The sequence below is a fragment of the Micromonospora sp. NPDC047762 genome, assembly GCF_043204655.1.
Taxonomy (GTDB): domain Bacteria; phylum Actinomycetota; class Actinomycetes; order Mycobacteriales; family Micromonosporaceae; genus Micromonospora.
This window is the reverse complement of the sequence record NZ_JBIDCQ010000001.1, coordinates 404877-459831: the sequence shown is the minus strand read 5'-3', so window position 1 is coordinate 459831 and position 54955 is coordinate 404877. Positions and strand designations below refer to the sequence as shown.

Genomic DNA, 54955 nt, shown 5'->3' with positions numbered 1-54955 from the left:
CGGGTCGTCGACGTCGCGCCGGCTCCCGGAGCTGCCCTACCAGGACGTGACCCTGACGAACGCGGCGTTGCAGATCACCAACCAGGTGCGCGCGGCCAGGGCGGGCGGGACGGAGCAGCTCGGCGAGGACACCACCTCGGTGTCGAAGTACCTGCCGCGCACGCACACCCGCTCAGACCTGATCATGCAAACCGATCTGGACGCACGGGTGTGGGCGGAGCAGATCGTGGCCCGCCGCTCCCGGCCTGAGCCGAAGGTCGCGGCGGTGGAGCTGAAGCCGGTCGCCGACGACCGGCTGTACCCGCAGGTGTTCGGCCGGGAGTTGGGAGACCGGGTGCGGGTGACCCGCCGTCCGCCTGGTGGTGGGTCGCCGATCGTGCGCCCGGCGTGGGTGCGCGGGGTCGAGCACCAGATGAACGCGTACCGGGAGTGGAAGACGACGTTCACGTTGGAGCAAACCCAGGACGCGATCCTCGTCGAGGACCGGTTCGGGCGGACCGTGTCCAACGGGTGGGGGTCGGCGGACTCCGGTGAGGCGTGGACGACCGCGTTCGGGTCGACGTCGGACTACGCGGTCGGCGCCGGGGTGGGTACGCACACCTTGACCTCGACGAACGTGTTCCGGACCGCGCTGATCCCGATCGGGATGGCCAACCAGTCGATGACCGTGGACGTCACGATCCCGGTCCTTCCGACCGGCGCGCCGATCACGGTGTGGATGGTCGGTCGGGCGGTGGATCTGACGACCTACTACACGGCCACGATCAGCGTCGCCACGTCGGGCACGGTCACCCTGACCATCTACCGCCGGGTCGCGTCGGCGCTGTCGAGCGCGCTGGCCACCGCGTCCGTCGGCACCCATTCGGCCGGCAACACATGGCGGCTGCAGATGGGCACCCTCGGCACGGTCATCCGGGGCAGGGCCTGGCGGCCGGCGTCGGACCCAACCCCGGGCTGGACCAGCGTCGTCGACACGGTGATCAGCACGGGCACGCAGGCGGGCCTGCTGACGCGCCGCGAGACCGGCAACACCAACACCAACCCGGTGCTCTCGTTCGACGGCTGGTTGGCCGACGGCCGCCACTGGTGGGACTGAGGAGGGGCTGTGGCATTCAAGGGATTCGCTGACGGGGATGTCCTGACCGCCGCCGAGGTCAACACATACCTAATGAACCAGACGGTCATCGTCTGCACGTCGGGCACGCGGCCGTCGTCACCGCCTGAGGGCATGGTCGTCTACGAGACGGACACCGACCTGATCCGGGTGTGGACCGGGTCGACGTGGGGCCTGCTGCTCGACGCCACCGGGTGGACGTCGTACACGCCGATTTGGACGGCGATCGGCACCAACCCGGTGAAGAACAACGGGACGATCACCGGGGCTTACAAGCGGATCGGAACGACCGTGCACTACACGGGGGAGATCCTGATGGGCTCCACCACCACGTACGGGTCGGGTGCCTGGCTGGTCTCCACCCCTACCACCGCGGCGGGCGCTGCCATCGCTGTCGGCTCTTCGGTGATGCGGTCGGCGTCGAACGCAGTGAACCGCGTCGGCGGCAGCGTGGAGTTCAACACCACCACCACCCTCGCCTTCTACGGGGCCGGCGGCGCGGTCGCGTCCACCGTCCCGTTCACCTGGGCGAACGGCGACCGGTTGCGCTGGTCCATCACCTACGAAACGACATAGGAGGCTCGTCTGTGGCTGCACTCGACGCGTGGATGGCGGCGCTCGGCGGGCGCCGGACCGCTCCCGCCACGATCGCTGTGATGGGCGACTCCAACAGTGAGGGCACCGGCGCGGGGCACGTCACCCGCCGCTGGCAGCAGATGCTCCAGGACCAGCTGCGCGCCCGCTACCAACCCGCCGGTGTGCCCGGTGCGGTCATCTCGTACATCTGCGCGTCGCCGCGCACCAACCCGCCGCTGGCCGGCTACCCCCTGACCGTGTCGGGAACGGTGAGCACCGCCTCGTACGGGCTGGGCCTGCGGGCGGCCGGGTTCGCCGAAGACCAGACGCTCACGTTCACCGCGGCGGCGACCCGGGTGCGCCTGTACGGCACGAAGGGCCCCACGGTGGGCCGGTGCAGCGTCCGCTTGGATGACTCCGCCGAGGTCGTCGCGGACGGGTGGCGCTCCGGTGGGGTCGCGTCCGGGCAGCTCCTCTGGGACTCCGGGCCGCTCCAGCCGGGAACGCACACGCTGCGGGTGGGTAGGGCAGCGTCGACGACGTTCGACCCGGGCCCGGTGTTCCCCGAGGGCGTGCTGGTGCACAACGGCGACGAGGGCGCCGGCATCCGGGTGGTCGACGCCGCCCGCCACGGCACGCAGGTGGGGGCGTTCGCCGGGTCGCAGGCGTGGCAGACCGCCCTGGCCGCGACCAAGCCCAGCTTGCTGGTCATGCCGTGGGGTGCGAACGACGTCACCGCCGGCACCGCCGCCGACGGGTTCCGGGCCAGCGTGGAGCAGGTCATCGCGTCCGCCCGGGCGGCCGGGTTCGACGGGTCGGTGCTGCTGGTCTACATGCCCCGGCGCGCGTCAGCGGACCCGGTGGCGTGGGCGGAGTACGGGCAGCAGTTGTGCGCGGTCGCCGCCTCGGATCCGGGTGTGGCGATGCTGGACCTGCGGTCCCGGATCCCCGACCACGGCACCGCGCTGGGTGTGTACGCGGACGACGTGCACTACACCGCCCGGGGGCAGGGGTGGATCGCTGACGAGATCGCTGCGGCGATCACACCGGGTCGGGGGTGCTGACGATGGCCACCCGAGCGACCCCGGTCCTGACCGGCCTCGCCGCCGACTGGAAGAAGCTCTACAAGTCGGCGGTCATCTCCGGCATCGTCGGCGACACCCGCCACGCCAAGCGGGGCGGCTACCACATCAGCATCGCCGACCAGGTCAGCAAGACCGACTACTCGGTGGTCCGGCCGGACGACAAGGCCCCGCCCGGGACGTGGCCGCGCGACGCTGCCGCCGCGATCGACATGAACCTCAACCTGGCCGACATGAAGGTGTGCCACGCCCGCCTGTGCGCGGTGTGGCGTAATCGGGCCAACGACCCCAGGGCCCGCTACCTCAACGCCCACAACGGCTGGGACGGCACTGGCAACCCGGGCCGCTACGACTGGTACGCGGGCACCGTCTCCACGGCGACGGACGACCACGAGTGGCACGTGCACCTGGAACTGCGCCGCCGGTACGTCAACGACCCGAAGGCCGCAGCGGCGGTTCTATCCATCCTGCGGGGCGACAGCCTCGCCGACTTCCAGGGAGACGGCATGGCACTCGACACCAAGACGCCGATCTACGACAAGGGCCCGTCGGAGCGTCAGGCCCTGGCCGATCTGCACTACGCCGCGTTCAAGGGCAACGCCGCGGCGAGCGTGGAGCAGCGCGCCCTGGCCCGTATCGAGACGCTGGTGGCGCAGCTCGCCGGGCGGGACCTGGTCGACGAGCCGGCGATCGTGGCTGGGGTGCTGGCCGGGTTGACCCCGGAGAAGATCGCCGCCGCGATCCCCGAAGCCCTCACCGAGCAGGTAGCCGACGAGCTGGCCAAGCGGCTCCAGGGGTGAACGGCCCGACCACCATCATCGTCACCGGCCGGCACCGACCCCACGAGGTGATGTTCCTGGTCCTGTCCACCGGCGCCGGTATCGCGTTCGTCGCCGGCATCGAGCCCCCCACCTCGGTCGAGCAGATCGTCGGCCCGTGGGTGCTGTGGACGTGGTACCTGCTGCTGCTCATCTCCGGCGTCATCGGCCTGATCAGCATCGCCTTGCCCAACACCTACCGGGCGCTGGTCCTGGAGCTGGCGGCGATGTACGGGCAGACAGCGGCGCCGCTGCTGTACGGGCTGGCGCTGCTGTCCACCGGTGTGCCGGCCGCCACGTTCGCGATCCTGTTCTTCTTCGGCTGGTCGGCCGCGTCAGCGTGGCGGGGCTGGCAGGTGTGGAAGGCCATCCGGGCGGTACAGCAGGCGGGGGATGACGGATGAAGGACACCGGCTGGGCGCTGGTCCTGGCGTGCGTCGGCGGCGGAGGGCTGGCGGGCGTCATCACCACCCTGATCACAGGCATGTTCAACCGGCCACGCAACCGCGCGGACGCGGTGGCCACCCTCACCGACAGCGCGTTGAAGCAGGTCAACGAGTTGCAGGAGAGGACAGCCGAGGCGGAACGGGAAGCCCTCGCCGCGCGTAACGAGCTGCGACAGACCCGCCAGGAGATGCGGGAAAAGATGCGGGAGCTGAACGGCGAGATCGAGGCGGCGGTGATGACGCTGCGGTCGTGGCGCTCGGCGATCCTGTCGACGCCCGGGGTGCCGGAGCCGCTGCTGCTGATGGTCCGTGACCCGGGCGGCACGGTCAACGGCCGCCACCTGTAGCTCAGAACGCGTCCGGTTGGCGTTTGCGCCACCGCCCGTACTGCTCGCCGTCGGCGTACACCCTCTCCAGCTCGGCCCGCGCAGACGCTTCGTCAGGTCGGTCGACCATCGTCGCCGGGGCCTCGGCGGGCGAGTTCAGACGCACCTCCCAGCCCGTCCCGTCCATCCGCTCGAACAGGCGCACCAGCGCGAGCGGTAGGTACGGGTCGTCGCCGTACAACCAGCCCGCCTCGCGGAGCTGCGGAAACCCAGCCATGACCACACCCTAGGAGGTACCACCGTGTCGCAGTACAACTCCCCGACCCCGACCCCGGCCGCGCCGGTCGAGACCAAGGTCAAGGTGGCCACGGTCGCCACGTACCTCGGCTCCCTGGCGCTGCTCGCCATCCTGAACGGGGTCACCAGCACCAACCTGATCGCCGGCCTGCCGGACGTGATCGAGGTGTTCGTGGCCCCGATGGTGCCGGCGGCGATCACGCTGGTGTCGGGCTACATCGCCAAGCACACCGCCCGCCCGGACCTGCGCCGGGGCTGATCCACGTTCTGCATGACGAAGCGCCCCCTGACCTTCGGGTCGGGGGGCGCTTTCGTGTGTCTGGGGTCAGGCGACCCGGGTGATCCGCCGGGCGGGGCGGGTGCGGCGGATCTTCTTCGGGGTGGCCGTCTTGTAGTCGTTGGCCGCGACCTGGATGTTGACCTTCGGGGACCAGAACCAGACGCCCCGGTCGAGGCCGTAGGTGAGGCGGTCGATGCGGATGCGGAGGGCTTCGTAGCGGCGGCGGGCCTTGGTCTCGGTCATACCCATAGTTTAATCCATTGAGTTTACCTACGTCAACTCACAAAGGTGAAGTAGTTTGACGCGTGTGATTGGCGCAGATGTTGACGTAGGTAAACTCGACCGCTAATGTGTAAGCATGGGAGAACCGATCCGCGACCCCGAGATCCCCGACCTCGTGAACGCCGCCGAAGCCGCCGACATCCTCAAACTCACCCGCCAGGGCGTCCACAAGCGCTGGGCCAGCGGCCAACTCCCCGGCGGCACCGCCGGCCAGAGCGTCGTCTTCCGCCGCGAGCTGATCGAAGCCATCGCCAAGGCGGAGCTGGTCGAAGGCTGACCCCGAACGCACAGCGGCCCTGCACTTCCTCGGGAGGCAGGGCCGCTTCGTGCTGTCTGGGCTACGCCGCCTGCTCCGCAACCTCGTACTGCCGGCCACCACCACGCACCTGCCCGGCCTCCGCCAGGTCACCCAGCAGGTTGTGCACCTGCCGCACCTTGAGTCCGATCGCATCGGCGATCCGCTGCGGGCTGGAGTGCCCGTCCCGGATCGCGTCGAGCACCTTGGTGTGACTCGGGCCGAGCAGCTTGCGGGCCTCTTGCTGCGCCTCGGCGACCATCACCGACCACGACGGGAACGACGCCCCACCGAACGACTCCAGCGCGGCGCCGTCACCCCCGGGGGTCGGCTGCGGCTCGGCGGCCGGCTGGGCGACGAGCAGTGGCACGCCGTCCACCACCGCCAGGCGCTCAGCGAAGGTCCGCTCCCGGCTCGCGTACCCCTGAACCGCGACCCCCGCCTGCGTGCCGTCCAGCGACCGCCAGTCGATCCGGCCCGGCCACACGTTCTTCAGGTGCTCACTCAGGTAGGTGCTGCGGAACAGTGCCTGCCGATCGCCCGGCGCCGGCTTCGCCACCAGCCCGTAGCCGCCGCCCGTCGGGAACGTCTTCGGGTTCGCGGCCACGCCGAAGATGGTCTTCGCGTTCGGGTCGTCGCCTGCCAGCATGATTCCGTTCCCGGTGAGCAGGCTCGACCGCAGCGCCTCGCAGTACCGCGAGCCCGCGCCGCCGAACGCGTTCAGGGTGGGCTCCTGGCTGGCCAGGACCAGGCCGACCCCGACCTTGCCGCCCTCTCGGGAGATCGTGGCGAACAACTGCTGGGTCCGCTTCCAGTACTCCGGGTTCTCCGCTTCCAGCAGCGCCTTGTGGCACTCGTCGACAATCCCGAGCAGACCCGGCCGGTCGGCAGTCGGCGTAAAGCCCTCACGCCCGGAGGCCGCGTTCTCCCGCTGACGCAGCAGCATCACGAAGTGCATGCCGGCGGCCATCGCGAGAATCCGATCGAAGGTCCCCGCGAACAGGTCCGCGTGACGCATGAGCAGCGGGGACGACGCCCCCGCCTGCCCGTCGGCGTACCAGACGACCGTCGGGTGGGAGGTGCTCGACGCCAGCGACATGGCGAGCGAGTCAATGAGCCGGGACTTGCCCGACCCGGTGCCGCCCTGGATGAACCCGCCCCACAGCCGGTTTTCGGTGTACGCCCTCCAGTAGGCGGTGCCCTCGCCGTCGGCGTACGGGCCGAGCTGCACCCGGCCGGTCTCCGAGTCGAAGGCAGCCGGACCGGGCCAGAGCACGCCCTTCTGAACGGGAGAGTTGGTGACCACCGTCAGTAGGGCGGTCGGCTCCGGCTCCGTCGGGTGTGGCTCGACAATGAGCTGCTGGTCGGCTCGCAGCTTCAGGCCACCCCGGACCGTCTTCATCTTGTCCACGACCATCCCGACGTGCTGCTTGCCGGGGCGCAGCCGCAACGCGTACCGAACCCCAGCGGCGATCGGCTCCATGTCCGTGAGCCGTGACCCGGGCAGTGGCCCGTCGCTGGCCCCGTTGTTCTCCGCCCACAACCGCTGGTAGCTGGAGCGGGGGGTCGACTTCGGCTGGATCAGGCCGACCGGGTGCTGCCGCCACCAGTGCATCGACAGCCCGTACCCGAGGGCCATGAGCAGCCCGACCGCGCCCAACGACAGGCCGGCCAGGGTCACCCCGGTCAGCCAGCCCACCGCCACGCCGATGAACGCCAGGGCGCGCCGGCGGGCCTTCTTGTCGAACACACGGCGGCGGACCCGGGTCGCGGCCACCACGGCGATCACGAACGCGGCACCTGCCACCCACACCGCCACAGCCCGCTCGTCGCCGACGGCGTGCACGGCGATCCGGCACGCGCCGGCCGCGACGACCAGCGCACCCACGGCGGTGTGCGGGGCGAGCTGCTGACGCAGGCCACCCTCCACCGGTACGGCGGTGGGCACCTCGGTTGTCGTGCTCATGGTTCTCTCCTCAGGTGTCCCGGCTTCCACCGCGGCGGCGCAGACCGGGGAAGTGTCTGCGCCGCACGGCGGGAGCCGGGGGTCAGCCGTTGAGCAGGTACTCCTTGTTGGCGGCACCCGGCTGCGCCTGGTACGCCTCCTTGATGTTGAGCTGCGCCTCCAGCGTCGCCTTGTGGGCGTTCCACTTGTCGGCGGCGATCCCGGAGGCCTCCATCGCCTCCCGGGCGGTGTCGACGGGCTCGCCGTCCATGTCGCCGCGCTGGAGCGCCCCGACGTACCCCTCGGCTCCGGCGGTGGCGAACGACTGGTGGGCGGACGCTGCGGCTTCGGCGAACGCGATGGCGGTGGTCAGGCCGGCAGCCTCGGAGTTAGCCATGGTGATCTCCTTCTCGATCTTCTTGATGTTGGGAAACTGGATGATCTGAGCGTCGGGGCGGACGTCGGGGGTGGAGGTGTGCTGCGAGCAGCGGCCGTACCTCTGCTGCGAGTCGCCCACGTTGGTGCGTAGGTTCCGGCACCGCTGGCCGTTCTCCACGTGGGAGCAGAGAGCAGCCGTCGCCTGGTTGACCTTCGCGACCTCTGCACGGTGCGGCGGGCAGAAGAAGCTGTCGGGGGCGGCGTCACTCCCGCATTGACCCTTGCCCTTGCCGAACTGCGTCTCCGGCCCGCCGTAGGAGCACCGCTTGGCGGGCCGGATGGGGCGGTCGGCGGTGCTCACGACCGCGCGCGCCGGGTTCACCAGTCGCGGCGAGTCCTGAGCATTCAGGTCTTTCGGGCGCGGGTTGGCGATCTGATCGAGTCCGCCGTTGGCCTCCCACTCGGCGTTACGCCGCTGCCGCTCGGCCAGGCAGCGCGGGCAGGGGCGGCCGTCGAGCACCACCTCGCCCTTGCACTCCGGGCAGTTGCGGGAGTTGTTCGGGTCGTACACCCGCTCCGGGCGGGGCTCCCGCACTACGTCGACCATGTCGTCCAGCGGCTGCGCCTTCGCTGCCGCCTTCTGTCGGCGCTTCTCCGTGTTCGCCGCCATCGCGTCCGACAGCAAGTCCGCGAACCACTCCTTGCCCCCGTAGCGGTGCTGCTCCGGCGCGGCCTGCCCGGCGGCCAGAGCCTTCGCCTTCTTCAGCTCGTAGCGCGGGTTCGGCTTCCCCCGGAACGCGTACATGCCGTCGGTGACGCCACGCTGCACCATCCAGGTGATGACCAGGATCCAGAAGATCGGGTCCACGTCACGCCTCCGCGGTCGCGCCGGCGGACTTCTTGATGACCCGGCGGGCCATCAGTACCGCCGCGACGATGCAGGCGATGGCCAGACCGACCGCACTGTCGGTGCCCAGCCACTCGACCAGGGTGTCGTTCACCCAACCCATCAGCGCGTCGAACCAGCCGCCGAGGGTGTCACCGAACTTGCCCGGTGCAGCTGCGGCCACCGACGGCAGCGCGATCACCGAGTAGATCGCCGCCTTGTTGGGCAGCAGGTCGATGAGCAGGTCAATGGCGGTGGTGATGAACAGGATGGCCAGCACCAGCGGCGCCAACCACTCCCACGGGATCCAGTCGAAAACAGCAGCGACCCAGTCGCCGATGAACGTGCCAGCCGCCGCGGTCCCGCCGATGGTGGCGACACCCAGGGACAGCCAGGCGAGGGTTTTCACCCCCTTCTGCTGGAGTCGCTTCACGGTCTTGTTCTTGGACACGAGGGCCTCCTACAGGAAGATCCGCAGCGCCAGGTCGACGCCGGGGTGGATGAGGTGGTCGACCAACCAGGCGACCGGGGGCAAGAACGACAGGGCCTTGACGGTGGCGGCGACCAGCAGGAACCGGGCGGGGCGCTCGGTCAGCCACTCCCACAAGCGGGCGCCGATCAGGCCGGGGATCGCCACACCGCGGTACCAGGCGACACCGAGGGCGCGGACCGCACCGTGCAGGCTCTCCGTGTACCGGCCCCGCTGCGCGTACAGCCGCATCTGCTCGACGGCCGGGCGGCGCTCCGTCAACAGCGGCGGCGGGGTGAAGTGCTCCCCGAACCGGGACAACCACTCACCGGTCGTCGTCGGCCGGTCGTCGCTGTCCGTGATTGCAGAGTGCAGACTTTCCGCCCCGTCCGAGCCGATCTCACGCTCAGCGACCCCGGGAGGGAACTCTGCATTGCAGAGTGCAGAGTTACGATCCGTCACGGTCTGAGTCACGACGCGCCCCGCATCCACTGCGCGAGGACCGCCGCGCTGACACCGGCTGCGAGCAGCAGCGCCAAGTACACGGTCAGCAGCACACCCAGGCTCTGATCGCCCTTGGTGCGGCGGCGCGCCGGCCTGGCCGTCGGGGCGTCGAGGGGGATGTCGATCTGGTCGTGGAGCGTTGTTGCCATGATGGTGCTCTCCTTCTGGGAGGCGGCGCCCGGTCCGGCTTGGAGGTTTGGCCGGGCGCCGCAGCTTGTGGTGGGTTAGCGGTAGGGCCGAAAGACGCAGCAGCGCACGCAGCGCTTGCCGCCCTGGTGCTTGTGACGCCACCGCCAGAAGTGCCAGCAGGTCCGCATGGTCAGCTCTCCTTCTCGGTCTTGGACCGCTCGGCGCGGACCAGGTTGATAGCGGTCTGGGCGTCACCGGCGCTGGACCAACCCATGCGGTCCATCACCACCCGACGGCCCGGGATGTCACCCCGGTACGCCTTCTTCAGATCCCGGACCATGTCCCGGATCCGGGGGGCAACCTCGCCTCCGGCAGCCGGACTGACGGGCTTCGCGCGGTCCACCCGGGCAGTGGTCCGGGCCGCCGGAGTGGACCGTCCGGCGGGCACAGACGCGCTGGTCGGAGGCTGGTCCACTCCGGCCGGATTGGTCCGCGACTGGTCCACGACGTTGGTCCGCTGCTGGTCCAACCCGGTGGACCAGATCTGGTCCGCGACACTGGACCGCATCTGGACCAGCCCGTTGGACCACATCGGCTCGCCCGGGTTAGACCGCGACTGGTCCAACCCGAACGCCCGAAAGTGGTCCGGGCGAAGACGGTCGGTGGCCTGCCGCATGATGAGCCGAACCTCGTCAAGGGTCTGCCGACCGCGCTCGTCCAGCTCGTCGTCCGAGCGGAACAACTCGCGCTCGATGTTCAGCGTCAACCGCAACTGCTTGCGGGCGGCGGCCACATCCTCAGGGTCGGCGGTCTTGGTCAACTGCTGCACCTTGCGCCGGGCGTCGGCGAGCGGCGACGTCCGCTTCCGCCACGGCAGCCGGGACGCCTTCGCCGGCTCGGTGCCGTGGAGCTTCGCGGCCTCCTGCTCGGCGTACAGCGCCAGGCCCGCATCGACCAGGGCGGCGATGCGGCGCTTCGCGAACACCTCGCTGAGGTCCTCGGCGGCGCCCGGCTTCATCCAGCCCTTCTCGACCAGCAGGCGCGTCGGCGTCCAAATCCAGTTCGACTCGACCTGCTCGGCCTTGCCGGTGCGCAGCTCCAGCACCTTCTGCGACCAGAGAGCGGCGGCGACCAGCGGGGAGAAGAACCGGAAGAGCTGGGTGGTGACGTTCCCGCCCGCGGTAGACACGGTCAGGGACGCGGCGATCGACAGCGCCCAGATGATCGCCAGGTAGGTGCCGACGCGGGCCTTCGGGTTGGCTGTCAGCTTCCGGATGGCCAGCCGGCCCTGCGAGTAGATGACCACGTCGAACGCGGCGAACATGGCGATGGTCAGGCCGATGTTGACGCCGAGCTTGTTGTGCACGACCTCCCACATGCCCTCGGTGGTGACCACCCCGAAGAGCAGTACCCCGAGGTTCGCGGCGAGGGCGTCGTGCTCGTGCTTCTTGGTGAACCGGCGGATGGCGTAGATCGCGACCAGTGCGCCCACGGCTCCGGCGCCAACAGCGACGTGCTGGGCGTTCGCCTGGGCGACGTCGGCGACCTGGCCGGTCCATGAGAGCCACTCGGGGAGCTTCATCGCTCGGCCCCAACCCATGCGATGTGCTGAAGCTGTCCGGGGGCACCCCTGAGCCACACGCGGGCGCGGGCCACGCCGGGCTTGGCGAGCAACTCCCGCGCGGCGGTGACCGCCTCGACTTCGTTGCGGGCGACGAACCCGACGGTGTCGCGGTACACGCCGCCGGCGGCGTAGAGGTCCACTCGGTACTCCATACCTCCGACCATACAGCCGTATGCATATGGCAGCAAGGGCGAGTACAGTTCGCCATGCGAAGAACCTGCACCATGAGGCAGTAAGGTCAGCAGAGATCAGCCAGCAACCAAAGGAGCGCCGGATCATGGGACAGCCGAGGTGGAACACCACCTCCGACCAGTACCTCACCCCGACCGCCGGTGACGCCTGGGCGGATCAGGTGGCCGAGTCTGGGCAGCGCGGAACCCAACGCATCCTCGACGCGGACACCCAGCCCGCACCCGACGGCATCGCGCAGCTGCTCGACCTGCCGGCCGGCGCGGCGGTAGTCCGGCGGCGCCGGCTGATCCTCGCCGACGACGAGCCCGTCGAGCTGGCCACGTCATACTGGCCCGCCAGCCTCGCCGACCAGACCCGCCTCGCCCTGCCCGAGAAGATCCCCGGCGGCTCCGCGCGGTTCCTGGCCGAGCTGGGCTACAGCGCCGCCGAGGTCCGCGAGACCATCACCGCCCGCATGTCGACGACCCAGGAAGACGTGGCCCTCCAGCAGAGAGACCTCCGACTCACCGACCCGGAGCCCGTGCTGGAGCTGACCCGCATCCTGATCGACCAAGCCAGGCAGCCGTTCCAGGTCGACATCAACGTCATGCGCGCCGGCCAGCGCATCCGCTACACCCGACAGGCAGGCTGACCCCGATGCCCACCGCCCGCGACCCCCGGCCCCGCAGCCAGCAAATCGCCGCCGAACTGCGCGCCGACATCATGGCCGGCGACCTGCCACCCGGGCAGCAACTCCTCTCCACCGGCGAGCTGAGCGAGAAGTACGACGCCTCCGGCGCCACCATCCAGAACGCGCTCGGCATCCTCAAGTCCGAGGGCTACCTCGAGGGGCGGCCAGGGAAGGGCGTCTTCGTCCGACCCAACCAGCAGCAGACGATTACCCCCGCCGACTACGCCACGCCCGCTGCGGCCGGACAGCCGTACGCGTGGATCACCGCAGCGGCGGAACGCGGCCAGCGCGGCGCGTACCGGCTGCTCGACGTCGCCGAAGTCCCCGCACCCGTTCAGGTCGCCGCCGCGTTCAGCGTCGAGGCCGGATCGCCGGTCATCCGCCGGGCGCAGCTCGGCACCCTCGACGACGAGCCCGTCGAGCTGGTGCACACCTACTACCCGGCAGACCTGGCCCGGGGGACCGCACTGGCCGTGAAGCGCCTCATCAAGGGTGGATCCCCGGCGGTGCTCGCCGGGCTGGGGCTGGAGCCTGCGTCGTTCGAAGACGTCATCTCCACCAGGCCGCCGACCTCGGAAGAGTTCGTCGCGCTGGAGCTTCCCACCGAGGTGCCGATCCTGCGCACGTTCCGCGTTGCCGTGGCCGCGTCAGGACGCCCCGTGGAGTGCCAGGTGATGGTGAAGGCCGGGCACCGACACGAGGTCCGCTACCGCTGGCCGAGTTGACCTACCGGTCGGCGACGTACACGCCGCGGCCGGGGGAGCCCAGCACCAGGCCGCGGTCCTTCACCAACTCCTGCGCCCGCTGGATCGACGACACGGACACCGAGTAAAGGCCGGCCAACTCCCGCAGCGTGGGCAGGCGGGAACCAGGCGGGTACTCACCGGCGCGGATGCGCTCGGTCAAGTCGTCGGCGATCTGCCGCGACGACATCGGTATGGGCATGGCGGTGTGACTCTCCCTGGCTGGCACGGGGAGTCGATCACACCGCCGACACAGGCTCAAGCACTGGTTGACCAGTGCGCACACTGTGACCTAGGTTCGTGGGAGCGCGGACCCCTCCCTGGCTGGCAAAACTGGGGCGGGGGTCCGCGCCCACCCCTCAGCGGTGGCGGCGCTCCGAGAGACAACTCCGGGGCGCCGTTCCGTGCATCTAGCCCCGTGACCCCCGTTCAGGGGTCGGCCGAATGGGGAGGTCAGGAGTCCAGTCGGCGGGACTTAGGTCAACCTGGGATGACCAGGCGTGCATATTCCACAGACCGGCGTCATGATGTCAGTCCGTGACGAAGACGTAACATGAGTGATCTGCACCGACCGTGGCATTGACCAGCACAAATACGCCTCGGGGACCGGTCCACGCCGGCCGAGGTTGGAGGTGTCGCCAGCCCACCTCCACAGCTCGACGACCGGAGCACATCGGACCGGGGGGACCACCTCTTGCACACCGACGCACCACCACCGCCGACCAAGAAGCTGTTGCTGTGGACCGGGATCGCTGGCGGACTGACCGTGGGAATGCTGCTCATCACGTTGAGCGGCCTCGCGTTCGGCAACATCCCGGAGATCCGCCTCACCGCCTACTTCACGCTCATCATCTTGGGCATCCTCGTTACCGGCTGGCTGGGCAGCAGGTACCACTCGCAGCGCAGCCGGCGCGACGCCTGGTGGGAGGGCTTCGCTTCCGGCGACGAGCCGCTGGCCGAGGTGATCCCCCTGCGCGACCTCAAGGGCGGCAAGGACTCGATTCAGCTCGGCAAGCTCAAGGGCTACGAGGGCAACGGCAACAGCTTCGTGATCAGTTCACCGAGCTAGGTCACGCAGCGTTAGGAGAAAATGTGTACTGGACGGTGTACGGACCTACTCGGACTGACATGGACTGGCTCTCACATCAACGCCCTGAGCTGGCGTAGGCCAAGAAGGTCCGTCCCATCCAACACGCTCGTAATGCGTAGGTCGACGGTTCGATTCCGTCAGGCGGCTCCACTGAAAGGCCCAGGTCACCGGCTTGATCGCCGATCATGACCTGGGCCTTTTTGCTTGCCGTCCCCAAGGCGAGGAGCCAACCTACTCACCGGACCACAGCGCCCCCTCCAGCCCTGCCGCAGCTTCCCGCGCGACCTCGGGGGCCACGTGTGCGTAGATGTTGAGAGTGACGCTGATCTGGTGGCAGAGACCAGACCCGGGTCGGCCCGGTTGTCGGCGTCGAACCGTTCCGTTGCCTGGTGTTCCTGGTGGTGGCGAAGGGCCGATAGCTACTCCCACCTGATGCTTGACAGTTTTCCGTCCCGCCTGGTGCATGACGGTTGACCTAGGTTCTATGGGGGCGTGGTCGTTGGGCTCGGCGGGCACGGGAGGATGGGCGATGGACAAGTGTCTGACCCCTCCGGTCGACGGTTCGATTCCGTCAGGCGGCTCCGGGGTGAAGTCATGACCAGCATTTCTGCTGGTCATACCTTCATGTTTGTCGATGGGGCATGGAGTCGGCCCCGAACCCCCCCCATAGCGCCCGGACAGGTTGGGCGTTGGCTGCTGGCTGTCGGCGCCCACATCCCACAGGCAGCAACGGCTTCAGCGCCGCCCAGCGCACGTCGGTCAGCTCATGCCGCCTCGCCACCGCCACTGTGGCCACCAGGTCTCCGTGCTGATAGTCCTCTTCATCGATAGACGATCTAGGATGAGGACGTGCCCACCGAGGTTCATCTTCAGATGATCCAAGCCGTTGTCGCCCGCCTGTCGTCGCAATCCACCACCGTCAAAGGCTGGTGCGTCACCGTAGCCTCGGCGCTCCTCGGCTTCGGCGCGAACAGCACGAGGCCGGCCGTCGCTGTCCTCGCGGTGTATGTGGTGGCCGCGTTCGCGGCCCTCGACGCCTACTACCTCAGCCTCGAACGCGCCTACCGGACGTTGTATCAGCGGGCCGTGGACGGAACGACCGCTCCGTGGCAGCTCGACATCGACCGACCGGGCTACCGGAGGTCCTGCGTGCCGCGCGAAGCCCGACGATCACCGTCCTGTACGGCGTATCGCTGCTCGCGGCTGCCGCCGTCACCGTCTACCTCCTGCTCGACTGACGGAGCAGCCTGGTCCCTCCAGTCGGCCCATGCGGTCATTCAAGTGCCTCGAACCATTGGCTGATCGGCGTGACGCAGGTGGTATTCACCATGGTGACCGACGTGCACTGGTTCTGATTCCAGCCCCACACCCAGAGGCCGGCGAGCAGCATGATGAGCACGATGTGCATGCGCGCTGCCCAAGCAAAGCCGGCCGCGGTGCGGTCCGAGAGTTTGGTCAGCCCGATGACCGATTCGGCGACCGTGTCGCCGTACCCGTAGACGAGACCCGGAGGTCGATTTCCGGCTCGTCGGAAGACCGACGCGGTCAGCACCTCCGGGACGAGGAGCATGGCGCCGACCCCGATGATCAGCCAACGCAGGATCGTGACAACGGCCTTTCCCAGCCAGACCAGCAGGTGCCGGATCACGAACCACAGACCGACGACGACCACGGCCACGAGTACCGGGAACCACAGGAACCCCCGCGCTCCGTCCGGCAGCACGGACAACACCTGCTGGATCCCGTCGATGATCCTGTCCAGCAGCATCATCTGTCGTCCGTCCGCTCATCCGAGTCATCGTCCACGCCTCGCCTGTCGGAGTCGTCCGGCTTCTCGGGGGCCGGGGCAAGCATCGGGTTACCGCTCGCCAACGCGCCGGGGGCGAGTTTGTTGCCAGCCTGCGAGACAAGGGCGGTAAAGCTTTCCACCGCTGCCGACACGGCTCCGTCGATCTCCCCGAGACGAAGCTGATCGCTCTCCAGGACCACCTTCATCGCCCGCATCGCCACCTCCTGGTCCCGCTGCCACAGCCCGACCATGAAATCGGCGGCCTCTGCGGCCTTCGTGGGATCCTGGGCGAGTAGATTGCCGGCCATCGAGGCACCGCCGCCGGACAGGAGTTCGGCGTAGAACCTCGCCCGGATCTCGTGCAGTTGCAAGTCCGAGGTCTGGGCGATCCGGTTGATCGCGGCCTTGCCCCGTTCCTCCTGCTCGGCCAGCCGTTGCCGGAGCGCGGCGATCTCCAGATCCTTGGCGATGGGCGCCTGCGCCGGATCGAGTCGCAACTCCACAGTGAAATTGGTGATCCGCAGACCTATCTCGTCGAGGTCGATCGAATCCTGACCGAGCTCGAGTGAGATCGCCCGCTCCGCCGCGGCGGAATTCAACGCCGAGTACCGCCGGCTGATACCGCGCATTCGCTGAATGAGGTGGCCCCGGCAACCACCAGGGGGATCCTCGACCATCTCCCGAACCACTGTGACAGGCTTGTGTACGGTCCAGGCGAACGCGATGGACGCGTCGAAGTGCAATGCGTCGCCCTCGGAAGGCAGGGTGCACTGAAACGACGAGTTGTGCGGGCGAATGTCCACCACGTACACCGCCCTGGGTCCACGCCACCAGACATCGCCGGTGGTGAACGGGGGGTCCGGTGCGAGCAACTCACCACTCGGCATCTGAAACACCAGCCGCGTACCAGGATCCGCCACCGGACGTCGCTGAAACGGTAGTCGTCGAAGCTCCTGCTTGCTGAGCACCGGCTTACTCAACCCGCACCGTCCCTTCAGTCAGCACCTTCAACAATTTCTCGGCCAGGTCTGGCGCGTATGGCCGCTGGTCGCGCCAGTTCTTCGCGTGCGAGGCCAGCAGATCCGCCTGGCGGCGGGTCTTGGCGGCCTCTTGGAGCAGACTGATCAGGGGCAGCCGTAGCGCCGGTGCCTCTTTGGCGGCCGAGGCCCAGCTACGCAACACGTTGCGGACCGAGTAATCGGCGCCCGGAGCGACGAGGGACCGCCCCCACAGACCTGCAATCACCTCGCGCGTCCCGCTCGGCGCCCCGGCATCGGCTGCGGCCACGCCGTGCTCGGCGTCGGCCATTCTGAGCAGGGTCGGCCAGGAGACCTCGCCGTCCGGCTCGGCCACGTGCGTCCACAGGCCCGCGGCAACCTGGAGGAAGCCGAGGATGCCGGCCCGTTGTCTCCCAGCGTTCCCCTCCAACGACCAGCGTTCCAGCAGCCGTAGCAGCTCCAGTCGGCGATCAGGGCTGGCCGGGACCATGAGCTCGGTAATGCTGAATCCGATCGCGATGGAAAGCGCGGGCCCGGCGTTCTTCGCCAGCGAGTCGAGTTGCTTGTCCGGGCCGCCGGGCAGGACTTCACCGACACTCGCGCCAAGTGCCCTGGCGGCCGTCATCCGCAGGGGCAGGCTGTCCCGCCTGCACCAGTCCAGTACCAGACGGACCACCTGGGCACCGGTTTCCGGATACCTCGCGGGCATTGCCAGCGCGGCGACGGCCCGCTCCCGCTCGTCCCCGTTGCCGCTACCCGCCCAGGGCACCACGACATCCCGCCTGATGGTGTCAAAGGCGATGCGGGCCAGGAATCCGATCGCGCTGGCCGCTCGGATCCGTACCCGCCCCTCGACGTCCTGGGCGACGGCCTCCAGCCAGTCCAGGACGATCTCGCGGTCGTAGTCGTGCTCGCGCCACAGGTGCTCCAACACCCGAGCCGGATAGCCCGCCGAGACGAAGGAGGCAACCTCCAACTCTGCTGTTCCGTACCGAGTACGCCGTACCTCGGTGGTGATCCGGGCCCGGGCCGCCCGTAGTCGGGCATTCCGTGGTCGTCGGGCCCGACTCGGCGGGGCACCGCCGCCCTCGTCCGCACGCCACGCCCGTTCCAGCATGGTCGCCGCCCGGGAGACCGCGTCGTAGGGCATTCCCTCGAGAGCCGCCAGCGCGACCACCGTCGCTCGCTGGTCGAATTCGGTGATGCCGTCCAGCCAGTCTTCGACATCGAGCCGGCGGCGGTCCTCGAACCGGGCGAGCGCTTCATTGATGGTGCTCTCGCCCTTTGTCGTCCCGGCAAGATCCTGGGCTAGCTCGACCAACTGCTGGACATCGAAGGCGTCGATCTCGACGGCCTGTAACACCTCCATCAGGCCATCCGCCTTCAGGACGGCGTCCGCCTCCCGGGGCGAGCTGAGGTGCTCGGCAAGGTGGCTGGCTACCAGGTCGTACGCCGACGGCGGTGCGTCAAGGACCCGGGCGAGCCGGGCCACGGCGTGGTCGTGCAGCCGCCGCTCGGCGTCCAGGATCAGCACCAATCTGGCATCCCGCTTCGCGAAGCGCTCCTCCAGTGCGGAGATGTCCCGCTCGCGCAGCTCGCCGAGCTGCGTGGCGGTGAGTCGTTCGACCACGTAGCCGCAGCCCTTGGGTAGCTCCTCCACCTGGAGTGTGGCGAGCGATCCGTTGAAACGCAGTTCGTGGATCGCCTTCATACCGGACATGAGCTGGATGGCGGTAGTGGAGCTTCCCCAGCGCCGACGCGCCCGCAGCAGGATCACCCGGTCATCGCCGGCGGTTGCGACGAGATCGGGGTACCCGCTGGGTTGGACGAAGACCCGGGCGATGCGTTCGATGGTGCTCACCGCGATCGTCGACAGTAGGGCACTCGCGCTGTCCCGGCCGAACGTCGCGTCACCGCCGGTGATCGACCCGGTGACGTTGATCTTATGGCCGATGAGCGTCACGTTCGACGTCCGTCCGCCAAAGGCACCGATCGCGTCGGCCAACGACTCGCGGAAGTCCTCCTGCTCTCGCGCCTGGTCCTCGTTCCCCGCCTGTTCAGCGTCGGGGTGCTTCGGCTTCGGGTTGGTCACTGCTTCGTCCAGCGGGGTCTTTCCCCGGCCACCCGCTGCTGCCGCCTCGTCGGTCGCCGTCGGGGCACCGGAGGGCTCGGGGTTCACCTCATCGGCCAAAGTAATCACCGCCAGTGATCGGGCCCTCGATGTCCAGCCGTTTTGCGCGGATGTTCACGGAGCTGTGCCGCCCGTTGCTTGCCGGAGAAGGGGTCCTGGGCGGCCGTGGAACGTGCTCAACGAGCACCTCGACCAGTCGGGCGAGATCCTGATCGGAGCTGTGGTCGCGCAGCTCGAATGATTGCCGACGATGCAGCGTCGCGATATCGCCGGGCAACTGGTCTGCCTTTGGTAGAGGCGCTCCGGCGAGAAGGACGGGTATCACCTCGATACTTCGCTTCAACGCCCGGCGGATCTCCATTCGGACGTAATCTTTCGGATTGTCGAGCCGCCGGGCACCCGACGAGTCGGAGATCGTCAACCAATTCGGCCCGATGAGGGCGAGCAGTACTTTGCTCCGCTTGAGCTGCCGGGAGAGCTCGGGCGGGAAATCGGTACCAGGACGCATCGAACGACGATCCCGGAAAATCTGGCCCTCACCGAATTCGCGACACAATCGTTGATCAATGAGATCAACTGCGTAGGAAGCGTCGCCGGTGCGGTAGTTGATGAAAACACCGGTCATTAGGCTGCCTTTCTGGCACGTCGGCCCCAGCTACCCGCGGACCGTCTTCGGTAGGGTCGACAAATGTCGCTCACTGCGGATCACGAACCGATGCAGGGATGGATTGTTGGCAAAAGCCGGTGTGACGAATCCTGTCAGTCAGGATGGCGGCGCGGCAATCCGTTGTCCTCACCCAAATGGATGGACAACAGTGCTCGGTGCGCGAAAATGTGGTCCTGTGGCGGAGTGGCGAAGCTGATCAGCCGCGCGAGCGCTATCCGAAAGGACTACGCTCTGTACCGTAGTGGCTCCGGTGTGTTGGAGTGAAGGGCGAGAGTGAGACCCGGCATGATGTGCCGGACGCTGTGCTGCCGTCGCGACCGGCCGAGTTCGCGGTTCAATCGACGTAGATCGTGGCGCACGGTCGCGGAATCGATCGTGCCGGCGCGGTCGAGCACCGGTCGCAGGACCTCGCAGGCTCGTTCGACCTGGCCAACGGTGGCTGCGGCCAGGGCGAGGCGTGCCCCATATCGCGCCCTGGTCCGGTGCGCGTCCGGCGCTATCGAGCCCAACTCGCGGTCCAGGATCTCGGCCGCCTCGAGTGGTCGTCCGAGGTCCTGCAGACACCACGCGGTCACGAACGCGATCGGATCCGTCATCGTCGCGCTGCCGAGAGTCGGGCCGTCGGCGGCCTCCGCGTGGCCGGCCCGCATAAACTCGGCCGCCCGCTCCAGCGCTCGGTGGCAGGCTCGTTCATCGCCGACAATGGCGTGGCCCTGCGCCTCACGCTGGGCCGCGAAGCTGCGGATGCGTGCGCTGCGGGATCGGGTCTGGGCCTCTCGGGCGAGCGCCTTCGTGGCGATCGGGTCACCTCGGTAGAGAGCCAGTTCCGCCCGGCGGACCAACCCATAGGATTCCAGCTCCGGATCCCCACCTGCGGTCGCGAGCCTGATGGCGTGCGCCGTCCACCACAACGCGGCGGTCTCATCGCCTTTCTCCTGCGCCATCCAGCCGGTGTACTCGGCGAAACGGGATGCCAATCGCAACGCCTCGCCCCGGCTCGATGAATGGTTATCGGTGGCAAGACCCTGTACGGCGTTGGTCGTCGCGATGAGAATCTGGCTGACCATGCCCGGCGGTGCACTCTGCCCGAGTCGCCGGAGTTCGTCCAACCAGCCCCGGAAAATCGGCAGAGTGGACTCTGCGGCGCCGACCCGGTCGAGCGGCGGGGTGATCGCCCAGCTCATCAGGGTTGCCGCGCCGGCGGTCAGGACCGAGCGTCGATCGTAGGCGCCGAAATCGTTCTGCCCATCGCTGGTCAACCGCATCGTCCACACCTCCTCGCGCGAGTCGAAGTCGGGGTCGGGGTCGGAGTCGGAGCCCGGAACGGGGGCTGTTGGCTGCACCAGCCGGGCCAATGCCCCGGACGCGCCAAGTCCCTGGTCACAACGCCGGGCCAATGCCTGGCTGGGCTTCTTAATGCCAGATTCGATCTTGCTGAGGTGACTCTTGCTGTAGTTGACACGCTGGGCAAAATGCGAAAGCGACAGTCCCGCTTCCGTCCTTAGTCTGCGCAACTCGGCACCGAACGATAGCGGCTGAATCTGTTCGTCCACCATGTTTCACCACGCGTCTCCTGAGGCCCGATGCAAAGGGGGTCGGACAACTTACTGTGCGGGTGTGGAAATTTCGAAGCAATGGGCCATCCGGGTGGCGGCGACAGCCGTCGGTTGGCTCGTGTCGGATTGCCGATGCTCTTGCTCAGGGCGCCCGTCGTCCGACGATGATGCCGCCGAGCCGGCTCTCCGCCGAGGTGACAGTGGTCTGCGAGTCGACGGTGAACCCGCTCTGGCGCAGCCAGGCCGCCACCTGGGCCGGCTGCCGACGATGGACGCGCACGTTCATCGGGTGCCCGCCGTACCCCTCGGTCTTCAGGGTCGTCTCGTCGCCCACGTGGAAGCCGAGCAGCAGCGGGCCACCGGGGCGCACCACCCGCCGGAAGTGCGCGAACACGACGCCGATCTGGTCGTCGGGGATGTGGATGAGGGAGTACCAGGCGACCAGGCCGGCGACCGAGCCGTCGGCCAGATCGAGGTCGGTCATCGAGCCGACCTCGAACCTCAGCTCACTGTGGTCACGGCGGGCCACGTCGATCATCCCGGGCGAGAGGTCGATCCCGAAGGCGTCCACGCCGAGCGTGTGCAGGTGGGCGGTGATGCGCCCCGTTCCGCAGCCCACGTCCGCGACCGGCCCACCGCCGGCGGCCAGCACCAGCTCCGCGAACGAGGCCAGAGCAGCTCGTTCGTACGGTGCTTCCGCAAGGAGGTCACGCACCAGGCGCGCGTAGCTGACTGCCACAGTGTCGTAGGAGGTGCGAGTATCAGACAGCCAGCCGTCTACCGTCACGACGCCAACGTTAGTTCAGCGACACGACCGGCACCTTGGAGGCGTTCACCCATGACTCCCGCACCGGTGATCGTGAGCCTGCCCATCGCCGACCGTCCCACCTCCTACCGGTTCTACCGCGACGGCCTCGGCCTCGAAGCCGTGGGCGAGTTGGCCGACGACAGCCTCCCGGAACCGTTGCAGTTCGTGGTCAACGACGGGCTGCGACTGATGCTTGTCCCGACCGGCGGCTTCGGTTGGGTGATCGGCCGGCACGAGGTCGCCCCGAGGGGCCAGAGCGAGTGTCTGCTGAACCTCACTGTCGACTCGCCTGTCGACGCGGACGCGGTCGTCGAGCGGGCCCGCGCTGCCGGCGCCGAGGTCATCACCGAAACGTCCGACCAGCCCTGGGGGTACGCGGGCGTCTTCGCCGATCCGGACGGTCACTTGTGGATGGTCTCCGCCGCGGAGTCCTGAAAGCGTCGGTGGTGGTGGTTACGGTCTTGCGGTGACCGTGACCACCGATGCCTCTGGAACGCTGCCCACCCCTGCCGACGAGGCCCGGCTGTGGGCACTCATCGAGTCGGCCTGGGCCGAGTTGGGCGCCGAGCCCCTGGCGCTGCGTCAGGCCCTCGTCGAGCGCGACCCCGCCGCTGACGACGGCGATGACGTCGACGATGACGGCCCGTCCTACGCGATCGACGCCTGGCTTGATGCCTTCCTGGACCGGCTCGGGCAGTTGACCGCCGGGCTGACCGGGCAGGAGCTGACCGATCTGGACCGGGTGGTGGAGCGCAAGCTGTACGACATCGATCGGGAGGACATCCACGAGGTGACCGACGGGTCGGACGACGGCTTCCTCTACGCCCGCGGTTTCATCGTCGCCCTGGGCCGGGCCTACTACGAAGCTGTTCGTGCCGACCCCGCGGTGGCGCTGCTGGACGCCGACTGCGAAGGCATGTGTTACCTCTTCGCGCACCTGCACAACGACCGGTTCGGTTCGTGGCCGGAGACCGGCTCGGGGATCTCTCGGGAGTCGTTCGGCAACCCGGACGGTTGGTCGGCCTGGCGTGCCGACGAGCCGGACCGGTCGCAGCCGGCCGAGGCGTAGCCGATCCGGCCTGGAAGGGCCGATCAGACGTATATCTTCGTGGCGTACTCGGGGCCGTAGTGCCGTTCCAGGTCTTCGAGGCTCTCCGTCGGGGCCTCGACCTCCTTGATCAGGCGTGCCCGGGACGGCAGTGCCTCGGGCTGCCAGGTCTCCGGCCGCCACAGCGCGGACCGCAGGAACGCCTTCGCGCAGTGGTAGAAGATCTGCTCGATCTCCACCACCACGGCGAGCACCGGCCGGTGCCCCTTGACCACCATGTCGCCGAACCAGGGCGCGTCGCTGACCAGACGGGCCCGCCCGTTGATGCGCAGCGTGTCGGTCCGCCCGGGGATCAGGAAGAGCAACCCGATGTGCGGGTTGTCGAGGATGTTGCGGTAGCCGTCGGCCCGCTTGTTGCCGGGCCGCTCGGGGAGGGCGATTGTCGTGTCGTCCAGCACCAGGGCGAACCCGGCCGGGTCGCCCTTGGGTGAGACGTCGCAGCTGCCGTCCGCGCCGGCTGTGGCCATCAGGCAGAACGGCGAGGCACCGAGCCACTCGCGGTCCCGTTCGTGCAGGCGGGTGCGGTCCTTGTTGGCGGCCCGCGTGCTCGGCTCACCGAGCAACTCGCGCAACTCCTCGTGCGAGGTGATCTCCACCGTCACGTTGGTCCTCCCTCAGGCGTTGACCCGGTGGTGGGCACCACCGTCATCAGCCTAGGCCGCCGTGACCAGCGCGAGGTTTGTGCCGGGTTGCCGGGGGTACGGCCTCACCCGACGCGCTCGCCGACGTGGACCGTTCCGCAGGACGCCGACCAGTGGAGGCCGGGAGATGGAGAGCCGACTCAAGGTGCTGGGTCACCCAGTCCATCCGATGCTTGTCATGTTCCCGGTGGCGCTGCTGGCCACTGCGGTGCTGTTCGACCTGGTGGACACCGTCGGCGGTCCCGACTTCCTCGGCGAGGTCGCGTACTGGAACATCACCGTCGGCCTGATCGGCGGCCTGCTTGCCGCGGCGGCCGGCTCGTTCGACCTGCTGGCGATACCGAGCGGCACCCGCGCCAAGCGGGTGGGTCTGCTGCACGCGGGCGCCAACGTCGCGGTGATCCTGCTCTTCGCCGCCGTGTGGGCGGTGCGGCTCAACGCGGACTCCCGGGCCGCCGGCGGGGCGCTGATCGCCATCGAGCTGGTCGCGGTGGCGATCCTCGGCATCAGCGCCTGGCTCGGTGGCGAGCTGGTCGACCGGCTCGGTGTGGGCGTCGACCGTGACGCCGGCCTGGACGCGCCCAGCTCACTACGGCCGCCGACGGCCGCCCAGCGGATCGGAGAGGTGTGATGAGCGAGCAGCAGTTTGGCGGCTTCGGCCGGGGGTGGCGCGGCAGCCGGCAGCAGGGCTGGGACCCGATGGGGGAGTTGCAGTCGCTGCGCTCCGAGTTGAGTCGCCTGGTCGGTGGTCGCGGCGGGGCGTCCGACGTCGAGTTGACCGAGACCTCGGACGGCTGGGAGGTCGTCGTCCGGTTGCCCGGGGTGGCGCCGGAGGAGGTGGCCGTCGAGTTGGACGACCGCGAGTTGTGCGTGCGGGCCCGCTCGGAGGCGGAGGTCAACGCCGACCACGGGATCCCCGGCGGCTTTGAGACGCGCGGCTTCGAATACCGGGTCAACCTGCCGGCGCGGGTCGACCCGGACACCATCGACGCGGTGATGGACCACGGCCTGCTCCGGGTGCGCCTGCCACGGGCGACGCGGCCCGCGCCGCGCACCATCACCGTCGGCCGCACCGGGCCGCGCTCCGGCGACCTCTCCACGGGTACGCCGATGCCAGCCGATCCCGCCGCGGACCGGGAGCTGCACCGCCCGGACACCGTCGGCGAGATCGACCGGCCGTAGCGGGTCGGGTGGTCACCCCGTCCGTGCTCGGCCCGACCGCCGAGCGCCTTCCCGACGTACGGCGGATCGCCGTGTTGCGCGCCAACGCGCTCGGTGACTTCATCTTCGCCCTGCCGGCGCTGGACGCCTTGCGTAGCGCGTACCCCTCGGCGGAGATCGTGCTGCTCGGGGCGCCGTGGCACGCGAAGCTCTGGCGCGACCGGCCCGGCCCGGTGGACCGGGTGCTGGTGGTGCCGCCGGCCCCCGGCATCCGTACGCCGGAGCCGGGCGAGCCGGAGTCGTCGATCGACGACTTCGTGGCCGCTGCCGCCGCTGCGGAATTCGACCTGGCGGTGCAGATCCACGGCGGGGGTGCCAACTCCAACCCGCTGATCAGCCGGCTCGGTGCGCGGTTGACCGTCGGCCTGCGCGCCGAGGACGCGCCGCCGCTGGACCGGTGGCTGCGCTACGTCTACTACCAGCACGAGGTGATCCGCTACCTGGAGGTGGTGGCGCTGGCGGGAGCGCCGGCCACCACCATCACGCCGACGCTGGCGGTGACCGACGCCGACCGGGCCGAGGCCGCCCAGGTGCTCGGCCCGGCTGGCCGTCCCCGGGTGGCGTTGCATCCGGGTGCCACCGACACCCGCCGCCGCTGGCCCGCCGAGCGCTTCGCAGAGGTGGCCCGTGCGCTGCACGAGGACGGCTACGAGGTGCTGGTCACCGGCACGCCCTCCGAGCAGGAGGTGGTGGACCGGGTCGTCGCTGCGGCGCAGGTTCCGGTGCGCCCACAGGTGGGCACGCTCAGCCTGGGTGGGTTGGTGGGCTGCTACGCCGACTGTGCGTTGGTCGTCTCGAACGACACCGGCCCGCTGCACCTGGCCGCCGCGGTGGGCACGCCAACGGTGGGCATATTCTGGGTCGGCAACCTGATCAACGGGGCCAGCCCGCTGCGGGGCCGGCACCGCCCGATCAGCTCGTGGACGGTGCACTGCCCGGTCTGCGGGGTCGACTGCACGCCGGGCATCTATCCGCACCGACCCGGCGACGGTGACTGCCCGCATCGGGACTCGTTCGTGACCGACGTACCGGTGATCGAGGTGCTGGAAGCGGCCCGGGAGTTGCTCACCCGGTAGTTCAGGCCGGCTGCGGGGTGTCCTCCTCGGCGAGGACGACCTCCCACGCCTCCACGTCCCGGTCGGTGACGGTGGTGGGGGACTCCAGGTGGTACGCGCCGCTGGGCAGGATGCCCGCGCCGCCGTAGCGGGACAACACGGCCAGCTGCGCCGCCACGTCCTCGCCCTGGTGCTTCTCCTGCACCCGACGCCAGAAGTCGAAGCCGCCGGCCTCGACGAGCTTGGCCCGGTCGTAGAGCACGCACCCGCCGATCCAGGAGACCTTGTACGCCCGCCACGTGCCCGGCGGCAGCGCCAACTGCTCGGTGATGTGCAGCAGGTTCGCGGCCGAGTGGATCCGGGCCCGGTTCCACTGCGGGGTGTCGGGTCGGATGCGCTCCGGTGTGGGCGGCCCGACCCACTCCTCGTAGTGGCCGTGCGACTCCGGCCGCACGTCGTCGGTGTACGAGAGCCCGTGCACGCCGTTGCCGACGAACCCGCAGCCCAGCTCACCGATCGCGGTCACCAGTCGGTGCAGCGAACCCGGTTCCAGCCAGATGTCGTCGTCGAGGCTGAGGACGTACCGGGCGGCCGAGGCGGCGAGCAGGTAGGCCCGGTGTTCGGCCAACCCCCGTCGGGGCAGCCGGCGGGTCAGCAGCACCGGGTGGCCCCGGTGGCGCAGCGCCCGGACCATTGTGGCCGCGGCGGGATGCGCGTACGCCGGATCCCCGTCGGACTGATCGCTGACGACCACGCCGAAGCCGGGCACCCCGTCCTGGGCGGCGAGCCCGCCCAGGGTGACGGCCAGTTCGGCGGGCCGGTTCCGGGTCGGAATCAGCACGTCGACCAGCCGGTCGGTGCGGAACTCCTCCGGGGTGCCGGCGTCGAGGGGGCGGTTCACGACGCCTGGGTGCGCAGCGACGGGTCGGGCTCCCGGTCGTCGAGGTGTGGCGACGGGTCCTGGCTGTGCGACCGGATCCGCTCGATGATCGCGGAGGTGGACCGGTCCGGCACGTACCCCAGGGTGCGCACCTGGCCGCCCAGGCGGCGCACCAGCGGCGCCTCCGGCACCAGCTCCGGCGGATAGTCGCCGCCCTTGACGTACACGTCAGGTCGGACCGCCTCGATCAGCGCCGCTGGTGAATCCTCCTCGAAGACCACCACGTGGTCCACGCAGGCGAGCGCGGCGAGCAGGGCACCCCGGTCCTCGACCGGGTTGACCGGCCGGTCCGGGCCCTTCAGCCGTCGTACGCTGCCGTCCGAGTTGACCGCCACGATGAGCAGGTCGCCCAACGCGCGGGCCTGCTCCAGGTAGCGCACATGCCCGCGATGCAGCACGTCGAAGCAGCCGTTGGTGAAGACCACCGACCGTCCCGCCTCGCGGTACCCGGCGACGATCGTGTCCAACTCGTCGCCGCTGACCAGCGCGGGGTGGCTCGTGGTGTCGGTCGGCCGGCCCAACGCGGCGAGCAGGTCGTCGCGTCGGCACACGCAGGTGCCGGTGTCCGAGACGGTGATGGTGGCCGCGAGTTGGGCGAGTTGGGCGGCGGTGGGCAGGGGCGCGTCGGCGGCCAGGGCCAACGTCATCGCCGCCAGGTACGCGTCGCCGGCGCCCACGGCGTGGCTTGCCGGCACCGGAGTGCTGTGGCTGCGGCGTGGCTCCCCGTCGGCGCCGCCGACCACCGCGCCCTCGGTGTCCAGGGTCACCGCGACCACGTCGGCACCGGTGTGCGCACGCAGTTCGGCCAGCCGCGACTTGGCCAGGACGGCCCGGTCGACGCCCTCTCCGGCCCGGGTGTTCACAGTGACGCCGGTGCCGGTGACGCTGAGCCCGTCGCCGGTGAGGGCGACCCGTCCCTCGCTCGGCGTGGGCTCGCCGACCGGCCCCGGGCGGTCGGCCCGGGTCAGCTCGGCGACGGTGTCGTCGGCCCGTCCCGCCCCCGGGGCCGCGCCGACGGTCATCTCGGACGGCCCGTCGACGGGGTCGCCGTCCGGGTGTTCCAGGTGCAGTTCGGTCCCGCCGGTCGGTCGGGTCGTACCGCCCGCGCGGGCCAACAGTCGGGTCGCCTCGGCGAAGCTGGGGGTGACCACTGTCGGCGCGAGACCCCGCCAGTCGGCCAGGTCGTGTGCGTCCAGCGCGACCGTGGCGTACCGCTGGCGGTTCTCGACCAGCCACGCGCGGACCGGCGCGGGCAGCGCGCCCAGGCCGTAGTCGCAGACCACCAGGGTCGGCGCCTCCCCACCGGCGGCGGCGCGCAACTCCTCGGTGGCGCAGCTCAGGGCGGTGAGCAGCCGGCTCACCCCGTCGTGGTCCAGCGCGTCCTCCGGGTCGCCGGAGTCCTCACGCAGCAGGATCTGGTTGCCGGCCAACATTCGCCGCTTCACCGGTGTGGGGCGCCCGGGCTGGTTGACGGTGCGGTCCCAGACGCTCGCGCGGTCCAGGCAGTCGTGCAGTTCGTCCCCGGCGACGTCGGCGCCGACCGGTGCCACCAGCACCGCCCGGCCGCCGAGGGCGGCGACGTTGACGGCGGTGTTCGCGGCCCCGCCGGCGGCGGAGATCCGCCGACGCAGGGTGAGGACCGGGGCGGGCGCCTCCCGGCAGAGCCGGTCGGAGTCGGCGAACCGCCATTCGTCCAACATGGCGTCACCGACGATCAGGACTGGGCGTCCGAGCCAGCTCTCCACGACGGTGGCGAGCCGGCGCTGCTCCGCTGCTGCTCCTGCCATGCCTCCCCGGGTCCCCAGCGGCCTGGCGGACAAACCTGCGCGCCGACCGTCCCGCCGCTGGTCAGGCGGTCTTCGGCGGTGTCTGACCGGTCCGAGCCGGTCCGATACCGGTCCGACCTGTTTCGGGCGTTCGAGGGCGGGAAGGGGATTGAGGTACCCCCGGAAAGGAGATGTACCGAGATGGCAGCGACATTGCAGGGCAAGCGGGTCGCCTTCCTGGCCGCCGACGGCGTCGAGGAGGTCGAGTACGTCCAGCCACGCGAGGCGGTAGAGGCCGCTGGCGCGACGGCCGAGCTGGTCTCGCTGAAGCCCGGTTCCATCCAGTCCTTCAACCACCTGGACCACTCCAAGACGTACGACGTGGACGTGACCGTCGACAAGGCCGACGCCGCCGGCTACGACGCGTTGGTGCTGCCCGGAGGGGTGGCGAACCCGGACTTCCTGCGGGGCGACCCGGACGCGGTGCGGTTCGTGAAGGCGTTCTTCGACGCGGGCAAGCCCGTCGGGGTGATCTGTCACGGCCCGTGGACGCTGATCGAGGCGGACGTGGTGCGTGGCCGCCGGATCACCTCCTGGCCCACCCTCCGTACCGACCTGACCAACGCGGGAGCCACCTGGGTGGACGAGGAGTGCGTCACCGACGGCAACCTGACCAGCAGCCGCAAACCCGACGACCTCCCCGCCTTCTGCGCAACGATCACCAAAACCTTCACAACCCCCTAGATCCACCCCCCAATCCCTGTTGATCATGAAGTTATTGCCACCTCGCGTGGCGTGTCGTGGCAATAACTTCATGATCAACGCTGGTGGCGGGGTGGGGCGGGGCGGGGTTTTTTGGTGGGTTGGCGCATGTTCTGCGGCTCGCGGGATAGAAGGCCACATGACCACCGAAGCCTCAGATGCGCCGGTGCTGAACCGTCAGCAGATCCGGCTGCTCATGTTGGGCCTGATGACCGGCATGCTGCTGGCCGCACTCGACCAGACCATCGTCGGTACGGCGCTGCCGACCATCGTGGGCGAGCTGGGCGGGATCAACCACTACTCGTGGGTGGTCACCGCGTACCTGCTCGCCTCGACCGCGTCGACGCCGCTCTACGGCAAGATGGCCGACCTGTACGGGCGTCGGCCGGTCTTCCTCTTCTCGATCGGCACGTTCCTGGTCGGGTCGTTGCTGGCCGGGCTGTCGCAGAACATGACCCAGCTGATCGTCACCCGGGGTATCCAGGGCCTCGGCGCCGGTGGTCTGCTGACGCTCGCGTTCACCATCATCTCGGACGTGGTGTCTCCCCGGGAACGTGGTAAGTACCAGGGCCTCTTCGGCGCGGTCTTCGGGATCTCGTCGGTCGCCGGGCCGCTCGTGGGCGGTTACTTCGCGGAGACCGACTGGAGGTGGATCTTCTACATCAACGTGCCGCTGGCCATCCTGGCGATCGTCGTCTGCTACCACGTGATGCGGCTGATCCCGTTCGAACGTCGGGACCACTCGATCGACTGGCTCGGTGCCGGCCTGCTGGTGGCCGGGGTGAGTTCCCTGCTGCTCGCGCTGAGCTGGGGCGGCAACGAGTACGCCTGGGGCTCTGGCGTGATCATCACGTTGTTCGTGGTCGGTGCGGTGCTGGGGGTGCTCTTCGTCCTCCAGGAGGCCCGGGTGGCCGAGCCGATCCTGCCGCTGCGGCTGTTCCGGAACGCCACCTTCGCGTTGGCCAACTCGGCGCTGCTCGTCATCGGTCTGGTGATGTTCGGTTCGATCATCTTCATTCCGCTGTACCTGCAGATCGTGAAGGGCGCCTCGCCGACCCGGAGCGGTCTGCTGATGCTGCCGATGATGGCCGGCATCATCATCACCTCGATCCTGACCGGCCGCGCGATGACCCGGATCGGCCGCTACAAGCGGTTCCCGGTGGCCGGTTCGGCGACCCTCCTGGTCGGCATGTTCCTCTTCACCCAGTTGGAGGTGGCCACCTCGCTCTGGGTGGCGTTCGGGTACATGGTGGTGATCGGCGTCGGGCTGGGCCTGTGCATGCAGTCGCTGATCCTGGCGGTGCAGAACGCGGTTTCGGTACGCGACCTGGGTGCCGGCACCTCCTCGGCGACCTTCTTCCGGTCGCTGGGTGGTTCGTTCGGGGTGGCGATCCTCGGCACTGTGCTCTCGTCCCGGCTGACCGGTGGGCTCGCCGACCGGTTGCCCGGCGCGATCGCGCAGCTCCCGCCGCAGGAGCAGGCCGCGGTCGCGGCGAGTGGCGGCGCCAACATCTCGATCAACGATCCGGCCACCATCCTGGCCCTGCCGGGGCCGGTGCGCGCGGCCATCCAGGGGGCCTTCGTCGACGCGCTGGACATGGTCTTCCTGACGGCCGGCCTGATCGCGATCGTGGCGGTCGTGGTGACCCTGACCCTGCCCAACACGCAGCTGCGGGGTGCCGGCCCGAAGGGTGCCACCGGTGGCGCCGACCCGCTCGGCGGGGAGGCCCCGGCTCCGGGCGGCAAGCCGTTGACCCGCGAGTCGAAGGAGGAGGCGGCCGCCGACATGGAGGCCAAGTCCCAGACGATGATCTGAGCGTCTCGACACCGACCGTCCCGGATCGCTCCGGGGCGGTCGGCGTCAGCCGGGGCGTGGGTGGTCAGGCGGGGCGGCGGCGGTCAGGCGGGGCGGCGGTACGCGCCGTACCACCAGGTCGACCCGAGGTGCGGCCGCCCTACTTGAGGATGAGCCGGTTTGTCTTCTCGAAGACGTCCAGGTCGGCAAGGGTTTCGATGACCGAGGTGGAGAGTGGCGTCGGAAACCGGTCGCGGGCGAAGAAGCCGGCGTCGGTGGTCTCGTCGGTGACCCGGGCCAACTGCCCGTCCCACTCCTCGACCTTGAACGCGGTCGTGAACACCTGGTACGTGTGCCCGTACATGTTGGTGCTCGTCCGGTCGGGGCCGGTGTAGAGGGCGAACGCGCAGACCCGCAGCGCGCGCAGGCCGGTCTCCTCACGGACCTCGCGTACCGCGCAGTCGGCTATCGACTCGCCCAGCTCCATCGCGCCGGCCGGCATGGCCCACTGGCCGTTGTCCGAGCGTTTGATCAGCAGAACGCGTCCGGCGTCGTCGTTGACCACGGCACGAGCGCCGACGAACATCAGCGTCCGATCGCCGGCGATCGCGCGCAACTGCCCCACGTACGAGTCGGCCCAGGAGATGCTCACCTGCGACAACTTACCGGGGGTTCCCAACGTGTGACCGGCGACACTAGCTTGTTACCCATGCGTAGCACGATGATGGGCGCCCCTCTGCAGATCTCCCGGATCCTCGACCACGGTGCACTGGTGCACGGCACGGCCGAGGTGGTCACCTGGACGGGCGCCGAGCCCCGCCGGATGACGTACGCCGAGGTGGGCCGGGCTGCCGCCCGGCTGGCACACGGGCTACGCGACGAGTGTGGGGTGACCGGCGACGAGCGGGTCGCGACCTTCATGTGGAACAACAACGAGCACCTGGTCGCCTACTTCGCGGTGCCGAGCATGGGCGCGGTGCTGCACACGCTCAACATCCGGCTCTTCCCCGACCAGGTCGTCTACATCGCCAACCACGCCGAGGACCGGGTGGTCCTCGTCGACAGCACGCTGATCCCGCTGCTGGCCCGGGTGATCGGTGAGCTGACCACGGTGCGGCACGTCGTGGTGGTCGGCGGTGGTGACCCGGCGCCGCTGGTGGCCGCGGCCGGCGACCGGATCACTGTGCACCACTGGGACGCGTTGCTCGCCGACCGGTCCGACACGTACGACTGGCCCGAGGTGGACGAGCGCGACGCCGCCGCGCTCTGTTACACCTCGGGCACCACCGGCAACCCGAAGGGCGTGGCCTACTCGCACCGGTCGATCTATCTGCACTCGTTGCAGGTCTGCATGCCGGAGGGTTTCGGCCTCGGGCCGACCGACCGCGAGTTGGCCATCGTGCCGATGTTCCACGCCATGTCGTGGGGCCTGCCCTACGCGGCCTTCCTCTCCGGCGCGTCGCTGATCATGCCGGACCGGTTCCTCCAGGCCGCGCCGATCGCCGAGATGATCGCCGTCGAGAAGCCCACCCTGGCTGGTGCGGTGCCGACCATCTGGACCGATCTGCTGGCCTACCTGGACACCCACGACGTGGACACCTCCTCGCTCGGTGAGGTGATCGTCGGCGGCTCGGCGTGCCCTCCGGCGCTGATGCACGCGTTCGACGAGCGGCACGGTATCGACGTCATCCACGCCTGGGGGATGACCGAGATGTCCCCGCTGGGGTCGGTCTCGCGTCCGCCCGCCGGTGCGACCGGTGACGATGCCTGGCGCTACCGCTACACCCAGGGGCGGGTGCCGGCGGGCGTGCAGGCGCGGATTGTCGGCCCGTCGGGCGACCCGATGCCCGCCGACGGCACGGCCGTGGGTGAGCTGGAGGTCCGGGGGCCGTGGGTGACCGCCCGGTACGTCGGTGACGACGCCCCGGACGAGGAGAAGTTCCGCGACGGCTGGCTGCGGACCGGCGATGTGGGCACCCTCTCGCGGGACGGGTACATCAACCTGACCGACCGCGCCAAGGACGTGATCAAGTCCGGCGGCGAGTGGATCTCGTCGGTGGAGTTGGAGAACGCCTTGATGGCCCACCCGGCGGTGCTGGAGGCGTGCGTGGTGGGGGTCCCGGACGAGCGATGGGACGAACGTCCGCTGGCCACCGTCGTGGTCCGGGAGGGCGCTTCGGTGACCGCCGAGGAGTTGCGGGACTTCCTGGCCGGGTCGGTGGCGCGCTGGCAGTTGCCCGAGCGCTGGGCGTTCATCGACACGGTGCCGAAGACCAGCGTGGGCAAGTTCGACAAGAAGGTCGTCCGTTCGCGGTACGCCGAAGGCGAGCTGACTGTCCGGGAGCTGACAGCCCCGTAACGTTTTCCCCGGCACTGTCGCCTGTTGGGGCGGGAGTACTCCTGAACCCTCCCCAGGGGCGGCCCCGGCGTTCGCACCGCGCCGGGGCCGCCCGCTCCACGCGGGGTAACCCGCACCGTCATTGTTGCGAAACTTGTTCGCTTCTGTCCTGCTGACGAGAAAATCGGGTGGTCGGCGACCCGATCAGGCGTCGCTGGTGGTGATGAGCACCTTGCCCACCGTCGAGTCCTCCACCGCCTGGTGCGCCGCGGCCGCCTCCGCCAGCGGGTAGTAGTGCAACGGCAGGCCGGCGTCCGCGCCGACCCGGATGCCACCCTGGCTGGCCGCCGCCGCCACGTCCTTCACGCCCTGCGCCTTGGCCGCCTTCGGCTCGGTGTAGACCAGGACGAACTGCCAGCGGGCGTTCGGCGCCATCATCGCCCGGATCGGGATGCTCACCTCGTCCCCGCCGTTGTCGGCGTACATGCAGACCGCGCCGCCGTGCCGCAGCACCCGTGCGTCGACCGAGGCGTTGCGGGCGGGGGCGACCTCCACGATCGTGTGGACCCCGTCGGGAGCGATCTTGTGGACCTCCTCGACCACGTCCTGCTCCCGATAGTTGATCACGAAGGATGCGCCGGCCGAGGCTGCGAGCTGGGCCTTCTCCGCGCTGCTCACAGTGGCGATCACAGTGGCGTCGGCCCAGCGGGCGAGCTGGATCGCGGCGTTGCCGACCGCGCCCGCGCCGCCCTGCACCAGCACCGTGTGATCAGCCAGCGCGCCCGCCCGCAGCGTGTCCGGCATGAACTCGCCAGCCGTCAGACAGCGGTGCGCGGTGAGGAACGGAATGCCGAGGGCCGCGCCCAGCTCGAACGGAGCGGCACCGAGGCGTACCGCCTGCCGGACCGGCACCAGCGTGTACTCCGCCGTCGTGCCCCACTGTCGCTGCCAGGCGGCCTCCCAGACCCACACCCGCTCACCGATCAGGTCGGGGTCGACCCCGTCGCCGACCGCCTCGACCAACCCCGCGCCGTCCTGCCCGGGGATCTGCCACCCGTTCGGCGGGCTGTTGCGGCGGGACTTCCAGTCGGTCGGGTTCACCCCGGAGACCGCCATCCGCACCAGGACCTCGCCCGCCCCCGGCTCGGGCACCGGGCGGTCGACCAGGTCGAGCACCGAAGGGTCGCCGTTGCGCTCGTACACGATGGCCTTCATCCGTGGTCTCTACCCGGCTCGACCCCTGTCAACCCAGCTCGTCCACCAGCTCCGGGGTCAGCTCACCGATCGCGTTCAGCGTCACCACGGCCAGCGCGGCGGCGTCCGGATCGAGCGGGTACGAGCCGTGCGGCACCGCCACCACCCGCATCCCCGCCGCCGCGGCGGAACGCACCCCGTTGGACGAGTCCTCCACGGCCACACACCGGGTCGGGTCGACGCCGAGGCGCTGCGCCACGCTCAGGTACACGTCCGGTGCGGGCTTGCCCCGCTCGGTCTGCTCGGTGGAGAGGGTCGCGCCGAACGCGTCGGTCAGGCCGGTCGCCGCCAGCGCCGCCTCGATCAGCCGGGTCGGCGACGAACTGGCCAACCCGAGCGGCCACCGCGCGGCCAGCCCGCGAACGACCTGGTCGGCGCCGTCGATCAGGGGTACGTGGTCCCGGTAGCGTCGGGCCATCTCCTCGACCACCTCGACGGCGACCTGCTCGGCGGTGCGGTCGACGTCCAGCTCTCCGCTGAGGTAGTGCGCCCACTCAGCGGTGCTCATCCCCATCAGTCGGCGTTGCGTGTCGGGCTGCCACGTCCCGCCGTGCGCCGCCACGTACGCCCGCCGGACCTCCTCCCACACCGGCTCGGAATCCACGATCACGCCGTCCAGGTCGAAGACCACAGCATCAGTCACGGGCCCATCCTGCCCGACCGGTGGGTGCCCGGTCAGCCGGGCAACGCGGGCAGACCGAGCGGGCTGCCCTCGGGGAGCAGGGTGTGGCCGGACCGGGCGATCGGCTCCAGCAGCTCCCGGAGCCGGTCCGTGTCGTCGGTGCCGAGCGCCTGCCAGGGGTGCGCGGCGGCCAGGTCGGTGGCGTCCTCGATGGCCTGGAACTCGGCCCGGGCGTGGTCGGTGGCCGCGCCGTCACCGGTGAGCCAACCCCGCTCGGTGAGCCGCTCGCGGGCGGCCTGCCACTGCTCCTCGGACCAGCCCCGGCCCAGCAGGTACTGCGGTGGCGAACCGTCCAGCGCGACCCGCGCGGTCAGCGTCTCCACCGGGTCCAGGCCGGCGGCCACGAGCGCCGCCACGTGCCCGTCCCCCCGGTGCTCCCGCAGCGTGGTGGCGGCCTGCCAGAGCCGCGCCAACGGGTACTCACCGGCCGGGAGAGCCGCGTTCGCCGCGCCGAGCACCCGGCCGGCGGTCTGCGCCGCCGTTGCGGCCCGTTCCAACAGGTCGGCGGCCTCCACGAGGTGCGACTCAGGAAGCTCGTAGGTCAACTCGGCGAGCGCCTGCACCGCACCGGTCAGGCGGGCACGCAGCGCCTCCTGGGGAGTGGCCAACCGCCACACCGCAGGCAGTGCGCGGGTCACCATCGGCGGCGCGAAGTTGAAGAAGGCGGCGATCACCGGGGCCGCCTCGGCGGCTCCCAGCGGCGCGGCCCGGCCGGCGAAGTAACCGCGCCAGTAGCCGCGCAATCCGACCGCCTCGTACGCGGCACGCGCCCGGGGGTGAAGGTAGGTGACAGCGTGGACCGGCTCGAAGTACGCCCACATCAACCGGGCGGTCCGCCCAGGCTCGTCCAGCGCAGTCACACGCACCTCCGCGTCGCGGTTCCGGATGCTCACCCCGGGCGGCGAACCGCCCGGGGTGACGCCGAACCTACTGCCGCTGGGTGACGGGCCGGAAGCCCCATGTGAACAACTCCATCCCGTCCCGGCGACAACCAGGACGATCCGGGCAGGTCACTGGGCGGCGAGCACGTCCACCACGAAGCGCAGCGGACCGGTCGGACGTCCACCGGCGTTGGCCTCGTCGTTGCCGTACGCCAGCTCACCCGGGATGTCGAGCTGCACCCGGCTGCCCACTGTCACCCCGACCAGGCCCTGGTCCCAGCCCGGGATGACCTGGCCGACGCCGATCGGGAAGGTGGCCGGCTGCCCGGCCTTCCACGAGGAGTCGAACTCCTTGCCGTCCTTGAAGAACACCCCCACGTAGTTGGTGGTGATGTTCTGGCCCTTCTGCACGGCCGGGCCCTTGCCCTTGATCAGCGGGGTGACCACGAGCTTCTTCAGGTCACCCGTGCCCGGCGTCACGGTCGGCTTGGTGCCCAGCGCCGGGTCGGAGCCCTCGGGCAGCTGCGGTGCGGGGGGCGCTCCGGCCTCGTCGGGGGCCGGGGCGGAAGCGGACGGGGTCGCGTCGGCCTGGTTCTTGGGCTTGTCGTCGCCCCCGCCGATCGCCACGAAGACGCCGATCAGCGTCGCGGCCACGGCGAGGGCTGCGAGGCTACTGAGCCCGGCGTTGATCTTCCGCCTCCGGTCGGCGGCCTTCTTCTCCGCCAACTGGGCGGCCAGGCGGCGCCCCGACTTGGTTGCCGGGCTCTGGTCCGGGCCCGTCTGCTGCGTCCGCTCGCTCACGTCGTCGACTCCCTGCTGCGAAGTGTGGCCGGCACCCGGTGCCGGGGGGAAAGCCGACGCACACGGTACCCGCACAGCGGCCCACCGTGCCCGCCGCGGACGCCTCGGATCGCCCAGCGCGACAGTTCCGGGTCTTTCCCGGGCGGTTATTCCGGGACGACCATGAAGTCGGTCACGAACGAGGTGACCCGCCCGTCGGCGGCACGGCCGATCCAGGTGCCGTAGCAGCCGTCGCCCCAACCGGTGGCCACTGTGACGACGTTGGCACCGCTGGCCTCGTCCAAAACGGCGGTGATCAGCCCTGGAACCGGGGACGAGGGCAGCTCGGCCGGGATGAAGACCTCCTCGACCAGGTCCTCGTCCCAGCCCTCCAGGACGGCGAGGGCGGTCGGGTCGGCGAGGGTGCCGACGCCGGCATCCACCCCGTAGCCGAAGTAGTCGTCAGCACCGAGCGTGGCGACGTCCTGGTCACCCGCGACGGCCGGCTCCCAGCGGATCGTCGGCTCGGCTGAGACGACCAGTTCCAGCGCCGCGACCCGCCGGTCCACCTCGGCGTCCTCCCGGAGCACCACAGCCACCCAGGCACGGGCGGGATGCCGCCCCGGCGGCACTGTCACGGTGAACGGCTCCGCCTCCGGGCAGACCAGCGGGTCACACCCGACCACACGGCCGGTCGGCAACACGATGTCGCCCACCGGGTGCACCTCGATCAGGTATCCGCCGTGCTGGTCGGTGAAGCGGGCGCCGGGCGTCAGTAACCGGTCCAGATCAGGGGTGTACGGCATGGGGGCTCCTCCGGTCGCCAGCGGCCGGCGGAGCGTACCCGGCGAGGCGGACACCGCCGCCGCTGCCGTACGGTCAGGCGCTCTTGCGGGGTGCGGTCTTGCGTGCGGCGGTCTTCTTCGCCGGCTCCGCCTTCTTCGCGGCGGTCTTCTTGGTGGCGGTCTTCTTCGCCGGCTCCGCCGCCTTCTTCTCGGCCGTCTTCTTCGCCGCTGTCTTCTTCGCGGGTGCCTTGGCCGCCTTCTTCTCGGCTGCCTTCTGCGCCGACCGGGCCGACGAGATGGGCGTCGGCTCACCCCCGCCACCACCTCCGCCGGCGGGCTGCTCGCCGCGAGCCGCCTTGGCGCGCTCCACCGAGGCCTTCAATGCCGCCATCAGGTCCACCGCCGCGGCCGGGGCCTCCTCGACCTCCTCCGGCTGGACGACCTCCCGACCCTCCACCTTGGCGTCGATGACCTCCTGCAACGCGGCCCGGTAGTCGTCGGTGAAGACGTCCGGCTCGAACTCGCCGGTCATCGAGTCGATCAGCGAGCTGGCCATGGCCAGCTCCGGGGGGCGCACCTTGAGGTCCTCGTCGAGGAAACCGAAGTCCGGGGTACGGATCTCGTCCGGCCAGAGCATGGTGTTGAGCAGCAGCACACCCTCACGGACCCGCAGCGTGGCCAACTGCTCCCGCTGGCGCAGCGCCACCTTGACGATGGCCACCCGCTCCGAGTCGATGAGCGCGTCGCGCAGCAGCACGTACGGCTTGGTAGCGGCGCCGTCCGGCTCGAGGAAGTACGCCTTGTTGTAGAGGATCGGGTCGACCTGCTCGGCCGGCACGAACTCCAGCACGTCGATGGCACGGGAGCTGGTCAGCGGCAGGTCGGCGAAGTCCTCGTCGGTGAGGATCACCATCTCGCCACCGCCGATGTCGTAGCCCTTGGCGATGTCGTCGTAGGTGACCTCTTCGCCGCAGACCGAGCAGGTGCGCTTGTAGCGGATCCGGCCGCCGTCCTCGCGGTGCACCTGGTGGAACCGAATGTCCTTCTCCTCGGTCGCGGAGTAGAGCTTCACCCCGATCGAGACGAGCCCGAACGACACGGCTCCCTTCCAGATGGCACGCATCCTGCGCTCCCTTCCCCGGTATCGACCATGCTCGCATCCGAAGGAACCGGACGCGAGGTGTTCGGCCCGCTACTACAATTCGGGTCGTGCCCGGAGCGCCGCTCAAGCCGATGCTCGCGATGACCGGGCCGCTCCCGGCCGGCGACGGCTGGGCGTACGAGTTCAAGTGGGACGGCGTCCGCGCCCTGGCCGACATCTCAGGTGGTGGTCAACACCTGTATGCCCGTTCCGGCGTGGAGATCACCGCCGCGTACCCGGAGTTGGCAACCCTGCCCGAGCAGGTCGACGACGCGCTGCTCGACGGTGAGGTGGTGCTGCTCGGCCAGGGTGGGCAGCCGTCGTTCACCGCGCTGGCCGAGCGGATGCACGTCCGGGACCGGGCCAGGGCGGCCCGGTTGGCAGCGGTCATGCCGGTGACGTACATGATCTTCGACCTGCTCCGGCTGAACGGCGACGACCTGACCGGCTGGCCGTACGAGCGCCGCCGGGAGGCGTTGGACGCGCTGGCGCTCGGTGGCCTCCGGTGGGCGGTGCCACCGACGTTCAGCGACGGGCCGGCGACCTACGAGGCGGCCGGGGAGCACGGCCTGGAGGGTGTGATGGCCAAGCGCTCCGGGGCCGTCTACCGCCCGGGGGTGCGCTCGCCGGACTGGGTGAAGGTCAAGCTGGAGGTGACCGGCGACTTCGTCATCGGCGGTTGGCGACCGGGCGCTCGCCGGATCGGCGGGCTGCTGGTCGGGGTGCCCGGCCCGGATGGCCGACTGATCTACCGGGGTCGCGTCGGCGGCGGGATCGGCGCGGCCATCGAGCGGCAGCTCCTCGCCGAGCTGGAGCCGCTGCGCTCCGGCGTGTCACCGTTCGCGCCGGGGGTGCCGCGCGAGGATGCGCGAGGCGCCATCTGGGTAGAACCCCGGGTGGTGGTGGAGGTGAAGTACGGCCAGCGCACCCCCGACGGCCGGCTGCGCTTCCCCCGGGTGCTGCGGTTGCGCCCGGACAAACCTCCGGAGGAGGTCGACGATGCCGGCTGACCGGCTACGGGTGGACGTCGAGGGCCGTGCGCTGGAGCTGTCCAACCTGGACAAGGTGCTCTACCCGGCGGCCGGGTTCACCAAGGGTGAGGTGATCGACTACTACACCCGGATCTCGCCGGTGCTGCTGCCGCACCTGCGGGACCGACCGGTCACCCGGATCCGCTTCCCCAACGGGGTGGACGACAAGTCGTTCTTCGAGAAGAACACGCCAGCCGCGACCCCGGAATGGGTGCGGGTGGAGAACCTGCCGGCGCCCGGGTCGACGAAGGGCCGGGAAACCATCGACTACGTGGTCGCCGACGACCTTCCCACCCTGGTCTGGCTGGCCAACCTGGCCGCCCTGGAGCTGCACACACCGCAGTGGAAGGTGGGCGAGCACCCGGACATGATGGTCGTCGACCTGGACCCGGGCCCCCCGGCCGGGCTGGCCGAGTGTTGCCCGGTGGCGGTGCTGATGCGCGACCGCCTCGCCGACGACGGCATCGAGTCGTACCCGAAGACGTCCGGCAAGAAGGGCATGCAGCTCTGCTGCCCGATCGCCGGCACCCAGTCGTCCGACCTCGTCTCCGACTACGCCCGGCGGATCGCCCAGGAGTTGGAGAAGGCCCACCCGAAGCTGATCGTGTCGAAGATGGCGAAGAACCTGCGACCGGGCAAGGTCTTCATCGACTGGAGCCAGAACAACGCGGCGAAGACCACAGTGGCGCCGTACTCGCTGCGGGCCCAGTCGGTGCCGTCGGTGTCGACGCCGCTGACCTGGGACGAGGTGGAGGCCGGCGCTCGCGGCCGGAAGCCGGCCGTCCGCCAGTTCACCGCCGCCGAGGTCCTGGCCCGCGTCGAGGAGTACGACGACCTGCTCGGCCCCCTGCTCGACGGCGGGCCGGAACTGCCCACTCGCTGACGAGCGCCGACGGTAGGAAGCGCCCGGCCCGGCGTCCACGCTTGCGGACGCCGGGCCGGGTCGGCTGCACAGGTCAGTTGCGGCCGAAGACCTTGCGGCTGGAGCCGAGGCGCAGGAGCATCGTCTCGCCGGTGGCGTCCTGGACCCCGTCGTTGTCGGTGATCGCGTACACCTCGCCGTTGCCGGCCACTGTCAGCCCCTCCAGCTTCTCCTGCGTCCACCCGTTGGTGGCGCGCAGCGCGGGCAGCACGTCGACGGCGAGCGTCTTCGGCAGGACGGTCAGCGGCCCGGTCGCCGCCGCACCGGGCAGTGGCACCGTGTAGATCCGCTTGACAGTGGCGGCCGGGCCGTTCAGCTTGTCCCGTTCGATGACCGCGAGCCGGTCGCCGACCACTGTGATCTCGGAGAGGCCCATCCAGTCGCCGGGCACCGTGGTGGCCCCCAATCGGTAGCCGAACCAACTCCAGGTGCCGGCCGCCACGTCGTACCGGCCGAGCCGGACGACGCCGGCCGGGTCGGTGCTCAACTCCCGCTGTACGGCCACCCAGACGATCTCCCGGCCCTGCCGGTCGGTGGTGGCGGTCACCCCCTCCAGGCCCTGCTTGCCGAGGCCGGCGGCGACCTCGGCGGGCAGCGGGACGGTCTGCCGGGTCACCCCGGCCGCGTCGAGCCGGACCAGCTTGTTCTCCGCGCCCTTGGCACCCTCCACGGCGAGCCAGAAGCCGCCCTGCGGGCGGGCGAAGATGCCCTCCGCGTCGTACCCGACCGGAGCGCCGGCCGCGTCCCGCACCGGCAGCGCACCGGTGATCACGGCCGGCGTCCGCTCCGCGTCGACGGTGAGGATGCGGGTCTGGCTGTACGCCGCATCGGTGACGCTGTAGAGCTGGTCCCGCTTGCCCGGGGCGGCGCTCAGCGCGCCGAGCGCGCCCCAACCGATCGGGGCACCCGACGTGTCCGAGGCCGAGACGATGCTCGGGAACGCCGGAGTGCCCTTGCCGAGCTGGAAGAGCGACACCGAGGCTCGGACGTTGACCGAGGCGTCGTCCTCCTCACTGGAGACCGCGAGCAGCCCGCGCGACGGGATGGGCAGCAGCCCTTCCGGCCCGTTGGTGGTCGGCAGGATCTGCCGGAACACCGGCCGGGTGGGGTCGCCCAGGTCGTAGACGGCGACGAAGTTGCTCCGCTCCGAGCCGACGAAGGCGTACCGGACGCCGTCGTACTCGGCGACGGCCACGCCCTCCGGCTCGGTGCCCTTCTTGCCGGCCCGGTCCTCGTTGTGCAGCCCGTACGTGACAGCGAGCCGCTCGAAGGTGTTGCCGGCGTCCCAGGCGACGCGTCCGCTGCGGCTGTCGAAGACCGACCAGCCACGGGTGCCGCCGTGCCAGTCGCCCTCGTTGGCAGTGGCGAGATAGCGATCGTCGACCCAGGCCACCGCGTCCGGCTCGCGGGGCACGCCGGTGATGCCGCCGGTCAGGTCGATGACACCGTCCTTCTTGGTGTCGATGCCGCTGATGGTGGCGGTGCCGGCGCTGAACACCTTCGTGAGCCGGCCGGTGGGCAGGTCGATCAGGGCGACGCCGTTGTTCTCCTGAAGCGTCACGGCCAGCTGGTTGCGGCTGTTGATCGAGACGTACTCCGGCTCGGGGTCGGACGGCGCGGCGAGACCGGCCTGCGCCAGGGCGGGCAGCGCGGTGCCGTCGGCCCCGGTCAGCGCGACCGGGCGCAGCCGCCAACCGGCCGCAGACTTCCCGGCCAGGTCGACGATCTGCACGAAACCGGCGGGTGCCTGGGGAAGGTCGCCTTCCTCGCCACCGGGCGGGGTGGCCTCCTCGTCGCGCTCGTTCTCGATGGCGATCGCGGCGTACCGCTTGTCCTTGCTGATTGCAATCGAGTCGGGCTGACCGCCGAGATCGAAGCTGGCCACCCGCTTGCGACTGGCCAGCTCGATCACGTCGAGTCGACCGGACGGTTCGGTGAAGCTGGCGCTGGTGTTCACCACCACCAGCACGTACCTGCCGACCACGGCGACGGAGGTCGGCTCGTCCTCGGCGTCGCCGAGCTGGGCCAGGGAGAGCGTGCCGAGGCCGCGCGGCCGGTCGGCACGGGAGATGTCCAGGAAGCCGATCCGCTTGGCCAGGGCGTCGGTGTGGATCAGGGTGCGGCCGTCCTCGCTGACCGCCGAGATCTCGGCGACCGTCGCCGTCGCCGGGTCCTCACCGGCCGGACGGTTCTGGAACACCGGGTACGTGGCGACCCGGTCGAAGGCGAGCGACGGGCCTGGGTGGTGGTGCGCGCCGGCCGACGCGGGGGTGGCCCCGGTCAGGCTGGCGGCGGCGACACCGGCTGCGGTGAGCGCGGTGAATGCTCTTCTGAGTGTCAAGACTTCCTCCGTCAGTTCGTACCCGCACGGAGGCTGACAGTCGTTGGGGAGCGTCAGCTTGCGCCGACGTGAACAGTCGGCGAAGCGCGGCGCAGCCGCCACCAGGCGCCGCCGACCAGGGCGAGCGTGAGGACTGTGACCGCGACGTCGCCGGCCAGGGCCGCTGCCGGGCTCGCCGGGGAGTAGGGCGGCACCAGGTACGCGAACGCTGCGGCGATGACCAGGCCCGCCGACCCGGCCGCGAGCACGTGCCGTTGCCCCCAACCGTTGCCCGACGACCAGTAGGCGATCAGGGCCCCGGCGGTGGCTGCCAGCATCAGTGCCACGGTCACTCCCGCCCAGCCGGGCGTCAGGTCGCCGCCGAACCGGACGAGGACGACCAGCAGACCCACCCAGAGCGGGTGCGGCACCCGACGGGCCCGACGCGGGCGGGGGTGACGCCAGCGGGGCAGCAGGGCGACCGCGGCCAGGGCGACGACCACCACGGCGGCGAAGGACAGTTGGAGCGGGCTGGCCAGGAAGCCTTTGTCCCCGTTGATGTCCGAGAAGATGAACAGACTGCCGAGCAGGTAGGTCAGACCGACGACGAGGAGGCCGGGGCGGCCCAGCCACGGCCGCAGCCGGCGGTCCGCACCGAGGAACGACTCGATCAGCACGATCGGCGCGCAGATCGTCAGCACGATGTGGTTGCCGACGTAGTCGAACGCCTGCCGGAGGCTGAACTCGAGCCCCGGCACCAGCGACGCCTCGGCGGCGGCGCGGGTGTCGGCGTACTGCGTGTCGTCCAGGTAGTCGGGGTTGAACAACGACTGGTCGACCAGCCCGGCCTGGAGTACGCCGAACGCGGCGGCGAGCAGCACGATCGTCGGCCAGCCCGCGCCGAGGTGCCGGGCGGTCTCCCGGATGAGGATCGCCGCACCGCCGTACATCGGGCCCAGGAAGATCAGCACCGGGAGGAAGTCGTCGATGGCGAAGCCACCCCACGAGCACTCGGCCGCCCACGGCGCGAGCAGCAGCAACGCGATCACCGGCAGGAGCCGCCGACGAAGAGGCAGACGGTCGGCGGATACGAGACGGTCGGCGGCGGGGCGGTCGCCGGTGACGGGGTCGGAACCGGTCGGCATGGGCGCTCCTCGGCGGCGTTCTCTTCAGGGGTCACCTGCACGGTGCCCGGACCACCCGGCCACCCGATACGGCCATCGGCCGACGACCGGCGCTACCAAAGTCGTTGAGTACTGTGATGCCGACGTCGACCCGGGGAGCGTGGAGATGCAGCCAACCGTCACGGCCGACCTGGCGGCCCGGCCCGTCGAGGCGGAGCGCCCGCTGCTCAGCTACCGCGACGAGGCGACCGGCGAGCGCGTCGACCTGACCGCACAGCAGGTCGGCCAGTGGGCGGCCCGGAGTGCCGGCCTGCTGCGGGACGGTTGCGGCCTTGGCCCCGGCAGCCGCGTAGCGGTCCTGCTGCCGCCGCACTGGCGTACCGCCGCTGTGTTGTTGGGGGCTTGGGCCTCGGGCCTGGCAGTCTCGTTCCGACCGCGCGCCACCGCGGGCCTGGCGGTCCTCGAACCGGGCGGCGACCGGCCGTTCGATGCGGTGTTCGTGACGCCGGAGCGGCAGGACGACTGGCTGGAGGACGTGCCGGACGCGCCGCACCGCTACCTCGTCGGCACCGGTCCGGGGCGGCTGGACGACGTGCCGTTGGGCTGGTTGGACTGGTCCGCCGAGGTGCTCCGGCACGGCGACGGCACGCCCGACCACACAGCCATCCACCCGTCGGACCCGGCGACCGCCGACGGCACCACCTACGGTCAGTGGGGTGCGCTCGCCCAGGAGTTCGCCACGATGCTGGACCTGCGCGCCGGCGACCGCCTGCTGGTCGACGCCGCCGAAACCGAGCAGCCGCTGAAGTGGTTGCTCGCGCCGCTCTCGGCCGGCGCGTCAGTGGTGATCAGCGCCAACCTCGACCCGGCGCGGCGGGACTCGATCGTCGCCTCGGAACACATCACCCGCGTCCTCTGAGGCCGTCTCGAGTCACTCGACCGGTGGAGCCTCCGCCTTCCGTCAGCTCTCACATTTCTCCTGCTCATACGCTTCGCCGAAGGCACGCGCGATGGTCCGGGCGCGGCCACTGTGCACACGGCGGAGGGTCGATGGCTTCGAGGCGTACACCTCGGGTTGTGGTCGCGGCGGTGGCCGGTGGACTCTTCGCCCTCGGGGTGGTCGCGCCCGGCCCGGCGGCGGCGCCGATGCCCCGTGCGGCCCAGGCCGACGGGCCCACGGCCCCCGACCCGCGCGAGCCGCGCCCGCCGCTGCTCCCCGCCGACTTCCAGGGCACCGGCCGGTACGTCGTGCGGGACCTCGGCATCGACGTGCCGTTCTCCTGGCAGGGCCGCGACGGCAACAGCCAGATGATCGCCGGCGGCCCGGACCACCCGATCTGGTTCACGAACCTGATCTACGAGAACACGCTCTACACGCTCACCTACAAGTGGCCGAACATCCCGCTGTTCCCGCCCCGCGCGTGCAGCAAGGTCCCGGGTTTCTTCAACCGGCAGATCTTGAACGACAAGCTGAAGACCGCCCGCTACGTGGGGCCGGAGATCCTCCAGGGTGAGAAGGACCGACATGTCGACCACTGGCGGGTCGGGGTGGTCGGCGGCTCCGCGGTGCCAGGGGAGTTCTTCCGGTTCCCGATCGCGCTCGGCGACATCTACGTCGACCAGCACGACCCGAGCCGCTGGTGGCAGGTGTTGCAGTTCGGCCTGCAGAACCTTTTCGACCCGGAGCTGGACGAATGGTTCACAATGGACACTTTCGACCACCGCCCCGGAGAGGTCACCCTCCCCGACCGCTGCCCACCCCCGACGTCGTAGCGCGTCCGGCGCTCACAGGGCGAACAGTAGGGCGGCGTCCAGGAGGACGACGACGGCTGTGGCGAAGTGGATGCCGAATGCCACAGCCTTCGTTCCGCCGTTCCGCAGCACGATGAGGGTGTCGCCCAGCGGGACGAGCGCGACGATCAGCATGAACCACGCGACCGCGTCGGCGGTCGTGAAGGCGATCAGGGCGAGGCCGAGCAGCCCGAAAGTGAGGTCCTTCAGCCCTTTGACCGTCAGGTAGGCGGGGTCGCCGTCCGGACGGGCCGGCACGCCGTACCCGGCGGCGGCGGCCTGCGGTACCAGCAGGAACCGCGCACCGATGAAGGCGACGAAGAGGCTGAGTACGACGGCGAGCCCGTAGGCGATGAAGGACAGCCCGTCCTCTACAGCCACTTCAAGGGCAAGGACGCCATCATGGCGGCGGTAGCCGTCGAGGGCTTCGCCGAACTGGCCGCCACGCTCGTCTCAGCCCGAGCGTCGGCCGGCGACTCCCGTCAGGCGGTCGCCGACGTCGCAGCGGCGTACGCCTCTTTCGCCGAGCAGCGGCCCGCGATCTACGACGCGATGTTCACCCTCGCCGTGGACCTGCCGTTCGCCAGCCAGGACGTCCCGACCGACCTGGCCCGGGGCTTCGCCGAGTTGGCCGAGACGGTGCGCCCATTTGTCGGCAACGACGACCTGGAGGCGGTCACCGAGACGTTCTGGAGCGGCCTGCACGGGCTGGTCACGCTGATGCGCAGCGGCCGGCTCCGCCGCGCCGACCACGACCGCCGGCTCGCGGTTCTGGTGGACCGCTTCTCCCGTTGAGCGATGCCGTCAGGGCCGGGCGCGCGCTGAGGTCACCGACCGCCGGGCCGGGATGTGCGTCGGGCGCAGGGCGACAGGTGGTCGGTGGGCAGGGCGCACCGCGCCCCGCCGGGCAGTGGCCGATCACAGAAGACCCAATGTCGTACGCCCTGCTGGTCCTCCGCCGAGACGGTCACCCCGCCCGGCTCGACCCGCGCGCTGAGCCGGACCGACACCCGAGCTGCGGTACGCGCGAAGATCCGGACGCGCAGCAGGTCAGGCGCGCTGCGGAAAGAGGGTGTGTTCGTTGGCCGTCCGGGCGCGGGGTCTTCGTCGCGGAGTCCCGTAAGCGCTGACGCTCGTTGACTGCCTGGAACGCGCCGGAGCGCGGAGGTCGTCGAGATCTTGGACAGTTTCCGTTCAGAGAGAGGACGGAAACTGTCCAAGATCTAGAGTGATGGACTAGCGGCACGGATCAGGGTGGCGCGGACGAGAGTTACCGCGTGCTGCTGGCGGCCCCACGCGGGCGACTGATTCTTTTACGACATCAGCTCCATAGCGAGCGCGAGAGACACCGCGTCCCCGCCCCGCGCCCGCGCCCAACGCGGCGATCGACTCGGTTTTCAGGAGAACGCGGTGTCGGAGTCCCTCGGACACCCCGACTTCCTGAAAACCGAGTCGATCAAGGCCGTACGGGTCAGTCGACCGTGGGCAGCTTCGGGCCGAGGACGTCGTCGGCGTCGACGATCGTGTACGCGTACCCCTGCTCGGCGAGGAAGCGCTGCCGGTGTGCCGCGTACTCGGTGTCGATCGTGTCCCGGGACACCACAGTGTAGAAGTGCGCCTGCCGGCCGTCGGCCTTCGGCCGCAGCACCCGACCGAGCCGCTGCGCCTCCTCCTGGCGCGAGCCGAACGTCCCGGACACCTGGATCGCCACCGCCGCCTCGGGCAGGTCGATCGAGAAGTTGCCGACCTTCGAGATGACCAGGGTTCGCAGCGCGCCGGACCGGAACGCGTCGAACAGGCGCTCCCGCTCCTTGTTCGTGGTCGAGCCCTGGATGATCGGCGCGTCGAGGTACTCGCCGAGCTGGTGCAACTGGTCGATGTACGCGCCGATCACCAGCACCTGGTCGTCCGGGTGCCGGTCGACCAGCGCCTTGACCACCGGCAGCTTGGTGCGGGCGGTCGCCGCCATCCGGTAACGCTCCTCCGCCTCCGCCGTCGCGTACGACATCCGCTCCGCGTCGGTGAGGGTCACCCGGACCTCGGTGCACTCGGCCGGGGCGATCCAGCCCTGCGACTCGATGTCCTTCCACGGCGCGTCGTACCGCTTCGGCCCGATCAGGCTGAACACGTCACCCTCGCGGCCGTCCTCGCGTACCAGAGTCGCGGTGAGGCCCAGCCGGCGGCGGGCCTGGAGGTCCGCCGTGAACCGGAAGATCGGCGCGGGCAGCAGGTGCACCTCGTCGTAGACGACCAGGCCCCAGTCGCGGGCCCCGAAGAGGTCCAGGTGGGTGAACGCGCCGCCGCGCCGCGAGGTGAGCACCTGGTACGTGGCGATGGTGACCGGACGGATCTCCTTGCGCTCGCCCGAGTACTCGCCGATCTCCTCCTCGGTCAGCGACGTGCGGGCGATCAGCTCCCGCTTCCACTGCCGACCGGCGACCGTGTTGGTGACCAGGATCAGTGTGGTCGCCTTCGCCTCGGCCATCGCTGCCGCGCCGACCAGGGTCTTGCCGGCACCGCAGGGCAGCACCACCACCCCCGACCCGCCGGCCCAGAACGCCTCCACGGCCTCCCGCTGGTACGAGCGCAGCGTCCACGGCTTGCGCCCGTCCTTGCCGGCCTCGGCCAGCTCGATCGGGTGCGCCTCACCGTCGACGTAACCGGCCAGGTCCTCCGCCGGCCAGCCCAGCTTGAGCAGCGCCTGCTTGAGCCGGCCACGCTCGGACGGGTGCACCCGGATGGTGTCGTCGTCGATCTTGTCGCCGAGCATCCCGGCGAGCTTCTTGCTCTTGGCCACCTCGATCAGCACCAGCCGGTCCAGTGCGCGCAGCACCAGCCCGTACGCCGGGTCGTTGGCGAGCTGGAGCCGGCCGTACCGGTCCATCGTCTCGGCCACGTCCACCAGCAGCGCGTGCGGCACCGGGTAGCGGGAGTATTTGAGCAGCGAATCCACCACACCCTCGGCGTCGTGCCCCGCCGCGCGGGCGTTCCACAGACCCAGCGGGGTCAGCCGGTAGGTGTGCACGTGCTCCGGCGAGCGTTCCAGCTCCGCGAACGGCGCGATCGCCATCCGGCAGGCCTGCGCGTCGGGGTGGTCGATCTCCAGCAGCAGGGTCTTGTCCGACTGCACGATCAGTGGTCCACCGCTCACGCCAGCGTCCTCTCCTCGGTTGGCCGACCGGCCGGAACGGGTCGCATACCCGCTGCTGGCCGACCATCCAGTGTTGCACGATGCGGGGCGGTGAAAGAAAGATGCTCACCGGACGCAACCGTGATGGCACTCACGAACGTCTAGTAAAGGGACGACTGTCTGGGGAGGGCCCATGGAGCATGTCCGGATCGCCTCCCGGCTGGTTGCCCTCGTGGTGGTCGTGCTGGTCGGCGCGGGAGCGTGCGCGTTCGATCCGCAGTCCGGCGGGAGTGGTGGCGGGGGAGCCGCCCCAGCCGGTGCGGCGGAACAGGCAACGGGGGCGGGCGACACGTCCGGGCCCGACCAGCACGGCCGGCCCACCCCGGCCGCGCCCACAACGAAACCCTCCCGGAAACCCACGCCGAAGCCGACCCGCCCGGCAACCACCACGACCCCCGGCACCGGTACGCCGACAGTCGCCGGCTGCCCCCAGGGGCAGCACCAGCGGGCGGTGGAGACCCACCTGGCCCGGTTGGGCGGGTTCGGGGCGGTGACAGTGGACGGCCGGCAGTCCGCCGCCGACTGCGCGGCGATCAAGAAGTTCCAGAAGAGGTACGGCATTCGCCCCGTCGAGGGTCGCGCCGGACCAACCACCCTCGACGTGGCCCAGCGCCTCGCCACCACCGACACGACGCGCTGCAAGGCCGGCGCCGGCACCACGTTCTGCGTGGACCTCACCCGGCAGACCGTCTGGGCGCTCCGCGGCGGCAAGGTGATCATGGCGCCGACGGTGACCCGCACCGGCATGTCCGGCTACCGCACCCCGGCCGGCACGTACGCCGTCAACTACCGCAACCCCAAGGAGTGGTCCAACCCGTACGAGGTGTGGCTGCCGTACTGGCAGCACTTCACCCAGGGGATGGGCTTCCACGAAACCACCACCTACCTGCACGACAAGTCGATCGGCTCGCACGGCTGCGTCAACCTGCTGCACGCCGACGCCGTCCGGATGTGGGAGCTCGGCAAGGTCGGCACCCGGGTGGTGCTGATCGGCCGACGCCCCGGCACCTGAGTGACACGGAACGAATCGCGGCGATAACCCCCTGTCCGACTGGACCAACGAGTGTCACCCTTGGAGTCCAGGGCCGGACCGGGCGGGGAGGCTGGGCATGACGGTCGACCGTGACGTGATCGCGGAGCACGAACACGCACCACCCGACGAGGTGTCCCGAGCGACGGTGATCGCGTACGTCGTCGCGGCGACACTCCTGCTCGGGTGGTTCCTCTTCGGCTGGCTGGTGCTCCAGCAGGGCTTCGTCGACTCCATCGGCGAGTCCGCCGGTGCCGGCTTCGCGCTGCTGTTGATCATCTCGGTGGTCGGCACCGTACGCCGCAGTCGCCGCTGACCGACGGCGTCCGCGCGGTGGCACCGTCGGTCAGTCCGCCACCACCGCCGCGGTGATCCGGTGCAGCGCGAACGTGTGCAGCATCTCGGTCCGTTCGTCCTCGGCCCGCAGGTAGCCGGCACCGATCGAGACCGGCTTGAGCAGGCGTGACGCCGTCGCCCCGTGCGCGTCGACGTAGCCCACCCAGACCAGCGCCTTGTCCCGGACCGCCTGCTGGAGAACCGCCAGTGCCTCGCTGTGGGTGTGCGCCGGCACCGGGCCGCCGCCCAGCCCGGGCGCACCGCCGCGCACCACGGCAGGCGCCCGTCGGGCGGCCCGTGCCGCCGCGTCGCCGCGACGGATGTGCTCCACCACACCGAGCAGCCGGGGCATGGGCAGCTTCGGGGCGGCCAGCGGATCGATCGTCCGGGTGGTCACCGACACCCGGGGCGGGGCCCGCCGGATTCGCGGCCGGGCCAGCACAGTGCTGCCGGTGCCGTCCTCCTGCACCGGGGCGTACCCCGCGTCGCGCAGCGCACCCAGCAGCCGACCGACCTGGTACTGCGTACACAGCACCGTCGGCGCGAGCCGGCGCAGCGCCAACGACTCCAGCCGCCGGTCGGCCAACACCTCGCTGATCAGCGTCTCGTCGTCGCTGCGCAGGTACGCCCCGGCCAGGCCGACCCGCAGCCCACCGTGCTTGCGGGCCACGTCGTCGATCAGGTACGTGAGCCCCTGCGGCACCGGGGTACGGGACCGACGCCGGAACACGTCGTGCAGGTCGTCGGCCGTATAGCCGGAATCCAGGGCCCGCCGCACGCTCGCCGTGGTGACCCGGTGCACGCTGGCCCCGCCGGCCGACTCCAGCTCGGTCATCGCCTCCAACTCAACGGCGAGCGCCGGCTCGGGTGGACCGGGCACCACCACTGTCAGGTCGGCCTGCACCAGGAAATGGTCGACCGGTGCGGGCAGCAGGGCGTCCAGCGCCCGCGCGGTACTGGACGGGTCGCCGCTCTCGACGTCGGCGTGCACGCCCAGCGGGTCGTCACCCCGCTCGTCGGTCGACGTCAGGTCCCCCAGCAGCAGCCGACCGTACGAGGTGAGCGCCCCCAGCCCCGTCACGCCCAGCTGTGCGGCCTCGGCCAGCACCTCCCGGTGTGCGGCGTCCCGGCCCCGGCTGCGACGGGGAGACCGCCAGTCCAGCAGCTCCTGCACCTCCTCCGGGGTGGGCGCCGTCGCCGGCTCCAGATCGGCGAGTACGCCGAGCACCGCCCGTCGGGTGGCCGGCACGCTGGCCCGCTCGGCCTCGGCGGAGAGCGCGGTGATCGGCCGGTCCCGGTCGTCACGGCGGCCCACCAGCCCCACCTGCCGGGTCATGGTCAGCCACGCTCGGGCGAGCTGCTCCCACCGTTGGGCCAGCGAGGCGGCCCGCCACACCTCGTACCCGCCGGTCGGCAGCACCTGCTGATCCGCCCCGTAGCGGCCGGTGGTCGCACCGGGCATCTCCAGCTCACCGAGGAGCCCCGCCGCGTACGCCACCTCCAGCAGCAGCGCGGTGCTCGGTTCGTCCAGCCCGGCGGTACGCGCCAACCGGCGCAGGTCCCGTACACCGATGCCACCCGAACGCAGCACCGGCGCGGGCTCGTCGGCGAGCTGCTCCAGCAGCCCTTCGGTGTGCCGGACCACCTCCATGGTCTGCCCGGCTCCGGCCGAGTCGACCGCCTTCGGCTCGCGCGGCGCGGCGGCCACCGGCGGTGGGCTGGTACGCAGCGGCCCGAGGGGGCCGCTGTCGCGGCGCAGCAGCAGGCCGACCTCGCGGGGCAGCTCCACCGTTCCGCTCGCCGTGGACGAGCCGGTCGTCGCCGGGACCAGCAGCCGGTTGTCGACCAGCCACCGCACCGGGGAGCCGGTCGGAGCGCCACCGTTCGTCGGGTCGGTGAGGACCGGGTCCGCCGCGCCGAGCGGCGGTGCCTGCAACGCCCCCGGCGGCACGCTGCCCACCGGTGGGCCGGCCGCCAACCGGTCCAGGATCGCCCGGGCCGAGGGCGGGGCGGCGAGCACCGTCCGTCGCAGCTTCGCCGGGTCCGCGCAGAGCGCGGCCGCGCGCGGGTCCAGCTCTGCGGCCGGTCGGCCGAGCCCAGCGGGGTACGGGGAGACTTCGTCGACGGCGGGCAACACCTGGAGCGCGTGCTCCGGGCCGTACAGCAGGAAAAGCGCACGCAGTCGGCCCACGGCGGCCCGGACGGCCGTCGGAGCCGGCGGGTGCGGCCCGGCGGTCGCCATCGCGAGCACGGTGTCGGTGGCCGTGGTGGCGTCGTCCGGGTTCCGGGTGAGGCGGGCGGCGTCGAGGATCTGGAGGGTGAACTGGTCCAGGCCGTCCAGCGCGCGGGCCACGGAGACCCGGGACTGGGCCCGGATGGCCAGGGCGGAGACGTCGGCCGGCACGGGCACGACGAGGTCGGGCCGCAGTTGGAGGAGCGCGGCCAGTGACTCGTCGGGCAGCGACCGCAGGTGGTCGGCGAGTGAGGTGGTCATCGTCTTTCCACGCTAGCCCGGCACCGGGCTTCCGCGCCCCTCGGACGTCCGGTCGGCTGGGAGTAGCCGGTACGTTTCTCGACATGCCCGCACTGACCGTCGGATTCGACCTCGACATGACCCTGGTGGACTCCCGCCCCGGCATCGCTGCGGCGTACCGGGCGCTGACCGCGAGGACCGGTGTGCCGGTCGACGCCGAGCTGGCGGTGTCCCGGCTCGGGCCGCCGCTGCGTACCGAGATCGCGCACTGGTTCCCGCCGGATCAGGTCGAGTCGGCCGTGCGGGTGTATCGCGAGCTGTACCCGGCGTACGCGATCACCCCGACGCTCCTGCTGCCCGGCGCGCGGGAGGCCATCGAGGCGATCCGTGCGCGCGGTGGCCGGGTGCTGGTCGTCACGTCCAAGATCGGCCGGCTGGCCCGGTTGCACCTGGACCACCTCGGTCTCAGTGTCGACGAGTTGGCCGGTGACCTCTTCGCCGAGCAGAAGGCGACCGCTCTGCGGGAGCACGGGGCCACCCACTACGTCGGTGACCATGTCGCGGACATGGTGGCGGCGGCAGCGGCCGGGGTGCCCGGCATCGGTGTGGCGACTGGCCCGTGCTCCTCCGATGAGCTGCGCGCGGCCGGGGCGGAAGTGGTGCTGGACGAGCTCACCGAATTCCCAGCGGCGCTCGACGGGATGATCCAGCTAGCCTTGGAGCAGTAGCGGCTCAAGTGAAGCAGGGGTTTTCAGGTGCCTACGGGTCGAGTGAAGTGGTACGACACGGCCAAGGGATACGGCTTCGTCACGAGTGACGAGGGCGGCGACGTGTTCCTGCCCAAGGGGGCGCTGCCGGCGGGTGTCACCGACCTCAAGGGTGGCCAGCGGGTCGACTTCAGCGTGGTGGACAGCCGCCGGGGCGCGCAAGCCATGGGGGTCAAGCTGCTGGACGCGCCGCCGTCGATGTCGGAGCTGCGCCGTCGGCCGGCCGAGGAACTGCACGGCCTGGTCGAAGACATGATCAAGGTGCTGGAGGCGAAGGTCCAGCCGGACCTGCGCCGGGGTCGGTACCCGGACAAGAAGGCCGCGCAGAAGATCGCTCAGCTGGTCCACGCGGTGGCCCGCGAGCTGGAGGTCTGAGGCACCAGGCCGGCGGTGGCGGCCCGGTCGAGCAGTGCCGCCACCGCGGCGAAACCGGCCTCGCCCAGGTCCGCTGTGAACTCGTTGACGTAGAGGCCGATGTGCCGGTCGACCACGTCGAGCTCCATCTCCTGGGCGTGCGCCAGCACGTACTCCCGGCTGGCCGCCGGGTCCGCCCAGGCCTGCCGGACCGACTCGCGGACCCAGCCGGCCGCGGCCTGCGGGTCGACCGCCCCGCGTCGGGCCAGGATCGCGCCGAGGGGGATGGGTAGGCCGGTGTCGGCCTCCCACCATTCGCCGAGGTCGACGAGCGCGCTCAGGCCGTGCCGGTGGTAGGTGAACCGGGCCTCGT

62 protein-coding genes (2 of these 62 only partly in view) are annotated in these 54955 nt (G+C 70.5%); 29 read left to right on the top strand and 33 right to left on the bottom strand.

Going from position 1 to position 54955, the window contains the following annotated elements; all coding sequences use genetic code 11:
* The 6 genes in view from ACGF3C_RS02240 to ACGF3C_RS02215 are tightly spaced (at most 11 nt apart) and all read left to right on the top strand, a layout consistent with a single transcriptional unit that may run on beyond the window.
* On the top strand, positions 1-1096 hold the end of the coding sequence (locus tag ACGF3C_RS02240; protein ID WP_393217967.1) for a hypothetical protein. It extends 1259 nt beyond the left edge of the window; only the last 1096 of its 2355 coding nucleotides appear in the window; its start codon lies beyond the left edge, outside the window; the stop codon is at positions 1094-1096.
* Between the two features lie 9 nt (positions 1097-1105).
* Entirely contained in the window at positions 1106-1690 is a 585-nt protein-coding gene (locus ACGF3C_RS02235; protein ID WP_393217964.1) for a hypothetical protein, read from the top strand.
* An 11-nt stretch (positions 1691-1701) separates the two neighbouring features.
* Positions 1702-2754: an SGNH/GDSL hydrolase family protein gene (locus ACGF3C_RS02230; RefSeq protein ID WP_393217961.1), complete on the top strand. Its 1053-nt coding sequence runs from the start codon at positions 1702-1704 to the stop codon at positions 2752-2754.
* Positions 2755-2756: 2 nt separating this feature from the next.
* The gene (locus tag ACGF3C_RS02225; protein WP_393217958.1) at positions 2757-3572 is read left to right on the top strand and encodes a hypothetical protein; all 816 of its coding nucleotides are present in this window, start codon (positions 2757-2759) and stop codon (positions 3570-3572) included.
* The gene (locus tag ACGF3C_RS02220) at positions 3569-3994 is read left to right on the top strand and encodes a hypothetical protein (RefSeq protein WP_393217956.1); all 426 of its coding nucleotides are present in this window, start codon (positions 3569-3571) and stop codon (positions 3992-3994) included. The genes ACGF3C_RS02225 and ACGF3C_RS02220 overlap by 4 nt, the downstream gene beginning before the upstream one ends.
* Positions 3991-4383 (top strand): hypothetical protein, encoded by a 393-nt coding sequence (locus ACGF3C_RS02215; RefSeq protein ID WP_393217953.1) that lies wholly within the window; start codon positions 3991-3993, stop codon positions 4381-4383. The genes ACGF3C_RS02220 and ACGF3C_RS02215 overlap by 4 nt, the downstream gene beginning before the upstream one ends.
* A 1-nt stretch (position 4384) precedes the next feature.
* Here ACGF3C_RS02215 and ACGF3C_RS02210 read toward each other — a convergent pair whose 3' ends face one another.
* Positions 4385-4639 (bottom strand): hypothetical protein, encoded by a 255-nt coding sequence (locus ACGF3C_RS02210; RefSeq protein WP_393217950.1) that lies wholly within the window; start codon positions 4637-4639, stop codon positions 4385-4387.
* A 24-nt stretch (positions 4640-4663) separates the two neighbouring features.
* Between ACGF3C_RS02210 and ACGF3C_RS02205 the strand changes: the two genes are divergently transcribed.
* Positions 4664-4918 (top strand): hypothetical protein, encoded by a 255-nt coding sequence (locus tag ACGF3C_RS02205; protein ID WP_393217947.1) that lies wholly within the window; start codon positions 4664-4666, stop codon positions 4916-4918.
* Between the two features lie 66 nt (positions 4919-4984).
* Here the strand turns inward: ACGF3C_RS02205 and ACGF3C_RS02200 are convergent, their stop codons facing one another.
* Complete coding sequence (locus ACGF3C_RS02200; RefSeq protein ID WP_393217944.1) at positions 4985-5182, bottom strand: hypothetical protein; 198 nt, start codon at positions 5180-5182, stop codon at positions 4985-4987.
* A 115-nt stretch (positions 5183-5297) separates the two neighbouring features.
* On the opposite strand from ACGF3C_RS02200, the gene ACGF3C_RS02195 reads away from it, so the two are divergent.
* On the top strand, positions 5298-5498 hold the full coding sequence (locus ACGF3C_RS02195) for a hypothetical protein (protein WP_393217940.1): 201 nt from the start codon (positions 5298-5300) through the stop codon (positions 5496-5498).
* A gap of 61 nt (positions 5499-5559) precedes the next feature.
* On the opposite strand, the gene ACGF3C_RS02190 is transcribed toward ACGF3C_RS02195, so the two are convergent.
* The 7 genes from ACGF3C_RS02190 to ACGF3C_RS02160 all read right to left on the bottom strand — a co-directional run bounded on the left by ACGF3C_RS02190 (position 5560) and on the right by ACGF3C_RS02160 (position 11603).
* On the bottom strand, positions 5560-7482 hold the full coding sequence (locus ACGF3C_RS02190; protein WP_393217937.1) for a hypothetical protein: 1923 nt from the start codon (positions 7480-7482) through the stop codon (positions 5560-5562).
* An 82-nt stretch (positions 7483-7564) separates the two neighbouring features.
* Positions 7565-8707: a hypothetical protein gene (locus ACGF3C_RS02185; RefSeq protein WP_393217935.1), complete on the bottom strand. Its 1143-nt coding sequence runs from the start codon at positions 8705-8707 to the stop codon at positions 7565-7567.
* A gap of 1 nt (position 8708) precedes the next feature.
* A complete protein-coding gene (locus ACGF3C_RS02180) occupies positions 8709-9176 on the bottom strand; it encodes a hypothetical protein (RefSeq protein WP_393217932.1) in 468 nt (155 codons plus the stop codon).
* A 9-nt stretch (positions 9177-9185) separates the two neighbouring features.
* Positions 9186-9515 carry a hypothetical protein gene (locus tag ACGF3C_RS02175; RefSeq protein WP_393217929.1) on the bottom strand — a complete coding sequence of 110 codons (330 nt, stop codon included), beginning with the start codon at positions 9513-9515 and terminating at the stop codon, positions 9186-9188.
* Positions 9516-9664: 149 nt separating this feature from the next.
* A complete protein-coding gene (locus ACGF3C_RS02170; protein WP_393217926.1) occupies positions 9665-9847 on the bottom strand; it encodes a hypothetical protein in 183 nt (60 codons plus the stop codon).
* Between the two features lie 170 nt (positions 9848-10017).
* Positions 10018-11409, bottom strand: a complete 1392-nt coding sequence (locus tag ACGF3C_RS02165; protein WP_393217923.1) for a hypothetical protein — start codon at positions 11407-11409, stop codon at positions 10018-10020.
* Complete coding sequence (locus tag ACGF3C_RS02160) at positions 11406-11603, bottom strand: hypothetical protein (protein WP_393217920.1); 198 nt, start codon at positions 11601-11603, stop codon at positions 11406-11408. Before ACGF3C_RS02160 ends, ACGF3C_RS02165 begins: the two co-directional genes overlap by 4 nt.
* A gap of 125 nt (positions 11604-11728) precedes the next feature.
* On the opposite strand from ACGF3C_RS02160, the gene ACGF3C_RS02155 reads away from it, so the two are divergent.
* Complete coding sequence (locus ACGF3C_RS02155) at positions 11729-12274, top strand: GntR family transcriptional regulator (RefSeq protein WP_393217917.1); 546 nt, start codon at positions 11729-11731, stop codon at positions 12272-12274.
* 5 nt (positions 12275-12279) lie between these two features.
* Positions 12280-13038, top strand: coding sequence for a GntR family transcriptional regulator (locus ACGF3C_RS02150; RefSeq protein WP_393217914.1), 759 nt, complete (start codon positions 12280-12282; stop codon positions 13036-13038).
* 1 nt (position 13039) lies between these two features.
* Here the strand turns inward: ACGF3C_RS02150 and ACGF3C_RS02145 are convergent, their stop codons facing one another.
* Entirely contained in the window at positions 13040-13258 is a 219-nt protein-coding gene (locus ACGF3C_RS02145) for a GntR family transcriptional regulator (protein ID WP_393217910.1), read from the bottom strand.
* A gap of 492 nt (positions 13259-13750) precedes the next feature.
* Between ACGF3C_RS02145 and ACGF3C_RS02140 the strand changes: the two genes are divergently transcribed.
* Together ACGF3C_RS02140 and ACGF3C_RS02135 are read left to right on the top strand one after the other, a co-directional pair.
* Positions 13751-14125, top strand: coding sequence for a hypothetical protein (locus ACGF3C_RS02140; RefSeq protein ID WP_393217907.1), 375 nt, complete (start codon positions 13751-13753; stop codon positions 14123-14125).
* An 870-nt stretch (positions 14126-14995) separates the two neighbouring features.
* Positions 14996-15448, top strand: a complete 453-nt coding sequence (locus ACGF3C_RS02135; protein ID WP_393217904.1) for a hypothetical protein — start codon at positions 14996-14998, stop codon at positions 15446-15448.
* On the opposite strand, the gene ACGF3C_RS02130 is transcribed toward ACGF3C_RS02135, so the two are convergent.
* The 6 genes from ACGF3C_RS02130 to ACGF3C_RS02105 form a co-directional block, all read right to left on the bottom strand.
* The gene (locus tag ACGF3C_RS02130) at positions 15420-15917 is read right to left on the bottom strand and encodes a hypothetical protein (RefSeq protein WP_357233040.1); all 498 of its coding nucleotides are present in this window, start codon (positions 15915-15917) and stop codon (positions 15420-15422) included. The genes ACGF3C_RS02135 and ACGF3C_RS02130 overlap by 29 nt on opposite strands.
* Positions 15914-16903: a hypothetical protein gene (locus ACGF3C_RS02125; protein ID WP_393217900.1), complete on the bottom strand. Its 990-nt coding sequence runs from the start codon at positions 16901-16903 to the stop codon at positions 15914-15916. The genes ACGF3C_RS02130 and ACGF3C_RS02125 overlap by 4 nt, the downstream gene beginning before the upstream one ends.
* 4 nt (positions 16904-16907) lie before the next feature.
* Positions 16908-19124, bottom strand: coding sequence for a hypothetical protein (locus tag ACGF3C_RS02120; RefSeq protein ID WP_393217897.1), 2217 nt, complete (start codon positions 19122-19124; stop codon positions 16908-16910).
* Entirely contained in the window at positions 19114-19689 is a 576-nt protein-coding gene (locus tag ACGF3C_RS02115) for a toll/interleukin-1 receptor domain-containing protein (RefSeq protein ID WP_393217894.1), read from the bottom strand. The genes ACGF3C_RS02120 and ACGF3C_RS02115 overlap by 11 nt, the downstream gene beginning before the upstream one ends.
* 266 nt (positions 19690-19955) lie before the next feature.
* Positions 19956-21287 (bottom strand): helix-turn-helix transcriptional regulator, encoded by a 1332-nt coding sequence (locus ACGF3C_RS02110; protein WP_357226643.1) that lies wholly within the window; start codon positions 21285-21287, stop codon positions 19956-19958.
* Between the two features lie 142 nt (positions 21288-21429).
* The gene (locus ACGF3C_RS02105) at positions 21430-22074 is read right to left on the bottom strand and encodes a class I SAM-dependent methyltransferase (protein WP_357226640.1); all 645 of its coding nucleotides are present in this window, start codon (positions 22072-22074) and stop codon (positions 21430-21432) included.
* A 51-nt stretch (positions 22075-22125) separates the two neighbouring features.
* On the opposite strand from ACGF3C_RS02105, the gene ACGF3C_RS02100 reads away from it, so the two are divergent.
* Both ACGF3C_RS02100 and ACGF3C_RS02095 read left to right on the top strand, forming a co-directional pair.
* Entirely contained in the window at positions 22126-22530 is a 405-nt protein-coding gene (locus ACGF3C_RS02100) for a VOC family protein (protein ID WP_393217890.1), read from the top strand.
* Positions 22531-22561: 31 nt separating this feature from the next.
* Positions 22562-23164: a DUF4240 domain-containing protein gene (locus ACGF3C_RS02095; RefSeq protein WP_393217887.1), complete on the top strand. Its 603-nt coding sequence runs from the start codon at positions 22562-22564 to the stop codon at positions 23162-23164.
* A 23-nt stretch (positions 23165-23187) separates the two neighbouring features.
* On the opposite strand, the gene ACGF3C_RS02090 is transcribed toward ACGF3C_RS02095, so the two are convergent.
* The gene (locus ACGF3C_RS02090) at positions 23188-23805 is read right to left on the bottom strand and encodes a pyridoxamine 5'-phosphate oxidase family protein (protein WP_357226629.1); all 618 of its coding nucleotides are present in this window, start codon (positions 23803-23805) and stop codon (positions 23188-23190) included.
* Positions 23806-23971: 166 nt separating this feature from the next.
* Between ACGF3C_RS02090 and ACGF3C_RS02085 the strand changes: the two genes are divergently transcribed.
* Genes ACGF3C_RS02085 through ACGF3C_RS02075 form a run of 3 tightly spaced genes read left to right on the top strand, consistent with a single transcriptional unit; the run spans position 23972 to position 26141 of the window.
* Positions 23972-24475, top strand: coding sequence for a DUF2231 domain-containing protein (locus ACGF3C_RS02085; RefSeq protein WP_357226625.1), 504 nt, complete (start codon positions 23972-23974; stop codon positions 24473-24475).
* On the top strand, positions 24475-25026 hold the full coding sequence (locus ACGF3C_RS02080; protein WP_357226622.1) for an Hsp20/alpha crystallin family protein: 552 nt from the start codon (positions 24475-24477) through the stop codon (positions 25024-25026). Before ACGF3C_RS02085 ends, ACGF3C_RS02080 begins: the two co-directional genes overlap by 1 nt.
* A gap of 8 nt (positions 25027-25034) precedes the next feature.
* On the top strand, positions 25035-26141 hold the full coding sequence (locus ACGF3C_RS02075; RefSeq protein WP_393217882.1) for a glycosyltransferase family 9 protein: 1107 nt from the start codon (positions 25035-25037) through the stop codon (positions 26139-26141).
* Between the two features lies 1 nt (position 26142).
* On the opposite strand, the gene ACGF3C_RS02070 is transcribed toward ACGF3C_RS02075, so the two are convergent.
* Together ACGF3C_RS02070 and rfaE2 are read right to left on the bottom strand one after the other, a co-directional pair.
* Entirely contained in the window at positions 26143-27021 is an 879-nt protein-coding gene (locus ACGF3C_RS02070) for a glycosyltransferase family A protein (RefSeq protein WP_357226613.1), read from the bottom strand.
* Positions 27018-28847 (bottom strand): D-glycero-beta-D-manno-heptose 1-phosphate adenylyltransferase, encoded by a 1830-nt coding sequence (gene rfaE2, locus ACGF3C_RS02065; protein ID WP_357226607.1) that lies wholly within the window; start codon positions 28845-28847, stop codon positions 27018-27020. The genes ACGF3C_RS02070 and rfaE2 overlap by 4 nt, the downstream gene beginning before the upstream one ends.
* A gap of 180 nt (positions 28848-29027) precedes the next feature.
* On the opposite strand from rfaE2, the gene ACGF3C_RS02060 reads away from it, so the two are divergent.
* Together ACGF3C_RS02060 and ACGF3C_RS02055 are read left to right on the top strand one after the other, a co-directional pair.
* Positions 29028-29570: a type 1 glutamine amidotransferase domain-containing protein gene (locus ACGF3C_RS02060; protein WP_393217877.1), complete on the top strand. Its 543-nt coding sequence runs from the start codon at positions 29028-29030 to the stop codon at positions 29568-29570.
* Between the two features lie 157 nt (positions 29571-29727).
* Entirely contained in the window at positions 29728-31404 is a 1677-nt protein-coding gene (locus ACGF3C_RS02055) for an MDR family MFS transporter (protein ID WP_393217874.1), read from the top strand.
* 139 nt (positions 31405-31543) lie between these two features.
* Here the strand turns inward: ACGF3C_RS02055 and ACGF3C_RS02050 are convergent, their stop codons facing one another.
* Positions 31544-32035 carry an NUDIX domain-containing protein gene (locus ACGF3C_RS02050; protein WP_357203793.1) on the bottom strand — a complete coding sequence of 164 codons (492 nt, stop codon included), beginning with the start codon at positions 32033-32035 and terminating at the stop codon, positions 31544-31546.
* 72 nt (positions 32036-32107) lie between these two features.
* On the opposite strand from ACGF3C_RS02050, the gene ACGF3C_RS02045 reads away from it, so the two are divergent.
* Positions 32108-33742, top strand: a complete 1635-nt coding sequence (locus ACGF3C_RS02045) for a fatty acid--CoA ligase (RefSeq protein ID WP_393219047.1) — start codon at positions 32108-32110, stop codon at positions 33740-33742.
* 183 nt (positions 33743-33925) lie between these two features.
* On the opposite strand, the gene ACGF3C_RS02040 is transcribed toward ACGF3C_RS02045, so the two are convergent.
* The 6 genes from ACGF3C_RS02040 to ACGF3C_RS02015 form a co-directional block, all read right to left on the bottom strand.
* Complete coding sequence (locus ACGF3C_RS02040) at positions 33926-34936, bottom strand: NADPH:quinone reductase (protein WP_357203791.1); 1011 nt, start codon at positions 34934-34936, stop codon at positions 33926-33928.
* Positions 34937-34964: 28 nt separating this feature from the next.
* The gene (locus ACGF3C_RS02035; RefSeq protein ID WP_393217869.1) at positions 34965-35618 is read right to left on the bottom strand and encodes an HAD family hydrolase; all 654 of its coding nucleotides are present in this window, start codon (positions 35616-35618) and stop codon (positions 34965-34967) included.
* Between the two features lie 32 nt (positions 35619-35650).
* On the bottom strand, positions 35651-36478 hold the full coding sequence (locus tag ACGF3C_RS02030; RefSeq protein WP_357221135.1) for a hypothetical protein: 828 nt from the start codon (positions 36476-36478) through the stop codon (positions 35651-35653).
* Positions 36479-36667: 189 nt separating this feature from the next.
* Positions 36668-37339: an FKBP-type peptidyl-prolyl cis-trans isomerase gene (locus ACGF3C_RS02025; RefSeq protein ID WP_357221041.1), complete on the bottom strand. Its 672-nt coding sequence runs from the start codon at positions 37337-37339 to the stop codon at positions 36668-36670.
* Positions 37340-37485: 146 nt separating this feature from the next.
* The gene (locus tag ACGF3C_RS02020; protein WP_393217865.1) at positions 37486-38124 is read right to left on the bottom strand and encodes a DUF4241 domain-containing protein; all 639 of its coding nucleotides are present in this window, start codon (positions 38122-38124) and stop codon (positions 37486-37488) included.
* 73 nt (positions 38125-38197) lie between these two features.
* On the bottom strand, positions 38198-39226 hold the full coding sequence (locus tag ACGF3C_RS02015; RefSeq protein WP_357221047.1) for a Ku protein: 1029 nt from the start codon (positions 39224-39226) through the stop codon (positions 38198-38200).
* A gap of 86 nt (positions 39227-39312) precedes the next feature.
* On the opposite strand from ACGF3C_RS02015, the gene ligD (ACGF3C_RS02010) reads away from it, so the two are divergent.
* Together ligD (ACGF3C_RS02010) and ligD (ACGF3C_RS02005) are read left to right on the top strand one after the other, a co-directional pair.
* Positions 39313-40254 (top strand): non-homologous end-joining DNA ligase, encoded by a 942-nt coding sequence (gene ligD / locus ACGF3C_RS02010; RefSeq protein WP_357221050.1) that lies wholly within the window; start codon positions 39313-39315, stop codon positions 40252-40254.
* Positions 40244-41158 (top strand): non-homologous end-joining DNA ligase, encoded by a 915-nt coding sequence (ligD, locus tag ACGF3C_RS02005; RefSeq protein WP_357221053.1) that lies wholly within the window; start codon positions 40244-40246, stop codon positions 41156-41158. Before ligD (ACGF3C_RS02010) ends, ligD (ACGF3C_RS02005) begins: the two co-directional genes overlap by 11 nt.
* A 73-nt stretch (positions 41159-41231) precedes the next feature.
* Here the strand turns inward: ligD (ACGF3C_RS02005) and ACGF3C_RS02000 are convergent, their stop codons facing one another.
* Both ACGF3C_RS02000 and ACGF3C_RS01995 read right to left on the bottom strand, forming a co-directional pair.
* Positions 41232-43538, bottom strand: coding sequence for an esterase-like activity of phytase family protein (locus ACGF3C_RS02000; protein WP_393217860.1), 2307 nt, complete (start codon positions 43536-43538; stop codon positions 41232-41234).
* Positions 43539-43591: 53 nt separating this feature from the next.
* Positions 43592-44662 carry a hypothetical protein gene (locus ACGF3C_RS01995; protein WP_393217857.1) on the bottom strand — a complete coding sequence of 357 codons (1071 nt, stop codon included), beginning with the start codon at positions 44660-44662 and terminating at the stop codon, positions 43592-43594.
* Between the two features lie 145 nt (positions 44663-44807).
* Between ACGF3C_RS01995 and ACGF3C_RS01990 the strand changes: the two genes are divergently transcribed.
* Both ACGF3C_RS01990 and ACGF3C_RS01985 read left to right on the top strand, forming a co-directional pair.
* A complete protein-coding gene (locus ACGF3C_RS01990; protein ID WP_393217853.1) occupies positions 44808-45560 on the top strand; it encodes a TIGR03089 family protein in 753 nt (250 codons plus the stop codon).
* Positions 45561-45691: 131 nt separating this feature from the next.
* Positions 45692-46414 (top strand): hypothetical protein, encoded by a 723-nt coding sequence (locus tag ACGF3C_RS01985; protein ID WP_393217850.1) that lies wholly within the window; start codon positions 45692-45694, stop codon positions 46412-46414.
* Between the two features lie 12 nt (positions 46415-46426).
* On the opposite strand, the gene ACGF3C_RS01980 is transcribed toward ACGF3C_RS01985, so the two are convergent.
* Positions 46427-46813, bottom strand: a complete 387-nt coding sequence (locus tag ACGF3C_RS01980) for a DUF4267 domain-containing protein (RefSeq protein ID WP_393217847.1) — start codon at positions 46811-46813, stop codon at positions 46427-46429.
* A 21-nt stretch (positions 46814-46834) separates the two neighbouring features.
* On the opposite strand from ACGF3C_RS01980, the gene ACGF3C_RS01975 reads away from it, so the two are divergent.
* Complete coding sequence (locus tag ACGF3C_RS01975) at positions 46835-47227, top strand: TetR-like C-terminal domain-containing protein (protein ID WP_393217844.1); 393 nt, start codon at positions 46835-46837, stop codon at positions 47225-47227.
* 32 nt (positions 47228-47259) lie between these two features.
* On the opposite strand, the gene ACGF3C_RS01970 is transcribed toward ACGF3C_RS01975, so the two are convergent.
* Together ACGF3C_RS01970 and ACGF3C_RS01965 are read right to left on the bottom strand one after the other, a co-directional pair.
* Entirely contained in the window at positions 47260-47481 is a 222-nt protein-coding gene (locus tag ACGF3C_RS01970; protein WP_393219043.1) for a hypothetical protein, read from the bottom strand.
* A gap of 422 nt (positions 47482-47903) precedes the next feature.
* Complete coding sequence (locus tag ACGF3C_RS01965; protein WP_357221070.1) at positions 47904-49583, bottom strand: DNA repair helicase XPB; 1680 nt, start codon at positions 49581-49583, stop codon at positions 47904-47906.
* A 172-nt stretch (positions 49584-49755) separates the two neighbouring features.
* Between ACGF3C_RS01965 and ACGF3C_RS01960 the strand changes: the two genes are divergently transcribed.
* Positions 49756-50634: a L,D-transpeptidase family protein gene (locus ACGF3C_RS01960; RefSeq protein WP_393217840.1), complete on the top strand. Its 879-nt coding sequence runs from the start codon at positions 49756-49758 to the stop codon at positions 50632-50634.
* 97 nt (positions 50635-50731) lie between these two features.
* Positions 50732-50968, top strand: a complete 237-nt coding sequence (locus ACGF3C_RS01955) for a hypothetical protein (protein WP_355004954.1) — start codon at positions 50732-50734, stop codon at positions 50966-50968.
* 30 nt (positions 50969-50998) lie between these two features.
* On the opposite strand, the gene ACGF3C_RS01950 is transcribed toward ACGF3C_RS01955, so the two are convergent.
* Positions 50999-53482, bottom strand: a complete 2484-nt coding sequence (locus ACGF3C_RS01950) for a helicase-associated domain-containing protein (RefSeq protein WP_393217836.1) — start codon at positions 53480-53482, stop codon at positions 50999-51001.
* A gap of 83 nt (positions 53483-53565) precedes the next feature.
* Between ACGF3C_RS01950 and ACGF3C_RS01945 the strand changes: the two genes are divergently transcribed.
* Positions 53566-54189, top strand: a complete 624-nt coding sequence (locus tag ACGF3C_RS01945; protein WP_357221081.1) for an HAD hydrolase-like protein — start codon at positions 53566-53568, stop codon at positions 54187-54189.
* 27 nt (positions 54190-54216) lie between these two features.
* Positions 54217-54603 carry a cold-shock protein gene (locus ACGF3C_RS01940; RefSeq protein WP_196920747.1) on the top strand — a complete coding sequence of 129 codons (387 nt, stop codon included), beginning with the start codon at positions 54217-54219 and terminating at the stop codon, positions 54601-54603.
* Here the strand turns inward: ACGF3C_RS01940 and ACGF3C_RS01935 are convergent.
* Positions 54564-54955 carry the 3' portion of a 1,4-dihydroxy-6-naphthoate synthase gene (locus ACGF3C_RS01935; protein WP_357221085.1) on the bottom strand. The gene runs 457 nt beyond the window's last position, so the window shows 392 of its 849 coding nt (coding positions 458-849); the start codon falls outside the window, past its right edge — the gene reads right to left on this strand; it ends in the stop codon at positions 54564-54566. The two genes, ACGF3C_RS01940 and ACGF3C_RS01935, sit on opposite strands and share 40 nt — an antisense overlap.

Excerpts from the sequence above, each read along its gene's own strand:
- ACGF3C_RS02225 (WP_393217958.1), top strand. The coding sequence starts at position 2,757 with ATGGCCACCCGAGCGACCCCGGTCCTGACCGGCCTCGCCGCCGACTGG.
- ACGF3C_RS02215 (WP_393217953.1), top strand. The coding sequence starts at position 3,991 with ATGAAGGACACCGGCTGGGCGCTGGTCCTGGCGTGCGTCGGCGGCGGA.
- ACGF3C_RS02210 (WP_393217950.1), bottom strand. The coding sequence starts at position 4,639 with ATGGCTGGGTTTCCGCAGCTCCGCGAGGCGGGCTGGTTGTACGGCGAC.
- ACGF3C_RS02200 (WP_393217944.1), bottom strand. The coding sequence starts at position 5,182 with ATGACCGAGACCAAGGCCCGCCGCCGCTACGAAGCCCTCCGCATCCGC.
- ACGF3C_RS02195 (WP_393217940.1), top strand. The coding sequence starts at position 5,298 with ATGGGAGAACCGATCCGCGACCCCGAGATCCCCGACCTCGTGAACGCC.
- ACGF3C_RS02190 (WP_393217937.1), bottom strand. The coding sequence starts at position 7,482 with ATGAGCACGACAACCGAGGTGCCCACCGCCGTACCGGTGGAGGGTGGC.
- ACGF3C_RS02170 (WP_393217926.1), bottom strand. The coding sequence starts at position 9,847 with ATGGCAACAACGCTCCACGACCAGATCGACATCCCCCTCGACGCCCCG.
- ACGF3C_RS02165 (WP_393217923.1), bottom strand. The coding sequence starts at position 11,409 with ATGAAGCTCCCCGAGTGGCTCTCATGGACCGGCCAGGTCGCCGACGTC.
- ACGF3C_RS02160 (WP_393217920.1), bottom strand. The coding sequence starts at position 11,603 with ATGGAGTACCGAGTGGACCTCTACGCCGCCGGCGGCGTGTACCGCGAC.
- ACGF3C_RS02155 (WP_393217917.1), top strand. The coding sequence starts at position 11,729 with ATGGGACAGCCGAGGTGGAACACCACCTCCGACCAGTACCTCACCCCG.
- ACGF3C_RS02150 (WP_393217914.1), top strand. The coding sequence starts at position 12,280 with ATGCCCACCGCCCGCGACCCCCGGCCCCGCAGCCAGCAAATCGCCGCC.
- ACGF3C_RS02145 (WP_393217910.1), bottom strand. The coding sequence starts at position 13,258 with ATGCCCATACCGATGTCGTCGCGGCAGATCGCCGACGACTTGACCGAG.
- ACGF3C_RS02130 (WP_357233040.1), bottom strand. The coding sequence starts at position 15,917 with ATGATGCTGCTGGACAGGATCATCGACGGGATCCAGCAGGTGTTGTCC.
- ACGF3C_RS02115 (WP_393217894.1), bottom strand. The coding sequence starts at position 19,689 with ATGACCGGTGTTTTCATCAACTACCGCACCGGCGACGCTTCCTACGCA.
- ACGF3C_RS02110 (WP_357226643.1), bottom strand. The coding sequence starts at position 21,287 with ATGGTGGACGAACAGATTCAGCCGCTATCGTTCGGTGCCGAGTTGCGC.
- ACGF3C_RS02100 (WP_393217890.1), top strand. The coding sequence starts at position 22,126 with ATGACTCCCGCACCGGTGATCGTGAGCCTGCCCATCGCCGACCGTCCC.
- ACGF3C_RS02085 (WP_357226625.1), top strand. The coding sequence starts at position 23,972 with ATGGAGAGCCGACTCAAGGTGCTGGGTCACCCAGTCCATCCGATGCTT.
- ACGF3C_RS02080 (WP_357226622.1), top strand. The coding sequence starts at position 24,475 with ATGAGCGAGCAGCAGTTTGGCGGCTTCGGCCGGGGGTGGCGCGGCAGC.
- rfaE2 (WP_357226607.1), bottom strand. The coding sequence starts at position 28,847 with ATGGCAGGAGCAGCAGCGGAGCAGCGCCGGCTCGCCACCGTCGTGGAG.
- ACGF3C_RS02060 (WP_393217877.1), top strand. The coding sequence starts at position 29,028 with ATGGCAGCGACATTGCAGGGCAAGCGGGTCGCCTTCCTGGCCGCCGAC.
- ACGF3C_RS02055 (WP_393217874.1), top strand. The coding sequence starts at position 29,728 with ATGACCACCGAAGCCTCAGATGCGCCGGTGCTGAACCGTCAGCAGATC.
- ACGF3C_RS02045 (WP_393219047.1), top strand. The coding sequence starts at position 32,108 with ATGGGCGCCCCTCTGCAGATCTCCCGGATCCTCGACCACGGTGCACTG.
- ACGF3C_RS02040 (WP_357203791.1), bottom strand. The coding sequence starts at position 34,936 with ATGAAGGCCATCGTGTACGAGCGCAACGGCGACCCTTCGGTGCTCGAC.
- ACGF3C_RS02030 (WP_357221135.1), bottom strand. The coding sequence starts at position 36,478 with ATGTGGGCGTACTTCGAGCCGGTCCACGCTGTCACCTACCTTCACCCC.
- ACGF3C_RS02020 (WP_393217865.1), bottom strand. The coding sequence starts at position 38,124 with ATGCCGTACACCCCTGATCTGGACCGGTTACTGACGCCCGGCGCCCGC.
- ACGF3C_RS02015 (WP_357221047.1), bottom strand. The coding sequence starts at position 39,226 with ATGCGTGCCATCTGGAAGGGAGCCGTGTCGTTCGGGCTCGTCTCGATC.
- ligD (WP_357221053.1), top strand. The coding sequence starts at position 40,244 with ATGCCGGCTGACCGGCTACGGGTGGACGTCGAGGGCCGTGCGCTGGAG.
- ACGF3C_RS01995 (WP_393217857.1), bottom strand. The coding sequence starts at position 44,662 with ATGCCGACCGGTTCCGACCCCGTCACCGGCGACCGCCCCGCCGCCGAC.
- ACGF3C_RS01990 (WP_393217853.1), top strand. The coding sequence starts at position 44,808 with ATGCAGCCAACCGTCACGGCCGACCTGGCGGCCCGGCCCGTCGAGGCG.
- ACGF3C_RS01985 (WP_393217850.1), top strand. The coding sequence starts at position 45,692 with ATGGCTTCGAGGCGTACACCTCGGGTTGTGGTCGCGGCGGTGGCCGGT.
- ACGF3C_RS01975 (WP_393217844.1), top strand. The coding sequence starts at position 46,835 with ATGGCGGCGGTAGCCGTCGAGGGCTTCGCCGAACTGGCCGCCACGCTC.
- ACGF3C_RS01960 (WP_393217840.1), top strand. The coding sequence starts at position 49,756 with ATGGAGCATGTCCGGATCGCCTCCCGGCTGGTTGCCCTCGTGGTGGTC.
- ACGF3C_RS01955 (WP_355004954.1), top strand. The coding sequence starts at position 50,732 with ATGACGGTCGACCGTGACGTGATCGCGGAGCACGAACACGCACCACCC.
- ACGF3C_RS01950 (WP_393217836.1), bottom strand. The coding sequence starts at position 53,482 with ATGACCACCTCACTCGCCGACCACCTGCGGTCGCTGCCCGACGAGTCA.
- ACGF3C_RS01945 (WP_357221081.1), top strand. The coding sequence starts at position 53,566 with ATGCCCGCACTGACCGTCGGATTCGACCTCGACATGACCCTGGTGGAC.